Origin of the sequence: Klebsiella sp. 10 (assembly GCF_018223925.1) — a bacterium.
Lineage (GTDB): Bacteria > Pseudomonadota > Gammaproteobacteria > Enterobacterales > Enterobacteriaceae > Klebsiella > Klebsiella pneumoniae.
In genome coordinates this window covers 57,672-113,508 of the sequence record NZ_JAGRRB010000012.1, presented here as the reverse complement: position 1 = coordinate 113,508, position 55,837 = coordinate 57,672, and the positions used below count along the sequence as shown (strand labels likewise).

The following is a 55,837-nucleotide window of genomic DNA, read 5'->3' as shown; positions in this document are numbered from 1 at the left end:
TGAGTCTGGTAAAAGAGAATACTCATGAGCCAACCAACTGCCCGTGCTATGTGGATCGGCGAGTGCTTATTAAAAGCGCTGTTAATGGAGGTATCCGCCTGGCCTAAACCTGGCCTTGTTACACCTCATTCACAAGGGGCGCATAAAGATATGGATATCTGGTTATTTATTACCAGTTCATCGGCTATTGCCCCCTGTTTTAGCGCCTGCGCCCATGCAGGGGAAAATCATCAAGGATCGCCGTGGGAACTCTTTACAAAAATACGTGCCATTGGCATTCATTATGAAAATACGCTGCTGCGGGCAACACAGCAGGTTAATACCCAGCGCGGCATTCTTTTTTCCGGCACGGTTCTGGCGACAGCGGCAGGATGGCTTTCCGGGCGCGGAGAAACCCTCTCATATAACGCCTTAAGCCAGTGCGTCGCTGAACTCTGCCGCGATCTCTGCCGTAGGGATTTTGCCGCCCTGGCCGAACGCCCGGCGCAAACCCACGGTGAGAAATTGTATGTCGGATTCGGCATTACCGGCGTGCGCGGAGAGGCAGAGCAAGGTTTCCCACTAGTTTGCCAGATTGGCTTACCCGCGCTGCATCAGGCGCTGGACAACGGGCTGGCCTGGCGGGAAGCGCTTATTCATACGTTGCTCACCTTAATGGCCCATTGCGATGACACTACCGTGCTGTTTCGCGGCGGCCAGCAGGCGCTGGCGGAAATGAAGCAGTATGCCCGGCGTCTTGTGACGCAGGGCGGAATGTTTAACCCTGCGATCGAGCAGCAACTGGCTGATTTTAATTCATGGTGCATGGATAAGTGGGTCAGCCCTGGCGGTTCGGCCGATTTATTAGCGCTGTGTCTGGCGATGTATTTTCTTTGCCGCCAGCCGCAAGGAGATATGACATAAGGAAGAATATGAACATCTATTTTTATACTTTATTAACGTATGGCTTAACGATTGTAATTTCATTTGCGGTTGTCGGCATCATCGTTGGCGTCAACAAGATGATGAATAAGTTAAATATCACCGACGATTAATTTGCGAACTTTACTTTTGCCATCAGGAATATAGTTATGGATATCTTTGTTAAGCTCTTTTCGGGCATTGGCACTTTTTTTATTGAAGACCCGAAAATAGCCATTGCACGTTTTCTGTTAATTGTTCTCGGCTTTATATTGGCTTGGATGGGATTCCGCCGGAAGCTTGAACCGTTAATTATGGTGCCGATGGGCCTTGGTATGATTGCAGTTAACGCCGGGGTACTGTTTCTGGCAGGCGGACAAACCGGGACCTTAATTCTCGACCCGATGGTCAGCGAACCTAACGAGCTGGTAAACCTAATGCAGGTAAACTTCCTGCAGCCGGTCTATAATTTCACCTTTAGCAATGGCCTCATCGCCTGTATCGTTTTCTTCGGCATTGGCGCAATGAGCGACATCAGCTTTATTTTGCTCCGCCCCTGGGCCAGCATTGTTGTCGCTCTGTTCGCCGAGGCGGGAACCTTCGCCGCGCTGCTGCTGGGTATTGAAGTATTCGGCCTGCCCGCCAACGAAGCCGCGTCGATTGCCACTATCGGCGGCGCAGATGGGCCGATGGTGCTCTTTGCCTCCCTTATCCTGGCACCGAACCTGTTCGTCCCCATCGCCATTATCGCTTATCTCTACCTGAGCCTGACATATGCCGGTTATCCGTACCTGGTGCGTCTGCTGGTGCCGAAAAAATACCGTGGCATGGAAGTTGAAATTGACTACCCCACCGTATCGAAGAAAGCGAAATTCATCTTTACCGTCTGCGCCTGCCTGCTGTTGTGTCTGCTGCTGCCGGTCGCCGCGCCGCTGATCCTCTCGTTCTTCCTCGGCATCGCTATTAAAGAGGCGGAGATCGAACCGTTTCAGAAATTACTGGAATCCACGCTGACCTATACCGCAACGCTGTTTCTCGGCCTGCTGCTGGGCACGCTGTGTGAAGCGCAAACTATTCTCGACCCGAAAGTTGCCATCATCCTGATCCTTGGTATCGGCGCGCTGGCCATTTCCGCCGTCGGCGCTCTGCTGGGCGGCTGGTTTATCTGGTTTATCTCGAAGGGGCGTTATAACCCGGCTATCGGTATTGCGGGCGTCTCCTGCCTGCCGACGACGGCAAAAATCGCGCAGAAAGAGGTTAACCATGAGAACCCCTACGCCATCATCCTGCCGCTAGCGATGGGTGCGGGCGTGAGCGGTCTGATCGTCTCGGCTATCGCCACCGGGATCTTTATCTCCACGCTATTCCTGCTGAATTAATGGAGTCAACCCATGCTAAAAGAGCACAACTGGCATCAACTCAAGGACGATACGGCGCAGCGCCTGAATCAGCTGGCCCCGTATTTTCGTGACGGCAAAATTATCGACGCCAAAGATACTGTCGCCGCGCTGGAAGCCGTTATTCGAAGCTTCGATCGCGTCAATATCGAGGGTAATAACCAGAAACAGGCGGATTTTCTCTCCGAATGCCTGTGCCAGCTTGATCCGCAAAAGATCTCCGGCCTGCATATGGTGCAGTCATCCGTACCGTTGTCCAGCCATCTGGATTTGTTTGAAAAGGGCATCGCTGAAAAGCTCGATTTCGCCTATGCCGGGCCGCAGGATGGACGTCTGGCGAAGCTGATCCAGGACGGTAAGATCAAGCTCGGGGCCATCCACACCTATCTGGAGCTGTTCAGCCGCTACTTTGTCGACCTCACGCCGCGCGTGTCGCTAATCACCGCCTTTGAAGCGGATAAAGACGGCAATCTCTACACCGGCTTTAACACCGAAGATACTCCTGTTATTACCGAAGCCACCCACTTCCGCCAGGGAATTGTGATCGCGCAGGTCAACAAGATTGTCGATAAAGTGCCGCGCGTGGATATCCCCGGCGACTGGGTAAATGCGGTGATTGAAGCGCCGCGTCCGTTCTATGTCGAGCCGCTGTTTACCCGCGATCCGGGACTTATTACTGACACCCATGTGCTGATGGCAATGATGGCGCTGAAAGGTATCTATGCCGAATACGGCGTTGAGCGCATTAACCACGGTATTGGCTTCTTCACCGCCGCCATTGAGCTACTGCTACCCACCTACGGCGACGAGCTTGGGCTGAAAGGCAAAGTCTGTACCCATATGGTACTCAACCCGCATCCGACGCTGATCCCGGCGATCGAAAGCGGCTGGATCCAGTCGGTGCACTGCTTCGGCGGCGAACTGGGCATGGAAAAATATGTCGCCGAACGCCCGGATATCTTTTATATCGGCCAGGACGGCACGCTACGCTCCAACCGCGCCTTCGCCCAGGCTGCGGGTCACTACGCGCTGGACATGTTTATCGGCGGCACTTTGCAGATCGATAAGTACGGAAACAGTAGCACCGCCACCGCCAGCCGCGTTTCGGGCTTTGGCGGCGCGCCGAATATGGGCTGCGACGCCAAAGGCCGCCGTCATGCAACGCAATCCTGGCTGAAATGCGGCGAAGAGTTTAACGCCACCCAAAAGCAGCTAATTGGCGATATGCCGCGCGGCAAACGTCTGGTGGTGCAGATGCAGGAAACCTTCCGCGAGAAGCGCCAGCCCGCTTTCGTCGACAAGCTGGACGCCTGGGAACTGGCGGAAAAAGCCAACCTCGCCCTGCCGCCGGTGATGGTCTACGCCGATGACGTCACCCACGTACTGACCGAAGAGGGCATCGCCTATCTGCACCGCTGCGAAGGGCTGGAACAGCGCATGGCGGCCATTCGCGCCGTGGCGGGCTACACCGGAATTGGCCTTGCCGCCGATCCGGAACAGACCGCACAGCTGCGGGAGGCAGGCATTGTCAAAACGCCGGAAGATTTAGGCATTGACCGTCGCCGTGCCAACCGTCAGATGCTGGCGGCGAAAAGCATTCGCGATCTGGTTGACTGGTCTGGCGGACTCTATAACCCGCCCACTCGATTCCGTAACTGGTAGGGGAAAAGGACATGGCTCTACATCAAATATCACATCATTTCAGCGGCACCCACGAAAGAGCATCTCTGCAGCAAACCGTGCACTGCGGCGTTGTTGGCTCCGGCGATCTGGAGATCCTGCTGGAGCCGAAAGCGCTGGCGGGCGGGATTGAAGTCAGCATCTGCACGCCGGTGACCGGTTTCGATCATATCTGGGAAATCGTACTGAAACGATTTCTGGACAGCGGCCCCCTGGGCAACATGCAGGTCAGCATCAATGACAACAACGCCACGCCTGCGGTCGTCGCGTTAAGAATTCAGCAAGCGTTACAGCAGGCTATGCCGGGAGAAACCCATCATGAATGATCTGCGTTTTCTGGAAGCCAGCGCCCGCGTTCGCGCCAGCTCGCTGGTGGATAAAGGCACCTTTACTGAACTGATCGGCCCGGCGGACAAACGAACCAGCCCGCACCTGCCCGTGCTGAATGAAGCGGTGGAGTTTGACGACGGCATCGTTACCGGCATCGGCCTGCTCGGCCAGCACCCGGCCATTGTCATCTCCCAGGAAGGACGCTTTATCGGCGGTGCGGTGGGCGAGGTGGGCGGCGCAAAAATGGTCGGCGCGCTGATGCTGGCGGACGAACTGGCGGCGCAGACCACCGACCCGGCCCGCCGCCCGATCGTTCTCATCTCCTTTGAAACCGGCGGCGTGCGCCTGCATGAGGCTAACGCCGGGCTACTGGCCCACGCCGAGTGTATGGACATGCTGCAAACCCTGCGCGGTCGCGTCCCGGTCGTGGCGATGATCGGCAGCAAGATCGGCTGCTTTGGCGGGATGGGTTTTGTCGCCGCCGCCACCGACATCATCGTGATGAGTGAATCGGGCCGCCTGGGGCTGACCGGGCCGGAGGTCATCGAACAGGAGATGGGCCGCAGCGAGTTTGACGCCTCGGACCGCGCGCTGGTGTTCCGCACCACCGGCGGTAAGCATAAGTACATCGTCGGAGACTGTAACTACCTGATTGCCGACTCGCTAACGGCTTTCCACCAGCAGGCCGCGCTGATTGCCGACCTGCCCTGGCCGCAGATTGAAGCCATGCGCCGCATCGGCAGCGAAGCGAAAGTACGCGCCCAGATGGCGCTCACGAAAAAAATCAGCGAGTCAGAGCCATCAGATGCACGGGATGTCTGGGCTATGGCAGGCAATACCGCGCCCCAGTCGCTGGTGGATATGGATCTCGAGACGTTCCTGAGCAACGTTAAACGCCTGCCGGTGGAGGAAGCATAATGGAAAATTTACTCGGCCAGGGCCGCGCCGCTATCGATCTGCTTGTTGACGAAAATAGCTTCGAAGAGAACGCGTTGGCGGATCTCAAGCTGCCTTATGAAGATTATGGACCGGGAGCCGTCGTCGGCAGCGCCCGCATTAACGGTGAAATCTGCACCGTTATTGCTAACGACGCCATGACCTTTAACCCGCGTTTTCCGGTGGTGTACGCCGGAGTTATCGGGCTGGAAGAGGGATATAAAATGGCGCTGGCGGTGTATCGCACGCTGGCGATGGATAAAGACAAGCCCGTCGGCGAGAAACGTCCGCTGGTGCTGATTGTTGACACTCCCGGCAACGGACCGGGCAAACTGGAAGAGATAATTGGTATGAATAAAGCGACCGGTGCCTATCAACTGGCGCTGGCTGAGGCGCGCCATGCCGGGCATCCGATTATCGCGATGGTCATCGGCCGCGCCATTAGCGGCGCGTTCCTCTGCCACGGTTTGCAAGCCGACCATATCCTGAGCCTGACATCGGAATTTGGCACCATGATCCACGTAATGCCGCTGAGCAGCATCGCGCGCATTACCCGCCAGGACGTGGAGCGTCTGAGCGAGCTTTCCCGCACTAATCCGGTCTTCGCGGCCGGACCGGAGTTCTTCTGGCAACTGGGCGGGGTGGAAGAACTGATCAAGGCGATCCCGGAGATGAAAGAGGCGATCGTTCGCCATATCGCAGAGGTGCGCCAACAGAAACAAGCGGCTGGCGTGACGTCGACAGGCCCGCAGGGACGTGGGAGCGCAGGCGAAGATCGCGGCGGCAGAAAAATGCGCAATGTGATTCTGGCGCAGATGCGCGAGGAGTATCGGGCGGTCGCGGCGCGTTACTTGCCGGCCTGATTCAGGAGTGCGCGCGATGAACGATCCCATTGCAATGTTCGAATGGCTGGTTGACGCCCAGCAGGGTATCCCCACGTTAGCGGAAATGCCGCGCCGTACGCTTAGCGATAAAGGTATCGCTGGCCCCACGGCGGCTCACGTTATCGAGGAGATTCACACGCCGTTAAATCTTGCGCTGGTTACCTTTACCACCGGCAGTAGCGCATTTCAGAACATCGTCGGCGTAACGCAGAACGAACTGCTGTTGCGTTCCGCGGCGGGTAAGCGTGTGCTGGCGGAATGCGGCGTAACCGCTGGGCAGCATATGGTGGTGACCTACGCGCCGCTGGTGAATGTGTTCACGCGTCAGGCGCTGGATGAGAGTGGTCTGCACTGGTCGTTTTTATCCCGCTCATGCCGGGACGCGCTGCTCATTGCCCTGTGTCGCCAGCAGCCGGATGTGGTGGTGGGAGAGTCCTCATTTTTACGCGCCACGCTGGAACAGGCGCTAAAGATGAACCTGCAGGCGTATTTACCAAAAACGCTGATGCTGATTACCGCAGGCACCCCCCTTGATGAAGCGCTGGTTCCGCTGTGCGCTTCACTGGGATATGGGCTGCATGATGTCTACGGTTGCCAGGAGTTCGGTTGGCTGATCCTGGACGGCCTTCCGCTGCGGGAAGATATCTCGCTGGTCGCCGCGCCGCAGGGCGGTGACTGGCGGGAAGTTATCGTCGGCGGCCTGCCAACCGGCGACAGCTTTCCCGTGGCAACGAACGGCCACCTGTGTAATTTGCAGGGCAAAATCCAGACCTGGAAGCGTCGGCGCACCACGCCGGAATATGACATGGTGGTGATGGCGACTACCGCCCATCACCGGGAAATTGTGGAGCGGACGGCACGGACGATTTTACGTATCAAGGGGCGAGTTTGCCGGGTCAGTACGCAGCTACAAACCCAAGCCAGCGCCACCCATATCCGCCTCTACCCCGTTACTGTTCCAGGGGAGGAAGCGGCAAAAGCCGCGCCGGTCGATATTTTCGGTCCGCAGGCCACCTCGCAGTTTGACGCCCTGCTTGCAGCACAGCGGGATTTACAGCAACAAGCGAAAAACGATCCGGCATGGAGCAAACAGCGATGAGCGCCCTGCAACGCCATACTTTGTGCTGGCTGGAGAGCGCTGAACTGCGGCTGATTGCGAGGCAGTTGAACGGCGCGTTTAGTGCCCTACCCGCCTCATTGCGGGAAGAGTCGCGGGACTATCTGCTTTCCGGATATCTCCCCGGCATCGTGCGCAGGGGCATCCGTGATGAAGCGAGTATTTCCCTGGGCTTTTGCTTTCCGCAGCGCTGGCAAGGGCAGCGTCTACGGCTGGCGACGGTTGCTTCATTACAGGCCGTCACGCGCGTGTCAACACCGGAACAAACGGCCATCCTGCCTGCCGTCAACCGTACCAGCGCGATACGCGCCTTTAGCGCCCTGCGTCAGGCGTGGCGTGGGCCGGAAACCGGGCTTGGCGTGTGGGGGTCGGTGGCGCTGGAGATGACGACGCCCTGGCTATGGACGGACAGTCGCTCCGATTTAGATATTCGCATAACGCCCTGGCACGAAATGGCGTTAAGCGATTGTTACTCTGTTCTGACAGATATTGCCCAGCAATATTCAGTACGTATTGATGGAGAAATTAATTTACCAAACGGTTTTTCTATCAATATCAAAGAGTGGTTTAGCAGGAGTCTGACCCTGCTGGCTAGAGGTGAGACCGATGTCGAATTAATGACGCGACAAGACGTCGACGGGTTAATAAAACATCTTTCAATGATATATATTAAAGGAAATTAATATGTCTGAAGTTAAATCAAAAGTACCGGGTGTGGTCGATGAAGTTAAAGCCGCCGTAGGCGACAAAATTGAAAAAGGCCAGCCGATTGTTATTCTTGAAGCCATGAAAATGAAAATGCCTGTCGCCTCACCGGAGGCTGGCGTATTAAAGTCATTGGAGGTGAACGCAGGCGATCGCGTAAACCCAGGCATGGTCTTATTCGAAATTGCCGCTGAGTAGAACGTCACGTTTTTAATACTAAATAAATAGTGCGGCATTCCTTTGTGATATAACCATTATGCCTCAGTCATATCAGCGATAAACATTTCGCTGATATGACAGGCAGGGTGTGTACGAATAAATTTACTGTTGACTGTCCGCATCATAAAAACATACTGTGCTAAAAGCCCTTGTCTTACTTTATTGTCATTTCCCGGTTCGGGTAGTCTCTTATGCTTTTAGTGTGGTTATAGAAAGAGAAACATCATGATTATTTACGGATTGATGTTAATGGGATTGTGCATGTTCGCCGGGTTAATTGTCGGCGATCTTTTGGGTTTGCTGCTTGGAATTTCCGCCAATATCGGCGGCGTCGGCTTTGCCATGCTGTTTTTAGTCGTTATTTCCCAGAAGTTGACGGAAAAGGGGCTGTTGTCTAAACCCGCCGAACAGGGGGTTGGATTCTGGAATGCGATGTATATCCCTATTGTTGTCGCCATGTCCGCGAACCAGAACGTTGTGGCCGCGCTCAAAGGAGGCCCGGTGGCGCTTATTGCAGGCCTTGGCGCAGTCGTGATTGGTTTTCTGCTGATTAAACCACTGAGCAAAATCGGCAGCAAAAGCACGATGACACGTTCAGCAGACTAACCGGTGGAGAGCATAAAGAATGGAACAACTTACAAAGATTCTTACCAGTAACTTCACCAGCAATGCCCTGATCACCGCTTTTGTGGTGGTTGGCATTGTCTGCTGGGTCGCGGCTTGGATCTCGACCCACGTCTTTCGCGGTAAAATTCACAGTTCGGCGATCGCCATTGCCGCAGGCCTGCTGCTGGCCTGGCTCGGCGGCGAACTCACCGGCGGCAAAAAAGGGCTTTCCGACATCACGCTTTTTAGCGGTATTGCGCTGATGGGCGGCGGCATGTTCCGTGATTTTGCCATTATCGCCACCGCCTTTGGCGTGAAGCTTGACGAGCTGAAAAAAGCGGGCCTCGCGGGCGCGCTGGCGCTGGTCGTCTCCACCGTGCTCTCCTTTTACCTGGGAGCGATTGTCGCCTGGGCCTTCGGCTATACCGATGCGGTCAGCATGGCGACTATCGGCGGCGGCGCGGTGACCTTTATCGTCGGCCCGGTTACCGGTGCGGCGCTTGGCGCAAGTTCCGATGTTATCGCGCTCAGTATCGCTGCCGGGGTGATTAAATCTATCGCCATCATGATTGTCACGCCGCTGGTGGCGAAAGCCGCCGGACTGAACTCTCCCGCTGCAGCCATTGTATATGGCGGGCTGATGGGATCTACTAGCGGCGTGGCGGCAGGGCTGGCGGCGACTGACCCGAAACTTGTACCTTATGGCGCAATGACAGCCACCTTCTATACCGGCCTGGGCTGCCTGTTGGCGCCGTCTGCGCTCTATATCTCTTTAGCCCCGTTCTTTTAACCGCATGCGCCTGTTGTTTTATGCAACAGGCGCCAGGGAGACTTATGTATTCATTTCAACGTATGAAGCCCGGGCAAATCGCGATACAGGCCTCACTGTGCACCCAGGAGGAAGAGGAGGTTTTCCGGCAAAAGCTACTGGGTGATAAACCCGAACACCGAATCGGCTTTGCGTTTATCAGCGGCACCTCTGACGAACTGCGAAACAAGCTGCAGCGCTGCGTCATCGGATGTGCGTTGAAGAATCAGATCATCACTAGGCAGGAGTCGGCCATTTTCACCTTATGCTCACTTAGCCGCCAGGCTCTGACCCACGCGTTAACCAACACCATCACCGGCGATCATATCCGTCTGAAAATCGCCTTAGTTAGTACCTCCCGATGGCTCGCCGTCGCCATGTACGGCGAAGCTCAGGTTTATCAGCGGATTACTCAGGAAATCATGGGACTTTGTCTACATCGTTATCCTCCCGCATAAGCTGCCTGGCATACATACGGCATTCTGCGAGAAGAGATAGCAGTCCAGGATGATTTTCCTGACTACGGGGAAAAACGAGCGAAATTTCTTGTTCCATGCGATAGGCTTCCTGCAAAGGTAGCAGGCGTATCCCACTCCGAAAAAGCCCGCGCATGCGTCCGGGTATGAGAGTGTACCCCACTCCAGCATTAACCATGCTCATTAACGAAAAAATATCGTGTACCCGAACCGCAATATCCGGCTCAAAGCCAGCGATACGGAAGGCCTGCTGAAAACCTCTCCAGGTTGCGAACCCTTCACTCAAGGCAATAAATTTTTTACTCTGTAAACGAGAGAGATCAACGGGGGTTTGTAGCGTATCCGCATCCTGTACAGGAACCGCTAAATAAATCGAATCCGAAAATATCGTCCAGGTTTCAAATAAATTTGAATTATACTCATCGGGCGTAGAGATTAATGCCGCATCGATATTGCCTTCATTTAGCGCTTCTAATAATTTCTTATTAGAGTTCATGATAAACTCAATTGAAAGCTCAGGGCGCCGCTTCTTCAATCCCTGTACTATCTGCGGTGCCGTTTTTAATACTAGTGAATAGAGTAGGCCTAAGCGTAATGCAGGAGAATGGTATCCTGAAGCCTCACGCGTCAGATAAATACAGCGTTCCATTGCATTGATCACCTCGCGGGCCTGCTTTTGCATTACCCATGCGCCGGGGAGGGGATGTAAATTCCGGCCATTGTGTGTGAAAAGATCGCAGCGTAAATTATCCTCCAAAGAATGCAAGGCACGATGTACGCTAACCGGAGAAATATGCATGATTTCTGCCGTCTTAGAAATATTCATGGTATCCATATATCCCAGAAAAATCTCCAGTTTGCGCAAAGTTATGTCCTGCTCAGGCATATAAACATTCCCTTATTTAAAATAACCTTTATCTGATAATAAGAGAATGTATGCATATATATATTGAGCCAGATCGGTAATTCTGGCTCAGATAAAATAAAACTTACTGATAAACCGGCAGCAGATTGACGCTCGACAGGATATGTACAACCGCATTGCCGAGGCCAAAGAGCAGGATCAGCACAATCATTGGCGTTCCGCCCCAAACGCGGAACTGTGGGCTGCCGAAGCGTTTGCGTGAGGCGTGAGCCAGCAGCGCCGGTACAATCGCCGCCCAGATCGTCGCCGCCAGGCCAGCATAGCCGATGGCGTAGAGGAAACCATCGGGTTTGACCAGTCCGCCAATCATCGGCGGGATAAAGGTCAGCAGCGCGGTTTTAAAGCGTCCCATCGCGCTATCGTCAAAGCCAAACAGATCCGCCAGGTAGTCGAACAGCCCCAGCGTCACGCCGAGGAACGAACTGGCGACAGCAAAGTTCGAGAACACCACCAGCAGCAGATCCAGACTCCGACTATTCAGCACGCCGCTCAACGCCTGCACCAGCACATCAATGTTGCCGCCCTTCTGCGCAATGTCGATAAACTGCGGACGAGGGATGTTACCCATCGTCACCAGCAGCCAAACGACATACAGACCCAGCGCCAGCAGCGTACCGTAGGTTAAGCAGCGGATGATGGTGCGCGGATCTTTTCCGTAGTATTTCATCAGGCTCGGCACGTTGCCGTGATAGCCAAACGAGGCCAGGCAGAACGGGAGCGTCATCAGCAGGTATGGCGCATAGGAGGCATTCTTCTCCGCAACGTTAAATAGCGTCGTCGGCTCGACGTGCCCGAGCAGGCTACCGAAGGTCAGGAAGAAGGTGATCACCTTAGCGCCCAGTACGATAGCCGTCATGCGGCTCACCGCTTTGGTGCTCATCCAGACGATAAACGCCACCAGCAGCGCAAAGCCGAAGCCCGCCGCGCGCGCCGGCACCTTCAGCGACAGTTCACTGAAGGTGTGGTGGAGGATCGAACCGCTCGCCGAAATATAGGCGTAGGTCAGGATATAGAGCACAAAGGCGATTGATACACCGTTCACCAGGTTCCAGCCCTTGCCGAGCAGGTCTTTGGTAATGGTGTCGAAGCTGGAGCCGATGCGGTAGTTAAGATTGGCCTCGAGGATCATCAAACCGGAGTGCAGCATGCAGAACCAGGTGAAGACCAGCGCCGCCAGCGACCAGAAAAACCACGCGCCGGACATCACCACCGGCAGCGAGAACATGCCCGCGCCGATAATCGTGCCGCCGATAATCACCACGCCGCCAAACAGAGACGGACGGGTTGCCGTAGTGGTTAGTGTCGCCATTTACCGAATTCTCCAGTCGAAAATACTTCGCTCACGTTGAGCATGACGCACTGTACCAGTACACGAGTACAAAGGGAATAAAAAAAGCCCCAATCATGACGATCGGGGCTGTATTATTTAGTTTACGCTAGCGGGCGGCGTTGATTACGCATCGCCACCGAAGCGACGGCGACCGGCTGAGTCATCGCGGCGCGGCGCGGATGCATCGTCACGACGTGGCGCACGGCCTTCACGACGTTCGCCGCTGAAACGACGTCCTTCACGACGTTCGCCACCGAAGCCACGGCCGCCTTCACGACGCTCGCCGCCGAAGCCACGGCCGCCTTCGCGACGCTCACCGCCGCCACGACGTTCGGTGCGCGGCTGCGCATCGCCCAGCAGCTGCATGTTCATCGGCTTGTTCAGGATACGGGTACGAGTAAAGTGCTGCAGCACTTCGCCCGGCATCCCTTTCGGCAGCTCAATGGTGGAGTGAGAAGCGAACAGCTTGATGTTACCGATGTAACGGCTGCTGATATCGCCTTCATTGGCGATCGCGCCAACGATATGACGCACTTCAACGCCGTCATCGCGACCCACTTCAATGCGATACAGCTCCATGTCACCCACGTCACGACGCTCACGCTTCGGACGATCTTCGCGATCGCCGCGCGGGCCGCGATCATTACGGTCGCCACGACGGTCGAAACGATCGTCACGATCGCGGAATTCACGACGTGGACGCATCGGCGCGTCCGGCGGAACGATCAGCGAACGTTCGCCCTGAGCCATCTTCAGCAGCGCAGCAGCCAGCGTTTCCACGTCCAGCTCTTCACCTTCCGCCGTCGGCTGGATTTTCGCCAGCAGTGCACGGTACTGATCCAGATCGCTGCTTTCCAGCTGCTGCTGAACTTTCGCGGCGAATTTTTCCAGACGACGCTTGCTCAGCAGCTCCGCGTTAGGCAGTTCCACTTCAGGAATGGTCAGCTTCATGGTGCGTTCGATGTTGCGCAGCAGACGACGCTCGCGGTTCTCAACGAACAGCAGCGCGCGGCCAGCACGACCGGCACGACCAGTACGGCCGATACGGTGAACGTAGGATTCAGAATCCATTGGGATGTCGTAGTTCACCACCAGGCTGATACGCTCAACGTCCAGGCCACGGGCCGCAACGTCAGTCGCAATCAGGATATCCAGACGACCATCTTTCAGGCGTTCCAGAGTCTGCTCACGCAGCGCCTGGTTCATGTCGCCGTTCAGCGCCGCGCTGTTGTAGCCATTACGCTCCAGCGCTTCAGCTACTTCCAGGGTCGCGTTTTTGGTACGGACGAAGATAATCGCCGCATCAAAGTCTTCCGCTTCCAGGAAACGCACCAGCGCTTCGTTTTTACGCATGCCGTAGGCAGTCCAGTAGCTCTGGCTGATATCCGGGCGAGTCGTCACGCTGGACTGAATGCGCACTTCCTGCGGCTCTTTCATAAAGCGACGGGTAATGCGACGGATAGCTTCCGGCATGGTGGCGGAGAACAGCGCGGTCTGATGCCCTTCCGGGATCTGCGCCATAATGGTTTCTACGTCTTCGATAAAGCCCATGCGCAGCATTTCATCTGCTTCATCCAGTACCAGGCCGCTCAGTTTGGAGAGGTCCAGGGTGCCGCGCTTCAGGTGGTCCAGCAGACGACCCGGGGTACCGACGACGATCTGCGGACCCTGACGCAGGGCGCGCAGCTGCACGTCATAACGCTGGCCGCCGTACAGGGCAACCACGTTCACGCCGCGCATATGTTTAGAGAATTCCGTCATTGCTTCAGCAACCTGTACCGCCAGCTCGCGGGTCGGCGCCAGCACCAGAATCTGCGGTGCTCTCAGCTCAGGATCGATGTTGTTCAGCAGCGGTAAAGAGAATGCTGCGGTTTTACCGCTACCGGTCTGGGCCATACCCAGAACGTCGCGGCCGTCCAGCAGATGCGGAATGCACTCAGCCTGGATCGGAGATGGTTTTTCGTAACCCAGATCGGTGAGCGCTTCAAGGATAGGAGCCTTCAGGCCCAGATCTGCAAAAGTGGTTTCGAATTCAGCCATGTAGTACGTGTGCCTCAAAATTAATGGCGGCCAGTCTACATAACTCATCGTGAAAATTTACGGTAATTTTCATTGAAAAGTGTGAACCGGCTCAAAGTAGGTGTATTAACGAACAACAACGCCCTCACCCGCAAAGGTGATGGCAAGCAAAAAACTATGGGCTGATGTGTTCGTCAGCTATTGCTGGTCCGATTCTGCCAGGTCATCTTGCTCCTGGCCCAAGAGCGATAATTCCAACAATGCGTATCGGTGCTCAACGTAGTTGTGTACGTTGTTGGCGACCGCCAGTTTGAACAGTGCCGTAGCGCTGTCCTTGTCCCCCAGACTTAGGTAGTACTTACCTAAATAGAAGTTGGTTTCACTGAGATGCTCAGCGAGCGAGGTGTTATCCGTTGCGTCTGCCTTCAGACGAGTCATCAGCTCTTTTTCGCTAATGTCGCCAAGGTAGAACTCGACAATGTTCCATCCCCATTGCTCTTTATCCGACTTGTTTAAGCGCTCTCTGAGTGCTTCAAGCGCCCGCTTCTCGTCGAGTTTACGCTCGGCGATATAAAGCCACAGGCTACGGAAAGGATCATTGGGATCGTCTTGATAAAACGCCAGCAGATCATCTTGCGCTAACTTAGCCCGGCCGCCGTAATACAGGGCGATACCGCGGTTCAAGTGCGCGTAGTTGTAAGTTGGATCAAGCTCAAGTACAGAATCAAACGCTTCATAGGCAGCATCAAAATTGCCTGCCTGCGTTAAGTAAATGCCTAAGTAATTGAATACTTCCGGCATATCGGGTCGGATTGCCAGCGCTTGTGAAAAATCATTTCGCGCAAGTGCCCTCAGACCGAGACTATCATACAACACTCCGCGCTCATATAAAAGCTGTGCGCGTTCGTCATCGGATAAAGCCCGACTGGCAAGAATTTGTTCCATGCGTGCCAGAATCACTTCTTGCTGTAAAGTCGGTTGCAATGGTACTGCGAGGACGGCGTCCTTACGCCAGGCGGTGCTACTGCATCCTGCCAGCGTGAGAGCTGTCGCCACGAAACACCAGCGCAAAAAAGGCTTCATTTCCCACTCCCGAAGACAACGATTGGATGAACGTCCTGTTCCCCGGCTGCAAACGAGGCGTCCTGCCCGTAAAACGCCCTCCGCAAAAGCGGAGGGCTAACGGCAACCTTACTCGCCCTGCTCGGCAGCCGGAGCTTCCGGCGCTGCGGCAGACGGAGTCTGTTCAGTTGCTTCTTTAATGCTCAGACGGACACGGCCCTGGCGGTCAACTTCCAGAACCTTAACCGGTACTTCCTGACCCATCTGCAGGTAGTCAGTCACTTTCTCAACGCGCTTGTCAGCGATCTGCGAGATGTGAACCAGACCTTCTTTACCGCCGCCGATGGCAACGAATGCGCCAAAGTCAACGATACGGGTCACTTTACCATTGTAGATGCGGCCAACTTCGATCTCAGCGGTGATCTCTTCGATACGACGGATAGCATGCTGCGCTTTGTCGCCGTCGGTCGCTGCGATCTTCACGGTACCGTCATCTTCGATCTCGATGGTAGTACCGGTCTCTTCGGTCAGGGCACGGATAACAGAACCGCCTTTACCGATAACGTCTTTGATCTTGTCCGGGTTGATCTTGATGGTGTGGATACGCGGTGCGAATTCAGAGATATCGCCGCGCGGCGCGTTAATCGCCTGCTCCATCACGCCCAGGATGTGCAGACGCGCACCTTTAGCCTGGTTCAATGCAACCTGCATGATTTCTTTGGTGATACCTTCAATTTTGATATCCATCTGCAGCGCAGAGATACCGTCGCGGGAACCCGCAACTTTGAAGTCCATATCGCCGAGGTGGTCTTCGTCACCGAGGATGTCAGACAGCACGACGAAGTTGTCGCCTTCTTTCACCAGACCCATTGCGATACCCGCCACAGCGGCTTTTACCGGCACGCCCGCGTCCATCAGCGCCAGAGAGGCGCCGCAGACGGAAGCCATGGAAGAGGAACCGTTAGATTCGGTGATTTCCGATACCACGCGCACGGTGTACGGGAATTCTTCAATAGTCGGCATCACGGCCAGTACGCCGCGCTTCGCCAGACGACCGTGACCGATTTCACGACGCTTCGGAGACCCCACCATGCCAGTTTCGCCTACGGAGTACGGAGGGAAGTTGTAGTGGAACAGGAAGGAGTCGGTGCGCTCGCCCATCAGTTCGTCGATGTTCTGCGCATCGCGTGCGGTACCCAGAGTCGCGGTAACCAGCGCCTGCGTTTCGCCACGAGTGAACAGCGCGGAACCGTGAGTACGCGGCAGAACGCCGGTACGAACGTCCAGACCACGGATCATATCTTTTTCACGGCCATCGATACGCGGCTCGCCGGCCAGTACGCGGCTACGAACCACGTTTTTCTCGATGGCGTGCAGGATTTCACCCAGCTCGTTAGCGTCCAGGGTTTCATCTTCAGCAACCAGCGTGGCGATGGTTTCAGATTTGATCACGTCAACCTGAGCGTAACGCTCTTGTTTGTCGGTGATACGGTAAGCATCGCTCAGACGGGATTCAGCCAGCGCAGCCACGCGCGCGTTCAGCGCTTCGTTGACCGCTTCCGGCTGCCAGTCCCAACGCGGTTTACCGGCTTCTTTCACCAGGTCGTTGATGTTCTGAATAACAATCTGCTGCTGCTCGTGGCCGAAGACCACCGCGCCCAGCATCTGGTCTTCGCTCAGCAGTTCCGCTTCGGATTCCACCATCAGCACGGCCGCTTCGGTACCGGCAACCACCAGGTCCAGTTTGCTGGACTTCAGTTCTTCCTGGGTTGGGTTCAGTACGTACTGGTCGTTGATGTAACCCACGCGCGCAGCGCCGATTGGGCCATTGAACGGAATACCAGACAGCGACAGCGCAGCGGAAGCACCGATCATCGCGACGATGTCTGGGTTAACCTGCGGGTTAACGGAAACGACGGTGGCGATAACCTGAACTTCGTTAACGAAGCCTTCCGGGAACAGCGGGCGAACCGGGCGGTCAATCAGACGCGCGATCAGGGTTTCGCCTTCGCTTGGACGGCCTTCACGACGGAAGAAACCACCCGGGATTTTACCGGCAGCGTAGGTACGCTCCTGGTAGTTAACGGTCAGCGGGAAAAAGTCCTGGCCTGGCTTCGCTTTTTTCTGACCCACAACGGTAACGAATACCGCAGTGTCATCCATGCTAACCATCACAGCGGCCGTTGCCTGGCGCGCCATCATGCCGGTTTCCAGGGTCACGGTATGCTGGCCGTACTGGAATTTACGAACGATCGGATTAAGCAAAATTCTATCCTTTTTATCTATAAATCACGCCATATCCACGACATAGCGTCTATTGACCCGATCTTCTGCATCCTCGCGACTAATGACAACCTTTACCCGCCCCTGCGGATGAAGCCTCTCATTAGCCGCGCGAACCTCTGCATGAAGATCATTACTAGCAACAATACATGAGTTTTGAATGAATTGCTGCCGCCCGGTCGAAAAAAGGGGCCGTCAGGCCCCTTTTTCTGAAACTCGCAGAATTAGCGACGCAGACCCAGACGCTCAATCAGCGCAGAGTAACGGGCAACATCTTTACGTTTCAGGTAGTCGAGCAGTTTACGACGCTGAGAAACCATGCGCAGCAGACCACGACGGCTGTGGTGATCTTTTTTGTGCTCTGCAAAGTGGCCCTGCAGGTGGTTGATCTGTGCGGTCAGCAGTGCAACCTGAACTTCGGTAGAACCGCTGTCGTTTTCGCCACGACCAAACTCAGAAACGATTTTTGCTTTAGCTTCAACGCTTAGAGACATTTTATAACTCCAAAAATTAAAAGAAAGAAAGAGTGCCGATCTCTAATTCAGCGACCCCTGATGCAACGCCCGAAAATGTTAAAACACGTTAGCGGACGTTAAGCGGCGATATTCTACTCGTAGCAGGCTTTTATCGCAAGAAAAGCGCTTACGCCGGGTATTCCACCACCAGACGACGCGGGGCCACGCGGCCTTCATCGTCAATTTCGCCCATGCCGAGAAACTTGCCGGACTCGCTCTCCATCACTCGCACCAGCCCGTTAAGCGGCGCGCCTGACTGACGTACCGGGTTGCCGTTCTTAAAGTAGACTGCGGAGGTTTCTGGAATATTAACCAGCGGGTAATCCGAGGCCGGGCTGTCCATCGGCATCAGCAGCGGATCAAGCAACTGAGCGGCAGGAATATCCTGCGCCGCCGCCTCATCGACCAGCGCCTGCAGCTGCTCGAGGGTCACCATCCGCTCGACCGGGTATTTGCTTACCGCCAGGCGACGCAGGAAAATCACGTGCGCGCCGCAGCCGAGCTTCTCACCTAAATCATCGATAATCGTCCGGATGTAGGTGCCTTTCGAGCAGTGGATCTCCAGTTCCAGCTCATCGCCTTCGCGGCGAATAAACAGCAGCTCATAGACGGTTATCGGCCGGGCTTCCCGCGGAACTTCAATACCCTGGCGAGCATATTCGTATAGCTTCTTGCCCTGATATTTCAGCGCCGAATACATCGACGGCACCTGCTGCGTCTCGCCGCGGAAGCTGTCCAGCGCCGCCGCCAGCTGTTCGTCGCTAAAAGTCAGCGGGCGCTCTTCCACCACCTGACCGTCGGCATCGGAGGTATCCGTGCGCTGGCCAAGTTTGGCGATCACGCGGTAACGCTTATCAGAGTCCAGCAGATACTGGGAAAACTTGGTCGCCTCGCCAAGGCAGATCGGCAGCATACCGGTCGCCAGCGGATCCAGCGCGCCGGTATGTCCGGCGCGGTTAGCGTTATAAATACGTTTTACTTTCTGCAGCACATCGTTACTGGAGGCGCCCTGAGGCTTGTCCAGCAACAATACGCCATGCACGTCGCGGCCGCGACGACGAGGACGACTCATCAGTCCTCCTTGCTGTCGTCCGGGTTCACACGACGCTCATCGTCGTGTTTCACCACGCTGGTGACCAGGTTGGACATACGCATCCCTTCCACCAGTGAGTTGTCGTAGAAGAAAGTCAGTTCCGGTACGATGCGCAGACGCATCGCTTTCCCCAGCAGAGAGCGGATAAAGCCAGAAGCTTCCTGCAGCGCTTTGATGCCCGCTTTCACCGCGGCTTCATCTTTGTCGTTAAGGAAGGTGACATACACCTTGGCATAGGCCAGGTCACGGGACATTTCCACACCGGAAACGGTGGTCATCATGCCCAGACGCGGATCTTTAATTTCACGCTGCAGGATGATGGCAATCTCTTTTTGCATCTCCTGGGCCACACGCTGCGGGCGACCAAATTCTTTCGCCATAATAAGTTCTCCAGAATAAAGACAAAAAAGGGGCCAAAAGCCCCTTTTTAAAATGATTGCCGGGTGGCGCTTCGCTTCCCCGGCTGCTTAGCCATCAAATGATTAATCGATGCTACGCTGGATTTCGATGATTTCGAACACTTCGATCATATCGCCAACGCGAACGTCGTTGTAGTTCTTCACGCCGATACCACATTCCATGCCGTTACGGACTTCGTTAACGTCATCTTTGAAGCGGCGCAGGGATTCCAGCTCGCCTTCATAGATAACCACGTTGTCACGCAGAACGCGGATTGGGTTGTGACGTTTGATCGTCCCTTCAGTAACCATACAGCCCGCGATGGCGCCGAATTTCGGCGATTTGAAGACATCACGCACTTCAGCCAGACCGATGATCTGCTGTTTCAGTTCCGGAGACAGCATGCCGCTCATCGCCGCTTTCACTTCGTCGATCAGGTTATAGATGACGGAGTAGTAACGCAGATCCAGGCTTTCCGCTTCGATAACTTTACGCGCAGAGGCATCGGCACGAACGTTGAAGCCAACCAGAATCGCGTTGGATGCTGCTGCCAGGGTAGCGTCGGTTTCGGTGATACCACCTACGCCGGAACCGATGATCTTCACTTTCACTTCGTCGGTAGACAGTTTCAGTAAGGAATCGGAAATCGCTTCGACAGAACCCTGTACGTCCGCTTTCAGTACGATGTTCACTTCGTGAACTTCGCCTTCGGTCATGTTAGCGAACATGTTTTCCAGTTTAGATTTCTGCTGACGCGCCAGCTTAACTTCACGGAATTTGCCCTGACGATACAGCGCCACTTCACGCGCTTTTTTCTCGTCACGCACTACGGTCACTTCATCACCGGCAGCCGGCACACCGGACAGGCCGAGGATTTCCACCGGAATGGACGGACCCGCTTCCAGCACTTCGCGACCCAGTTCGTCACGCATCGCGCGCACACGGCCATATTCGAAGCCGCACAGAACAATGTCGCCCTTGTGCAGAGTACCTTCGCGAACCAGAACGGTAGCTACCGGACCACGACCTTTATCAAGGAAGGATTCGATGACCGCGCCGCTCGCCATACCGTTGCGGACCGCTTTCAGCTCAAGAACTTCAGCCTGCAGCAGGATCGCGTCCAGCAGGTCGTCGATGCCGGTACCCGCTTTCGCGGAAACGTGGACGAACTGGCTCTCGCCGCCCCACTCTTCCGGCAGGATGCCGTACTGGGACAGTTCGTTCTTCACGCGATCCGGATCGGCTTCTGGCTTATCGATCTTGTTCACCGCCACTACCACCGGTACCTGCGCCGCTTTAGCGTGCTGGATAGCTTCGATAGTCTGCGGCATCACGCCGTCGTCTGCCGCCACCACCAGAACCACGATATCCGTCGCCTGCGCGCCACGAGCACGCATGGAGGTAAACGCGGCGTGGCCCGGGGTATCCAGGAAGGTGATCATGCCGTTGTCGGTTTCGACGTGGTAAGCACCGATGTGCTGGGTAATACCACCCGCTTCGCCGGAGGCAACCTTGGTAGAACGAATGTAGTCCAGCAGCGAGGTTTTACCGTGGTCAACGTGACCCATAATGGTCACGACCGGTGCGCGCGGTTCAGCCGCCGCGCCGGTGTCACGGTCGCTCATTACGGCTTCTTCCAGTTCGTTTTCACGACGCAGGATAACTTTGTGGCCCATCTCTTCGGCAACCAGCTGTGCGGTTTCCTGGTCGATGACCTGGTTGATGGTCGCCATGGCGCCCAGCTTCATCATCGCTTTGATGACCTGAGAACCTTTCACCGCCATCTTGTTAGCCAGTTCGCCAACGGTGATGGTTTCGCCGATTACGACGTCACGGTTAACGGCCTGCGCTGGCTTCTGGAAGCCCTGCTGCAGAGCGGAACCTTTACGGTGCTTACCGCCTTTACCGCCGCGAACGGCCGCGCGGGCTTCTTCACGATCAGCTTTCGATTCAGCGTGTTTGTTGCCTTTCTTCGCCGGACGAGCCGCTTTGCTGCTACGGCTACGGCCGCGACCGCCTTCGACTTCACGATCGTTATCATCTTCAGCCTGACGAGCATGCTGTGATGTGGTGACGTGATAGTCGCTGCTATCTTCCGGGCTGTCTGAGGTTTCAGACCAATTTTTTTCGTTTTCTTCAGCCATACGGCGTGCTTCTTCCGCTACACGGCGCGCTTCTTCTTCAAGTTTGCGGCGTGCTTCTTCTTCCGATTTGCGCTTCAATTCCGCGGCTTCGTTCTCGCGACGGATCTTTTCAGCCTGGGCGGTTTTGGTCATTTCGTCGGTATGTTGATTGCTCACTTTGTCTTTTTCCGCAGCTTCACGTTTCGCTTTATCAGCGACTTCACGTTTAGCTTGTTCTGCGGCCTCACGTTCAGCTTTTAATTGCGCCTCGCGTTTCGCTGCTTCTTCAGCTTCACGACGGGCCTGCTCTTCCGCTTCACGCTGCGCCTGCTCTTCCGCGGCCAGGCGTTCAGCCTCTTGCGGATCGCGTTTCACAAAGGTGCGTTTCTTGCGGACTTCGATTTGTACCGATTTACTCTTTCCACCGGTACCTGGAATATTCAACGTACTGCGCGTCTTACGCTGTAACGTCAGCTTGTCTGGCGCCGAGCCGTGTTCACGGTTCAGGTGCGTCAACAAAGTTTGTTTCTCTTGCGAGGTCACAGAATCATCAGCCGATTTGCGGATGCCTGCGTCAGCAAATTGCTGTATCAGGCGATCCACAGAGGTCTGAATCTCTGAGGCCAGCGCTTTAATAGTCACATCTGTCATGCTGTTCCTTCCTGCTACAGTTTATTACGCTTCGTCGCCGAACCAACAAATGTTGCGAGCGGCCATGATGAGCTCGCCAGCTTTCTCGTCGGTCATCCCTTCGATATCAGCCAGGTCATCAACGCCCTGCTCGGCGAGATCTTCCAGCGTACAAACACCACGGGCAGCCAGTTTGAATGCCAGGGCACGATCCAGACCTTCGAGATTCAACAGATCATCGGCAGGTTTGTTATCTCCCAGGCTTTCTTCCTGAGCCAGCGCCAGCGTAGTCAGTGCGTTTTTCGCACGCTCACGAAGTGCTTCAACGGTGGCTTCATCCAGACCGTCGATTTCCAGCAGTTCTTTCATCGGCACATAGGCCAGCTCTTCCAGCGAGGAGAAGCCTTCTTCAACCAGCACTGTCGCGAAATCTTCATCAATATCAAGATATTTGGTGAAGGTATCGATAGCGGCATGCGCTTCCGCCTGGTGCTTAGCCTGCAGATCGTCAACGGTCATGACGTTGAGTTCCCAGCCGCTGAGCTGTGAAGCCAGGCGGACGTTCTGACCGTTACGGCCGATCGCCTGCGCCAGGTTGCCCGCTTCTACCGCGATATCCATGGTGTGTTTATCTTCATCCACCACGATGGACGCGACGTCTGCCGGCGCCATAGCGTTAATCACGAACTGCGCCGGGTTATCATCCCACAGGACGATATCGATGCGTTCACCACCCAGCTCAGTCGACACGGCCTGCACACGCGCACCGCGCATACCGACGCAAGCGCCAACCGGGTCGATGCGCTTGTCGTTGGTTTTCACCGCGATTTTGGCACGAGAGCCCGGATCGCGAGCCGCCGCTTTGATCTCCAGCACTTCTTCACCGATTTCCGGCACTTCGATGCGGAACAGTTCGATCAGCATCTCAGGTTTGGAACGGGTGACGAACAGCTGGGCGCCACGCGCTTCCGGACGGACAGCGTACAGTACGCCGCGAATGCGGTCGCCCGGACGGAAGTTTTCACGCGGCAGCATATCTTCACGCAGGATCACGGCTTCAGCGTTGTTACCCAGATCCAGTGTGATATTGTCGCGGTTCACTTTTTTCACCACGCCGGTGATGATCTCACCTTCGTGCTCGCGGAACTGATCGACCACCATCGCGCGCTCGGCTTCGCGGACTTTCTGCACGATAACCTGCTTAGCGGTCTGGGTGGTGATACGGTCGAAGGTAACAGATTCGATCTGATCTTCGACATAGTCGCCGACGTTCATGCTTTCATCTTCGAAACGCGCTGCTTCCAGCGTGATCTCGCGCGTCGGCTGGGTGACTTCTTCTACAACCAGCCAACGACGGAAGGTATCGAAATCGCCGCTCTTGCGGTCGATTTCAACGCGAACGTCGATCTCTTGTTCGTATTTTTTCTTGGTGGCCGTTGCCAGCGCGCTTTCCAGCGCTTCGAAAATTTTCTCACGCGGCAGCGCTTTTTCGTTGGAAACGGCTTCAACAACAGCCAAAATTTCTTTGTTCATCGGGGCCTTTCACCTCAATCCAGACTGTTAAAAGTGGGGAACCAGGTTCGCCTTCTGGATGTTACTCAGCGCGAACACTTCATCTTTGCCTTCGACGGTTACCGTGATCATCTCACCGTCTACCGCTTTGATAATGCCCTGCCATTTGCGGCGGTTCTGAACCGCCATGCGCAGCACCAGCGCAACTTCTTCGCCGGTGAAACGTTGATAGTGTTCGGCGGTGAACATCGGACGGTCAAGACCAGGCGAAGAGACTTCCAGGTTGTAAGCGACAGTGATCGGGTCTTCGACATCCATGACGGCGCTTACCTGGTGGCTCACATCAGCACAATCATCAACGTTGATGCCATCTTCACTATCAATATAGATGCGCAGTGTGGATGTGCGACCGCGAATAAATTCGATGCCGACCAGCTCAAAGCCAAGCGCTTCAACCGGCGCAGTGAGCATCTCTGTCAATTTTTGCTCTAATGTGGACAAACCCACCCCCAAGACATAAAAAAAGGGCGTATAGCCCAGTTATTCTGAAGTCAGATAACAAAAAACCCCGATAAATCGGGGCTTTAGATAACTGAACCCTGAGATCGCCATGGCGATCTGGAACACCTTCCGCAAGAATTCTTTCAAATTCGGCTACGAAGGACACCTAGTCCTCACAGTATATTTGAAAAAGTACTTAATGGGAAAGTGGTTGCGGGGGCCGGATTTGAACCGACGACCTTCGGGTTATGAGCCCGACGAGCTACCAGGCTGCTCCACCCCGCGCCTGAAACGTGGCATATTTTACTCTTTCTGAGCAAAAGACGCAAATACTGCTGGGATTTGGTACCGAAGACGGGACATAAAATCGGGATGAATTGTAACGGCGATTAGTATATTTTGTCAACATGCTTTTTAGCGCCCCCGATTGCCGTTTGTGCTGGTATTTCAGGCTTTTTTAGCAAAAAGATGATGAAGCACTTCCTGTCGCCAGTAAAAGATGGTTAAATGAATACTCACAATTAATGCATAAAAATGCAGTTAAGGTTGTTGGGTCGAACTCACCACAGTCTATCGAGCAGGGTTTTATTTTATGACGACGATTCTCAAGCATCTCCCGGTTGGTCAACGTATTGGTATCGCTTTCTCTGGTGGACTGGATACCAGCGCCGCGCTGTTATGGATGCGCAAAAAAGGCGCCGTGCCTTATGCATATACCGCTAACCTGGGTCAACCGGACGAAGACGACTACGATGCTATCCCGCGCCGCGCGAAAGAGTACGGCGCTGAAGGCGCCCGTCTGATCGACTGCCGCAAACAGCTGGTCGCAGAAGGGATCGCCGCGATTCAGTGTGGCGCTTTCCATAACACCACCGGTGGGTTGACCTACTTCAACACCACGCCGCTAGGCCGCGCGGTCACCGGCACCATGCTGGTGGCGGCGATGAAAGAAGACGGCGTTAACATTTGGGGCGATGGCAGCACCTATAAAGGCAACGATATCGAACGTTTCTATCGTTACGGTCTGCTGACCAACGCTGAACTGCAGATTTACAAACCGTGGCTGGACAGCGACTTTATCAATGAGCTCGGCGGTCGTCACGAAATGTCCGAATTTATGATCGCCTGCGGCTTTGATTACAAGATGTCGGTCGAGAAAGCCTACTCCACCGACTCCAATATGCTCGGCGCGACCCATGAAGCGAAAGATCTCGAATTCCTGAACTCCAGCGTCAAGATCGTCAACCCGATTATGGGCGTGAAGTTCTGGGACGAAAACGTGAAGATCCCTGCGGAAGAGGTCACCGTACGCTTTGAGCAGGGCCATCCGGTGGCGCTGAATGGTAAAACCTTTGCCGATGACGTCGAGATGATGCTGGAAGCCAACCGCATCGGCGGTCGTCACGGCCTGGGCATGAGCGACCAGATTGAAAACCGGATTATCGAAGCGAAAAGCCGCGGCATTTATGAAGCTCCGGGGATGGCGCTGCTGCATATTGCCTACGAGCGTTTGCTGACCGGTATCCATAACGAAGATACGATTGAGCAATATCACGCCCACGGTCGCCAGTTGGGCCGCCTGCTGTATCAGGGCCGCTGGTTTGATTCCCAGGCGCTGATGCTGCGTGATTCGCTGCAGCGCTGGGTCGCCAGCCAGATCACCGGCGAAGTCACCCTCGAACTGCGTCGCGGTAACGACTACTCGATCCTTAATACGGTATCAGACAACCTGACCTATAAAGCGGAGCGTCTGACCATGGAAAAAGGCGATTCCATGTTTACTGCCGAAGACCGTATCGGCCAGCTGACCATGCGTAATCTGGACATCACCGATACCCGCGAGAAGCTGTTCGGCTATGCCCAGTCTGGCCTGCTGAGCGCCTCCTCGGCAACCGGTTTACCGCAGGTTGAAAATCTGGAAAACAAAGGCAAATAATCGCCTGACAATGTTGCTTTCCGCCGGCGGATCACCGCCGGCTTTTTATTTTGAATGACCCACCAACGTAAAAAAATGCCATGACGCATTTTTTCCTTATCGCCAGACCAGCAAAACTGTTGACTATAATAGCCTCAATTGATTAATTCATATCTGGTGATACACATCATGAATATTAAACCGCCGATCAGGCCGCAAAAGACCATTGACCGACTGATCGATGTACTTGAGCCACACGCGACCCCCGTTAACGCGATCGCCAGAAAAAGACTGACATGGGAATATAAAGGCAAAACCCAGCTCTTTATTTTTAAAAAAGGCGAGCTGTCGATTATTCGTAATTCCGACAGGCTACTGATGGTGACCGTCTATGAGCCGCATCTTTTCGGCGTGGCGGAAATGCTGCAGCCCAGCCGCAGCCACAGCCTGCGAGCCGAGGTATCATGCGAACTGCTACGGATCGACCACGACCTGGCTTCGGCGCTTTTTCGTCAGCATAACCTGTGGGAAGAGGTGACCAGCCTGTTGGCTTATCATACCTCGTATATGGTGTATCGTGACGATCTGGTCCTGCAGCAGCGTACCTATTCGGTCATCCGTAACCATCTGCTGGAGATGATGCTATTAAGCGAAGAGACCCGACAGCGGGTATCTATTCTTGAGTATATTCAGGACAGGACCCTTCTGTCGCGTAGCAGTATTCTCAATGTATTGTCAGCATTAAAGAAAGGCGGTTATATTGCCTTTGCCCGCGGCGGTTATTTACAAAATATCGTCTCACTTCCTGAAAAATTCTGACCTGCACTCCTCCTATCATTTATTGTTATTTGCTGCAGCGGGGAAGATGTTTAAATTTAAACCAATAACCGTTACCGCTAAAAGAACAAAAATTTTATGCTAAGCGCCTGGGTTTCCCGGAAGACAATCTATTCCTGAGTTCGCCAGCAGACGACCACAAACGGCGTTAACCGCCGGGCCTGCACCGGCTCAGGATATGCCAGCGGAAATCGGCCAGACGTGTGCGGCGGTAGCGAGAGTTGCCCCCTCGCCTGCCGCGACCATAACAATGAGATGCACGAACCCGTTAATTATGCCCGAACGCCCATATCGGGCTTTTTTTTATCTGAAGGAATTTAATAATGAAGTCTATTGCTGCAAAAATGGTTGCCGTAACGATCGCTTTGGGAGCCAGCAGCGCTGCCTGCGCAGCCGTTAACCTGCATGGAGAAGCTGGCGCCGAGTTTACCAATCTGTCCGCCAGCTTTGGCGCCGGGGAACCGGGTATGACGTTCAGTTCTCAGTGGGCTCATAGCGACAACGACGGAGATAGTGTAGGACTGGGAATGGGTTATAACTTTAACGTTGGCCCTTTTCTGATGACCCTGGGCGGTAAGGCGGTCTATCTGAACCCAAAAGATGGTGATGAAGGTTACGCCATCGCCGCCGGTGGTGGCGCTGAACTCCCCCTTGGTCAGTATTTCACGTTTTTCGGCGAGGGCTATTACTCACCGGACTCAATGTCCAGCGGCGTTGAGGATTATGTGGAGGCCAATGCCGGGGTACGCCTTAACGTGCTCCCGTCTCTGAATATCGAAGCTGGCTATCGCTATATTGATATGGCAGGGAAAGATGGCAATCGCGATAACACGCTGGCCGACGGCGCTTACGCCGGGGTTAACTTCCGCTTTTAACTCTTCACAGGGATTGCCGGTCAGCAGTCCCTGTTTCATTCTCAGCTGGTCAGCGGCACGCTTTTCAGTACGCGGTTGATCTCTTGTAGGCCCGCAACATTATTCTCTTTGCGGTAAACCTCATTCATGGACGCCATCTGCTCCAGGCGGGTCAGGGCGCCATACACTTTATACGCCTCGCTGTGTCTGTCGAACACATCGCGGCGCTCCACGTCCTGCAGATAATGACTTTTCAACGAATGGTTAAGGCGACTAATCAGTGCCGTATTGTCCTGGAAATAGCGCCTCACCGCCTGGGCATGATTCGCTGTAGTCCCAGACTCACTGGGCGATACCGGTACGGTTAGCGCATTAATCGTCTCCACCGTTTGGGAGGGCGATGTTGAACTGCACCCAGCTAAACCGAGCACGCCGGCGACGATAAGCAACCCGATCTTGTTCATTGTGTCACTTCACCTCTGTTAATTTGACGAGGCGACTTTAACGACAGTAAAAGGAGGCAACCAGCGAAGAGATGTTTATAAATAAATGTCCAGCGGGGACAAAAACAAAAAAAGACGCTTTTCAGCGTCTTTTTTCTGGAATATTGGTACCGAGGATGGGACTCGAACCCACAAGCCCGTTAGGGCACTACCACCTCAAGGTAGCGTGTCTACCAATTCCACCACCTCGGTACAGAATACTTAGTGCGGGATATCGCTGGTCGGCTGAGCCGGCGCAGTTGGCTGAGTTTGCTCCGTTTTCGGCGCGCTCAGATTATCCCACTCACTTCCTTTACTGGTCTTGTTGCTGTTGATATTACCCAGCGCCAGACTGATGATGAAGAACAGCGCAGCCAGGATGCCGGTCATACGGGTCATAAAGTTGCCAGAACCGCTGGACCCAAACAGTGTGCCGGAAGCGCCTGCACCGAAGGAGGCTCCCATATCAGCGCCTTTACCTTGCTGCAGCATAACCAGACCTACAAGGCCAATCGCTACAATAAGGAAAACAACCAAAAGAGCTTCGTACATAATCAACCTGTTCCTTGCGGATTCGCCGCATACCAAGTGCTTCGACCAATAAAGCGGGACGTTTTAACGTTTCCCACTGAAGCGGGTGTGAATACTAACCAAAGCGAATGACCTTCGCAAGGGCAATTTCGACACATTGTATCAACTGCAGAAAAAAACAGCAAAAAGCCAATTTTCGATCATAAAAAAGGCGGCAAGCGCCGCCTTTTTAACCACTTAGCCGGCAAAGCTAAACGCTTTTTACCGCCTCAGCGATGCGGTGCGCAAACTCGTGCACCTGCTCTTCATGCTCGCCTTCCACCATCACGCGGATCAGCGGCTCCGTACCCGATTTACGCAGCAGGACACGGCCGCGTTTTCCTAACGCCGCCTCCACTTCCGCGGTCACCGCTTTGACGTGCTCATTCTCCAGCGGGTTACCGCTGCCCTCGGTAAAGCGGACATTCACCAGCAGCTGAGGGAACATTTTCATCCCGCTGCACAGGTCATGCAGGCTCATGTGGTTGCGGACCATCGCCGCGACCACCTGCAGGCTGGCGACAATGCCATCGCCGGTGGTGGTTTTATCCAGCAGGATCACATGGCCGGAGTTTTCCGCACCGATGCGCCAGCCTTTTTCCTGGAGCATCTCCAGTACATAGCGGTCACCGACCTTCGCGCGGGCAAACGGGATGCCTAACTGCTTGAGCGCCAGCTCCAGCCCCATATTACTCATCAGCGTGCCGACGGCGCCGCCGCGCAGCTGCCCCTGACGCAATCCTTCCCGGGCTATGATATAGAGGATCTGGTCGCCATCGACTTTATTGCCTTCGTGGTCAACCATAATCACCCGATCGCCATCGCCGTCGTAGGCGATGCCCAGATCGGCTTTTTCCGCCAGCACGCGCGCCTGCAGCGCCCGCACGTCAGTGGCGCCGACCTCTTCGTTGATGTTGAGACCGTCTGGCTCGCAGCCCATCGCGATAACCTGGGCTCCCAGCTCGCGGAAGACATTAGGGGCGATGTGATAGGTCGCGCCGTGCGCGCAATCCACCACCACTTTCAGCGTTCCCAGGCTCAGTTCGTTGGGAAAGGTACCCTTACAAAATTCAATGTAGCGCCCCGCCGCATCGACGATACGGCTGGCTTTGCCCAGCTCAGCCGAATCCACGCAGGTGAGCTCTTTCTCCATTTCGGCTTCAATCGCCTCTTCGACATCATCCGGCAGTTTGGTGCCCTCAATGGAGAAGAATTTAATGCCGTTGTCGTAGAAAGGGTTATGTGAAGCAGAGATAACAATCCCCGCCTCGGCGCGGAAGGCGCGCGTCAGGTAGGCGATGGCCGGTGTCGGCATAGGCCCGGTGAACGACGCAGAGAGCCCCGCTGCCGCCAGTCCAGCTTCCAGCGCCGATTCCAGCATATAGCCCGAAATACGGGTATCCTTGCCGATGATAATTTTACGCGAACCGTGACGCGCTAACACTTTGCCCGCCGCCCAGCCCAGCTTGAGCACAAACTCCGGAGTGATCGGCGCATCGCCGACGCGGCCACGAATACCATCGGTGCCAAAATACTTGCGGTTACTCATAACGTTTTTTTCCCTTAGCGGCGAGGGTGGCTTCCACCACGCGCAGCGCTTCTACCGTTTCTTTGACATCATGGACGCGGATAATCTGCGCGCCCTGCATTGCTGCAATGACGGCACACGCCAGGCTGCCGTTCAGCCGCTCCGACGGCCCGACGTTCAGCAACTGACCTACCATCGACTTACGTGACATACCGACCAGCAGCGGCAGACCAAAGTGATGAAACTCCCCAAGCCTGGCCAACAGTTGGTAATTGTGGGAGAGATTTTTACCGAAACCGAATCCCGGGTCGAGCAGCAATTTTTCTTTTGCGATCCCCGCCTGTTCGCAGCGCACAATGTGCTCATTAAAAAAACGCTCAACATCGGCGAAGACGTCCTCATACTTCGGCGCCTCCTGCATGGTTTTTGGTTGTCCCTGCATATGCATCAGACACACCGGCAGTCCGGTTTCCGCGGCGGCCTGCAGCGCGCCGGGCTCGGTCAGCGAACGAATATCGTTGATGATATGCGCCCCGGCCCGGGCCGATTGGCGAATAACCTCCGCCTTGGAGGTATCCACTGAGATCCATACCTCAAAGCGCTGGGCAATGGCTTCAACCACCGGTATCACCCGCGCAAGCTCCTCTTCCACACTAACCTCAGCCGCCCCTGGCCGCGTCGATTCACCGCCGATATCAATGATGGTCGCGCCGGCGTTGATCATCAGATTGGCATGCTTCACCGCCTCAATCAGCGAATTATGGGCGCCGCCATCGGAGAAGGAGTCAGGCGTCACATTTAGAATACCCATCACGTGGGGGTGAGAGAGATCGAGGGTTGAGCCCTGGGCTACAAGTTTCATCACAAAATCCCTGAGACTGAAGAGGTTAAAAAAGAAAAACCCCGGAGCGGACGCCCGGGGTTTTAAGGTTAAACAAGCATCAACAGCGGTAGCTTACTTGTCGCCCAGCTGCTCTGACATGGTGTTGCCCGGGTTCGGCGTACGCGGTTCATCAACCGGACGCGGCGCACGAGGCGTGCCATTGTTGTCAGAGTTGTTAGAAGAACCAGGTTCTTCCCAACCCGCTGGCGGACGAACTTCGCGACGAGCCATCAGGTCGTCAATCTGCGGCGCATCGATGGTCTCATACTTCATGAGCGCATCTTTCATCGCGTGCAGAATGTCCATGTTGTCGTTCAGCAGCTGGCGAGCACGACCGTAGTTACGCTCAATCAGCGATTTCACTTCCTGGTCGATGATACGCGCGGTTTCATCGGACATATGCTTCGCTTTCGCGACGCTACGGCCGAGGAAGACTTCACCCTCTTCTTCCGCATACAGCAGCGGACCGAGTTTGTCGGAGAAGCCCCACTGGGTCACCATGTTACGCGCCAGGTTCGTCGCCACTTTAATATCGTTGGACGCACCGGTAGAAACATGTTCCGGACCGTAGATAATCTCTTCCGCCAGACGACCGCCGTACAGGGTGGAGATCTGGCTTTCCAGTTTCTGACGGCTGGCGCTGATTGCATCGCCTTCCGGCAGGAAGAAGGTCACACCCAGCGCACGACCGCGCGGGATAATCGTCACTTTGTGCACCGGATCGTGCTCCGGCACCAGGCGACCAATAATCGCGTGGCCCGCTTCATGATAAGCAGTAGACTCTTTCTGCGCTTCCGTCATCACCATGGAGCGACGTTCCGCACCCATCATGATTTTGTCTTTCGCTTTCTCGAACTCAACCATCGACACAACGCGTTTGTTACCGCGGGCAGCAAACAGCGCCGCTTCGTTGACCAGGTTGGCCAGATCCGCACCGGAGAAGCCCGGGGTACCGCGCGCAATGATTGCCGCATCGATATCCGGCGCCAGCGGAACGCGACGCATATGCACTTTCAGGATCTGCTCACGACCGCGAACATCCGGCAGGCCAACCACCACCTGGCGGTCAAAACGGCCCGGACGCAACAGCGCGGGGTCAAGAACGTCCGGACGGTTAGTCGCCGCGATAACGATGATACCTTCGTTACCTTCGAAGCCGTCCATCTCAACCAGCATCTGGTTCAGGGTCTGCTCACGTTCATCGTGACCACCGCCCAGGCCTGCGCCACGCTGGCGGCCGACGGCGTCGATTTCATCGATGAAGATGATGCAAGGCGCGGCTTTCTTAGCCTGTTCGAACATGTCACGCACACGAGAAGCGCCCACACCGACGAACATTTCGACGAAGTCAGAACCGGAAATGGTAAAGAACGGTACCTTCGCTTCACCAGCGATCGCTTTCGCCAGCAGCGTTTTACCGGTACCCGGAGGGCCGACCATCAGGACGCCTTTCGGGATTTTACCGCCCAGTTTCTGGAAGCGGCTCGGCTCACGCAGGTATTCTACCAGCTCGCCGACTTCCTCTTTCGCTTCGTCACACCCGGCAACGTCTGCAAAAGTGGTTTTGATCTGGTCTTCCGTCAACATACGGGCTTTGCTTTTGCCGAAGGACATCGCGCCCTTCCCGCCGCCGCCCTGCATTTGCCGCATAAAGAAGATCCAGACGCCGATCAGCAGCAGCATTGGGAACCAGGAGATGAAGATGGAAGCCAGCAGGCTCGGCTCTTCTGGTGGTTCGCCAACAACTTTGACGTTTTTAGTCAACAGGTTATCGAGCAGCTTCGGATCGTTAACCGGAATGTAAGTCGTGTAACGGTTACTATCTTTCTTGGTAACGTTGATCTCACGTCCGTTGATACGCGCTTCGCGAACCTGGTCCTGATTGACCTCTTGCAGGAAGGTAGAATAATCCACCTTGCGGCCATTCGACTCGCTGGGCCCAAAGCTCTGGAATACTGACATCAGCACAACGGCAATGACCAGCCAGAGTATTAGGTTTTTCGCCATGTCACTCAAGGGATTAACCTCTTATTACAACTGTGTTAAAAACAGCGTCAGGATACTCTATATCCAGTTTCTTTCAAACTTTCGTTTGAAATCTGCCGGTTATGGTTTACGCCCGGTCGCTACAATATACACTTCACGCGAACGAGCGCGGGAAGAGTCCGGCTTACGAACTTTGACCTTCGTAAACAGGGAGCGAATTTCTCGAAGATACTCATCGAAGCCTTCGCCCTGGAACACCTTCACTACAAAACTACCACCTGGCGCTAATACATCACGAGCCATTTCAAGCGCCAGTTCTACCAGATACATAGCCCGGGGAATATCCACCGCCGGTGTTCCGCACATATTCGGCGCCATATCGGACATGACAACTTGGACTTTACTGTCGCCCACTCGCTCAAGTAACGCTTTCAGGACTAATTCATCACGAAAATCGCCCTGAAGGAAGTCCACACCAACGATTGGATCCATTGGTAAAAGATCGCAAGCGATGATGCGGCCGCTGTTGCCGATCTGCGTGACCGCATACTGCGACCAGCCACCGGGAGCAGCACCGAGGTCGACTACCGTCATCCCCGGCTTAAAAATTTTGTCACTTTGCTGTATTTCATCAAGTTTAAACCAGGCACGGGAACGTAACCCCTTTTTCTGTGCCTGTTGAACATATTTATCGCTAAAGTGTTCCTGAAGCCAGCGGCTTGAGCTGGCAGAACGCTTTTTACCTGTCATTTAACATTCCCGTTCGGGTTCATCGTACTTTACTGCGTAAAAATCGACGCGGTAGTTTGGCGATATATGGGAGATGGCGGTAGAATGACCCGTTTTCAATCCCAACGTAAGCAAAAAAATACGATGAATCTGAGTACTAAACAAAAACAGCACCTGAAAGGTCTGGCACATCCGCTCAAGCCGGTAGTTATGCTTGGCAACAATGGTTTGACCGAAGGGGTACTGGCCGAGATCGAACAAGCGTTAGGGCACCATGAACTCATCAAGGTGAAGATCGCCTCAGAAGATCGCGAAACAAAAGCCTTGATCGTGGAAGCCATCGTACGCGAAACCGGCGCCTGTAACGTACAGGTCATCGGTAAAACGCTGGTTCTGTACCGCCCAACACCAGAGCGTAAAATCTCGCTGCCACGCTAAGAATATCCTGAATCTCGACACAACTTTGTGTAAAACGAGGGATTTCTGCGGCCAGGCGAGCAAAATGCCATGCTCCTGACGTTGATAAAAGGCCGCTATGCGGCCTTTTTCCTTTCTTTACAATCTATAAACATCGTAGCGGGAAATACGCCTTACAGGTATTCAACCTTGGTAATTTCGTATTCCACTTCCCCACCCGGGGTACGGATAGTCACGACGTCATCCTGCTCTTTGCCGATCAGACCGCGGGCGATCGGCGAGTTCACGGAGATCAGATTCTGCTTAAAATCAGCTTCGTCATCGCCCACGATGCGGTAGGTCTGTTCCTCGTCGGTATCGAGGTTCAGCACGCTGACGGTAGAACCAAAAATCACCCGGCCGTTGTTCGGCATTTTGGTGATATCGATAACCTGCGCGTTAGACAGCTTCGCTTCGATATCCTTGATACGCCCCTCGCAGAAACCCTGCTGCTCACGCGCGGCGTGATACTCGGCATTCTCTTTCAGATCGCCGTGTTCACGGGCCTCAGCAATAGCGGCAATGATTTCAGGACGACGCACAGACTTCAGATAATCCAGTTCTTCGCGCAGTTTTTCAGCGCCACGTAAGGTCATCGGAATCGCTTGCATTAGTTATACCTCTTTATCATTCCTTCAGGGAACGGATAGCTCCGCTCCGCCACCTGTCCTGCCCACGGGCAGGACACGAGCAAAAAGAAACCGACCCGGGAAACACTCCCCAGGTCAGCAGCAATTTTTCATTTGATGGGTATTTTACCCCGAAGTTCATTATGGGTCATCGTTTACTTTACTGGGCGTTGCACCGTAGTATGACGGCCTGGCTTCAGGTTGTTAGCGCGAGATTATGCGATTTCCCAGATTTATCATCGGATTGACCGCCGGTATAGCGCTTAGCGCTCAGGCGGCGAATATTGACGAGTACATCAACCAGCTTCCCGCCGGTGCGAACCTTGCCTTTATGGCGCAAAAGGTCGGCGCATCGACGCCGGAAATCGACTATCACAGCCAGCAAATGGCGCTCCCGGCCAGTACGCAAAAGGTCATCACCGCGCTGGCGGCGCTGCTGCAACTGGGGCCCGATTTTCGCTTTACCACCACGCTGGAAACCAAAGGTTCCCTTGACGGCGGCGTGCTGAAAGGCGACCTGATTGCACGCTTCGGCGGCGATCCGACGCTTAAACGGCAGGATATTCGCAATATGGTGGCGACGCTGAAAAAAGCCGGCGTGCAGCGTATCGAAGGCAATGTGCTCATCGATACGTCGGTCTTCGCCAGCCATGACAAAGCGCCCGGCTGGCCGTGGAACGACCTGACGCAGTGCTTCAGCGCCCCGCCGGCGGCGGCGATTGTCGACCGTAACTGCTTCTCTGTCTCGCTGTATAGCGCGCAGAAACCGGGCGATGTCGCCTTCATTCGCGTTGCATCCTATTATCCGGTCACCATGTTCAGCCAGGTGCGAACGCTGGCGCGTGGCTCATCGGAAGCGCAGTATTGCGAGCTCGACGTGGTGCCGGGCGATCTCAATCGCTATACTCTCACCGGCTGCCTGCCGCAGCGTAGCGAGCCGCTGCCTCTGGCCTTCGCCATTCAGGATGGCGCCAGCTACGCCGGAGCGATCCTCAAAGCGGAGCTGGCCCAGGCGGGGATCACCTACAGCGGCACGCTGCTGCGCCAGACGCTGGCCAATGAGCCCGGCACCGTGCTGGCAACCAGCCAGTCGGCTCCGCTGCACGATCTGCTGCGGATCATGCTGAAGAAGTCAGACAACATGATTGCCGACACCGTCTTTCGCACCATCGGCCACGCCCGGTTCGGCGTACCTGGCACCTGGCGGGCGGGCTCCGATGCCGTACGGCAGATCCTGCGTCAACAGGCTGGGGTCGATCTCGGCAATACTATCATCGCCGACGGCTCTGGCCTGTCGCGCCACAACCTGATCGCCCCGGCGACCATGATGCAGGTGCTGCAGTATATCGCCCAGCACGATACCGAGCTCAACTTCATCTCCATGCTGCCGCTGGCGGGCCATGACGGATCGCTGCAGTATCGCGCCGGTCTTCATCAGGCGGGCGTCGATGGTAAAGTTTCGGCGAAAACCGGGTCGCTCCAGGGGGTTTATAACCTCGCAGGCTTCATCACTACCGCCAGCGGACAAAAGATGGCCTTCGTGCAATATCTCTCCGGATACGCCGTGGAGCCAGCTGATCAGCGCAATCGCCGCATCCCACTGGTCCGCTTTGAAAGCCGCTTGTATAAAGATTTGTACCAGAACAATTAAAACAAAAGGGCCGCATCAGATGCGGCCCTTTTTGATCCAGAGAAGTCAGGATTAGCGTTTGTAGATGAATTCGACGCCTTCTTCGTCGTCCTCATCCCAGTCGTCATCCCAGTCTTCGTCATCTTCTGCTTCGGCTTCGGCCTCTTCAAGCTGCTGACGGTGATAGTCGTCCCACATAAACTCGACTTTCTCCGGCTTCTGCTCTTCTTCCGCCTGCACGATCGGGTTTTCGATGATGAAGGTCATCACGTCCCAGCACAGCTCTTTCACGCCCTGCTGGCTGGCCGCGGAGATCAGGTAGAATTTCTCTTCCCAACCCAGCGCTTCGGCAATCGCTTTGGCTTTGGCTTCGGCTTCGGCCTTGTCCATCAGGTCAATCTTGTTGAAAACTAACCAGCGTGGTTTGGAGGCTAGCTTCTCGCTGTATTTCTCCAGCTCGCCGATGATAATGCGCGCATTCTCAACCGGATCGGAGCCGTCGATCGGATCGATATCGATGAGGTGCAGCAGTACGCGGCAGCGCTCGAGGTGCTTGAGGAAGCGGATACCGAGGCCTGCCCCTTCCGCTGCGCCTTCAATCAGCCCCGGGATATCGGCAACTACGAAGCTCTTTTCATTGTCCATACGCACCACGCCCAGGCTTGGCACCAGGGTGGTAAACGGATAGTCAGCCACTTTCGGCTTGGCGGCGGAGACCGCACGGATGAAGGTGGATTTGCCGGCGTTCGGCATGCCCAGCATCCCGACATCGGCCAACAGCATCAGCTCCAGCTGCAGGTCGCGTTTATCACCCGGGGTACCCATGGTTTTCTGACGCGGCGTACGGTTAACGGACGATTTGAAACGGGTGTTGCCCAAACCGTGCCAGCCGCCTTTCGCCACCATCAGACGCTGACCGTGTTTGGTCATATCGCCCATGGTCTCGCCGGTGCCCTGATCGATAACCCGGGTGCCGACCGGCACTTTTACCGTCACGTCTTTACCGCGCTTACCGGTACAGTCGCGGCTTTGACCATTCTGCCCACGTTCGGCGCGGAACGATTTTTCAAAACGGTAGTCGATCAGGGTGTTCAGGTTCTCGTCCGCTTCCAGCCAGACATCGCCGCCATCGCCGCCATCGCCGCCGTCCGGACCGCCTTTCGGAATATACTTTTCGCGGCGGAAGCTTACGCAACCATTGCCGCCGTCACCTGCTACGACCAGGATCGTTGCTTCATCTACAAACTTCATTTTACTCTCCGTAAATCATTCGCCTGAGCGGGGCAGCGGTACTACCGCCTCTCGCTTACGCCAACGTCCCCAAAGACGATGACCGATGGCGGAATACATCGCGCCCGCAACCACGACAAACGCACCGAGATAACCAATCAGGTTTAACATCGGTCTGGCGAAAACATCGGGCCAGGCCATTGATAATAAATCAGAAAACAGTAGCGTAAACAGTGGCGTCAAGGTGATTAACGCGCTGACCTGCGCCGCCTGCCAGCGCGCCATGGCTTCCGCCAGCGCCCCGTAGCCAACCAGGGTATTCAGCCCGCAAAAAATCAGGCATGCCAGTTGCCAGCTGCTTAACCGGGAAATCACTCCGGGCTCAGCAAGCGGCAGTAATGCAATCGTACACAAAGTGTACAGCAAAAATAGTATCTGCTGTGATGCCAGACGGCGCAATAACACCTTTTGCGCGACGCCGTAGCTTACCCACACCGTAGCGGCAGCAACGCCGAAAATTACCCCCCACGTGTAGTCCGTCAGGCGGGTAAAGATTTCAATCAGACTGGTATTGAAGAACATCACCAGCCCGCTGAGCAGCATCAACGCGCCCACCACCTGGGTGCCGCGCATGCGCTCTTTCAGAATTACGACGCTAGCCACCATCATCCCCACCGGCGATAGCTGGCCGATGACCTGAGAAGCCGTGGGGCTGAGGTATTGCAGGGAAGAACTAAACAGGATGAAGTTACCGAACAGACCGCCGGTGGCAATCGCTAATAACACCAGCCAGCGCGGCTTGCGAAAAATTCGCATCGGCGGCAGTTTGCCTTTGATCGCGAGGATCGCGCCAAGCCCAATGCTGGCCATCAGGAAGCGATAAAAGACCACCGTAGGCGGCGCCATCACCTCGAGAACCTGTTTCATTGCAATCGGCAACGCTCCCCAACACATTGCGGTGGTAAGCGCCAGAATAATGCCAATCCCAGCCTGCTGCTTCATGCCTGTTTCCCTGCAAAAATTTTCCGGTAGACGAATGTAAAAAGCCCCGCAACGTGTTGCGGGGCTTTCATCCGTTACCGGGACGCGAAAAACTTATTCAGCAACGATGCTGATGAATTTACGGTTTTTCGGGCCTTTAACTTCGAACTTGACTTTACCGTCAGTCAAAGCGAACAGAGTGTGGTCACGGCCGCAACCAACGTTGGTACCAGCGTGGAATTTAGTACCACGTTGACGAACGATGATGCTACCTGCCAGAACTGCTTCACCGCCGAAACGTTTTACGCCCAGACGTTTAGCTTCTGAATCGCGACCGTTACGAGTCGAGCCGCCAGCCTTTTTATGTGCCATTTAAATCTACTCCTCAGGTCTTAGGCGCTGATGCCAGTGATTTTCACATCAGTGAACCACTGACGATGGCCCTGCTGCTTACGATAGTGTTTACGACGACGAAACTTAACGATTTTAACTTTCTCGCCACGACCGTGAGCAACAACTTCAGCTTTGATTACGCCGCCCTCAACGAAAGGAACGCCGATCTTGATTTCTTCACCGTTTGCGATCATCAGCACTTCAGCGAATTCAACAGCTTCGCCAGTTGCGATGTCCAGCTTTTCCAGGCGAACGGTCTGACCTTCGCTTACTCGGTGTTGTTTACCACCACTTTGGAAAACCGCGTACATATAAAACTCCGCTTCCGCGCACCTCTTTATGTGATTCAGAGTGCGCTATAAATATTCACAATAGGGCGCGAATATTACGCAAAACGCGAGCCTTTGACAAGAGCGATTAGCGATCAATGCAGAAAAAAAACACAACTTTCACGACAACGTTTATCTACGGCAATTTTTCAGTACAATCATATCTTCTTTTAATTCTGTCTTAATCCTTCTGTGATCCCACCTGGATTCATGGTAACAGGACATTTGGCCCGGCTTTTGCGATGAATTTAGAAAAAATCAATGAGTTAACCGCGCAAGATATGGCGGGTGTCAATGCGACGATTCTTGAGCAACTCAACTCCGATGTTCAGCTTATCAATCAGTTAGGCTATTACATCGTCAGCGGCGGCGGCAAACGCATTCGCCCGATGATTGCTGTGCTCGCCGCACGCGCGGTGGGCTATCAGGGGAGCGCGCATGTCACCATTGCCGCGCTGATTGAATTTATTCATACCGCCACCCTGCTGCATGACGACGTCGTCGATGAGTCTGATATGCGTCGCGGCAAAGCCACGGCCAATGCGGCGTTTGGCAATGCCGCCAGCGTGCTGGTCGGCGATTTTATCTATACCCGCGCCTTTCAGATGATGACCCAGCTGGGCTCGCTGAAGATCCTTGAGGTCATGTCGGAAGCGGTGAACGTCATTGCCGAAGGCGAAGTGCTGCAGCTGATGAACGTCAATGACCCGGATATCACCGAAGAGAACTACATGCGCGTTATCTACAGCAAGACGGCGCGCCTGTTTGAAGCTGCCTCGCAGTGTGCGGGACTGCTGGCCGACTGCACTGCGGAAGAAGAGCGCGCGTTGCAGGATTATGGCCGCTATCTCGGCACCGCTTTCCAGCTAATCGACGATTTACTCGATTATAGCTCTGACGGCGAGCGGCTCGGTAAAAACGTCGGTGACGACCTGAACGAAGGTAAACCCACGCTACCGCTGCTGCACGCCATGCACCATGGCACACCCGATCAATCAGCGATGATCCGCGGTGCGATCGAGCAAGGCAACGGCCGCCATCTACTGGATGCTGTGCTGGAAACGATGGCGACCTGCGGTTCGCTGGAATGGACGCAGAAGCGTGCCGAAGAAGAAGCTGACAAAGCCATTGCCGCGCTGCAGATCCTCCCGGACACGCCCTGGCGCGAAGCCTTGATTGGGCTGGCGCATATTGCAGTCCAGCGCGATCATTAATCCCCCCTCCTTTCCCGCGCGACGCGCGGGAAAGTTCCAGTAAAATGTCATTTCTCTCCCTAAACTTCCGAATATCTTGATAGATTCTGAATATTCCGGCGCTTTAACAGAACTTGTTAGAACCCTACATAGTACGCGGGTATAGTGTCTCTATCGCCCATGTGGGACGATCTGGACCTTTAACACCAGGAGAATTTATGGATAAGTTCATCGACTGGCATCCCGCAGATATTGTTGCGGGATTACGTAAACGGGGAACATCGCTGGCGGCAGAGTCGCGACGGCACGGACTAAGTTCTTCAACGCTGGCGAACGCCCTGACCCGCCCCTGGCCGAAAGGCGAATTGATTATCGCCACAGCGCTGGAAACGCAGCCGTGGGTCATCTGGCCGTCACGCTACCACGACCCGGTGACTCATGAGTTTATCGACAGAACGCAGATGATGCGTCAGAAGAAGATCGACAAGTGATGTGATTGCTCGACAGCGCCCCGGGACGTTGTTCCGGGGCGCTGTCAGGACGCGGTTACTCGCCCTTCACGCGTTGAATATTGGCGCCCAGGGCCTGCAGTTTATCTTCGATACGCTCATAGCCGCGATCGATATGATAGATGCGATCGACGATGGTGGTCCCTTCAGCGATACAGCCGGCCAGCACCAGGCTCGCCGACGCGCGCAAATCGGTCGCCATCACCTGCGCGCCAGAAAGCTGCTTCACGCCGTGACAGATAGCGGTATTGCTCTCGATCTCCGCGTGCGCGCCCATACGGATCAGCTCCGGAATGTGCATGAAGCGGTTTTCAAAGATCGTTTCGGTGATCACGCCGGTCCCTTCCGCTACCAGGTTAAGCAGCGTGAACTGGGCCTGCATATCGGTCGGGAAGCCCGGGTGCGGCGCGGTACGCACGTTGACCGCTTTCGGACGGTTGCCGTGCATATCGAGGCTGATCCAGTCTTCGCCCGTTTCGATGTCAGCCCCGGCGTCGCGCAGCTTCGCCAGTACGGCATCCAGGGTATCCGGTTGCGCGTTACGGCAGAGGATCTTGCCGCCGGAAATCGCCGCGGCCACCAGGAAAGTCCCGGTTTCAATACGGTCAGGCAGCACACGGTAGACACCGCCGCCCAGGCGCTGCACGCCTTCGATGGTAATGCGATCGCTACCCTGGCCTGTGATTTTTGCGCCCAGCGCGTTCAGGAAGTTGGCGGTATCGACAATCTCCGGCTCGCGAGCGGCGTTTTCAATAATCGTCGTTCCCTCCGCAAGCGTCGCTGCGCTCATGATGGTTACGGTGGCGCCGACGCTCACCTTATCCATCACAATATGCGCGCCTTTCAGGCGACCGCTGACCGAGGCTTTGACATAACCTTCTTCCAGTTTGATCTCGGCGCCCAGCTGCTCCAGACCGCTAATATGCAGATCGACCGGACGCGCGCCGATAGCGCAGCCGCCAGGCAGAGAAACTTGCCCCTGACCGAAACGCGCCACCAACGGGCCCAGCGCCCAGATAGAGGCGCGCATGGTTTTCACCAGATCGTACGGAGCACAGAATACATCGACCGGGCCGGCGTCAATCCATACCGAACCATTGCGCTCGACCTTCGCGCCCAGCTGGCTCAGCAGCTTCATGGTGGTATCGATGTCTTTCAGCTTAGGTACGTTTTGGATCTCTACCGGCTCTTCGGCAAGCAGCGCGGAAAAGAGGATTGGCAGGGCGGCGTTTTTTGCCCCGGAGATGGTGACTTCACCCTGAAGGCGAGTCGGCCCCTGAACACGGAATTTATCCATTGATTCTGTTCTCTATTAAAAATTCACATACGCTGCAGGGGATCCCCCACAGCTTAGAAGCCATTGAGTTTGCGGTCTCGCGCCCACTCCTGCGGAGTAAAGGCCTTGATCGACAGCGCATGGATGCGGTTGTCGGCAATATATTCCATCAGCGGCGCGTAGACGCTCTGCTGCTTTTTCACCCGACTCATGCCATCGAACATCTCACCCACAGCAATAACCTGAAAGTGGCTGCCATCGCCAGAGACGTGGACTTCCTGGAGGGGGAGTGCGTTCATCAGCACGGTCTGAATTTCATGATTTTCCATGGGCTCAAATTTATCTGATAGTGAAAACAGCCCAACATCTTAGAGGAAAGTGGCGCGGTCTTAAACAAGCAAAAAGCCCCGGCGAAAAGATTGCCAGGGCTTTCGGAATAGCTTCAGTGCTAAGGCACTGAAAAGATTATCAGATCAGATCGGCAGGCAGGTTGTAAAGACCGATCAGCGTTTGCAGGTTTTCGCTCTTGCCGACCAGCTGCGCTTCCCGGCCCTGACGGCGAATCAGCGCCATAAAATGCACTAACAGCGCCAGGCCCGCGGTGTCCACGCGCGTGGTCTGACTGAGATCGATGATCGCCGTTCCCGCCGTCGCCTGGGCGCGCGCCTCCCAGAGCGGGACCAGCAGATCCTGATCCAGCTCCCCGTGCAGCGCCAGCGTCTCGCCCTCGCGAGTCCAGCTCAGCTGCCCGCTCATTATTTTTTCTGTTCCAGGGTGATCGGCTGCGCAGAGATCGCTTTCAGCTGCGCGGTCAGGCCATCAACGCCCTTGGTGCGCAGCAGATCGCTCCACTCATTCTGTTTGGTGGTGATCATGCTCACCCCTTCCGCGATCATATCGTAGGCCTGCCAGTTGCCGGTCTGGGTATTTTTACGCCACTGGAAGTCAAGACGTACCGGCGGACGACCGTTCGGGTCGATGATAGTGACGCGGATCGGAACGATGGTTGCGCTGCCCAGCGGCTGCTCCGGAGCAATCTGGTAAGTCTGCCCATGGTACATCGCCAGCGCCTGACCGTAGGCCTGCTTCAGGTATTCACGGAAGGCGGCAAAATAGGCCTCACGCTGCGCAGGGGTCGCTTCTTTGTAATAGCGGCCCAGCACCAGCGCGCCGGCATATTTCACCTGTACATACGGCAATAACTCCTGGTCGACGATGTCGCGCAGATAGTTAGGATTAGCTTTAATCTTCGGCTGTTCATTCTTCAGGCGATCGAAGGTTTTCTGCGCCGCTTCATTCATCAGCTTATACGGATTGGACTGATCTGCAGCCTGGACGGCGGTCAGCGGGGCAATCACCAGCATGGCGACCATGAGTAAGCGTTTAAACATATCGTATTTCTCCTGAAATTAATGCGTCGTGCCGGCTGCCGGCGTCGCGTCAGTATGACCTTCTGCCTCGGCCTTATCATTGCCAGAATTCTGATTGTCGCCACCCTTACTGTTATAAAGGAACTGACCAATCAGATCTTCCAGCACCATGGCGGACTTAGTGTCCTGGATAGTGCCGCCGTCTTTAAGGATAGTCGTCCCGAGGTCCGGGTCTTCAAAACCGACGTTCAGCGCCAGGTACTGCTCGCCCAGCAGGCCAGAGGTGCGGATCGCCAACGAACTGGTATCCGGGATATGGTTGTAGCGCTCATCGATATCGAGCTCCACGCGTGGCAGATAGGTTTTCGGATCGAGCGTAATGTCCGCTACCCGCCCCACTACCACGCCGCCGATGCGCACCGGCGAGCGCGCCTTCAGGCCGCCGATGTTATCGAAAGTCGCATAAAGGCGATAAGTCGGCTCGGTGCGTAGCGAGGTGACGTTCGCCGCCTTCAGGCAGACAAACAGCGCCGCCAGCAGCGCCACCAGTAAGAACACCCCTACCCAGATTTCAGTTTTTTTCGTTTGCATGAACTCAATTCCCAAACATCAGCGCAGTCAGCACAAAATCCAGCCCCAGAACCGCCAGCGACGCATGCACCACGGTACGCGTTGTCGCCCGGCTAATCCCGGCGGAAGTGGGGATAGCGTCATAACCATTAAATAACGCAATCCAGGTTACCGTAATAGCGAACACCAGACTCTTAATCAGGCAGTTCACCAGATCCATTCGCCAGTCGACGGCATTTTGCATCGCGGTCCAGAAAAAACCACCGTCAATGCCTTTCCAGCTCACACCCACCAGCGCACCGCCCCAGATCCCTACCGCGACGAAGATAATCGTCAGCAGCGGCAGCGAAATGACACCGGCCCAGAAGCGTGGGGAAATGACGCGACGCAGCGGATCCACCGCCATCATCTCCATACTGGAGAGCTGTTCCGTGGCCCGCATCAGGCCAATCTCGGCGGTCAGCGCCGACCCGGCGCGGCCGGCAAACAGCAGCGCGGCGACCACCGGCCCCAGCTCACGCAGCAGCGACAGCGCCACCAGCATGCCAAGACTGGTCTCTGCGCTGTAGGTGGTTAACACCAGATACCCCTGCAGCCCGAGCACCATACCGATAAACAAGCCCGATACAATGATAATCAGCATCGACAGGACGCCGACGTTATAGAGTTGACGAACCAGCAGCGGCGCGTGCTTGCGAAACTCTGGTTTGCCGACAACGGCGTTGAATAGCATTAATCCGGCGCGTCCAAACGTCGCGGTGGTTTTAATACCGCGATGACCTAGCGCGGCCAGCGCATTAAACAGCATGAGTCGCTCAACTCCCTATGCCTAATAAATCATGGTGATAGTCGCCAGCAGGATAACGGAACGGCACCGGACCGTCGGCAATACCATCAATGAACTGACGAACCCGAGGATCGGTATTCTCCCGTAGCGACTGGGCGCTACCGTGGGCGACAATCTTTTTATCCGCCACGATATACGCGTAGTCCGCAATACTAAGCACCTCGGGCACATCGTGCGAAACCACGATGCAAGTGACACCCAGCGTGCTGTTGAGTTCAGAAATCAGCTTCACCAGCACGCCCATAGTGATGGGATCCTGCCCGACGAACGGTTCGTCGAACATAATCAGATCCGGCTCCAGGGCAATGGCTCTCGCCAGGGCGGCGCGGCGCGCCATCCCACCGGAAAGCTCAGAAGGCATTAACTTCGCCGCACCGCGTAGCCCCACCGCTTCCAGCTTCATCATCACCGTCGTATGCAGCAGCGCAGGCGGCAAATGCGTATGTTCGCGCAGCGGATAGGCAACGTTGTCAAAGACATTGAGATCGGTGAACAGCGCGCCGGACTGGAACAGCATGCTCATCCGCTTACGCACCGTATAAAGACGCGAACGCGTCATCTGCGGCACGTTCTCGCCATCAAACAGGATCTCTCCCCTGTCCGGCGGGATCTGGCCGCCGATCAGGCGTAACAGGGTAGTCTTGCCGATCCCCGAAGGTCCCATGATCGCAGTAATTTTACCGCGCGGCACCGACAGCGAGATGTCGTCGAAGATCACACGATCGCCGCGTGAAAAGCGGATACCGCGCACTTCAACTAAATTCGCCTGAGTTTGGCTCATAAAATCATCCTTACTAAACACCTGACGGGCAAGCATGGCCCTTTCTTGCGCCACAATCACAACATTTTTACAGAATCTTACCTGCACAGGTTAGCGAAAGCTGGCATTTGTTTTACTTTTGGCACACATAAAGTCAAAATTAAGAATTCGTTACGCTGCGTAGGGATAACCCAGCGAGGCGACGATTATACCTGAAGAAAGGACTTTAGATGCTCTTAGCGACGGCTCTGTTAATTATTGGTTTATTGCTGGTTGTCTACAGCGCCGATCGTCTGGTCTATGCCGCCTCCATCCTGTGTCGTATGTTGGGGATCCCGCCGCTGATCATCGGCATGACAGTGGTCAGTATCGGCACCAGCCTGCCTGAGATCATGGTCGCCACCGCGGCCTCGCTGCACGGGCAGACCGATCTGGCAGTCGGCACCGCGCTCGGATCTAATATCACCAATATCTTATTGATCCTCGGTCTCGCCGCCTTACTCAGGCCATTTACCGTGCATTCTGATATTCTGCGCCGCGAATTACCGCTAATGTTGCTGGTCAGCGTGCTGGCGGGACTGGTGCTCTACGATGGACAACTGACCCGTCTCGACGGGCTATTTTTACTGGCGTTAGCGCTTCTGTGGCTGCTGTTCACCATCAAAATCGCTCGCCTGGCGGAGCGCCAGGGAAGCGATAGCCTGACCCGCGAACAGCTGGCGGAGCTGCCACGCGAAGGGTCGCTGCCGGTCGCCCTGCTCTGGTTAGGGGTAGCGATGATCGTCATGCCGATGGCGACCCGCATGGTGGTGGATAACAGTACAGTGCTGGCAAACTATTTCGCCATCAGCGAACTGACCGTCGGCCTGACGGTGGTGGCGATAGGCACCAGCCTGCCGGAGCTGGCCACCGCCATCGCCGGGGCGCGGAAAGGGGAAGATGATATTGCCATCGGCAATATCATCGGCGCCAATATCCTTAATATCGCACTGGTGCTGGGTTTACCGGCGCTGATCGCGCCGGGGAGCTTTGCGACCGAAGCCTTCACTCGCGATTATGGCGTGATGCTGCTGGTCAGCCTGATCTTCGCAGTGCTGTGCTGGCGCCGTCAGCAGCAGCCGGGACGACTGGTTGGCGCGCTGCTGGTCGGCGGCTTTGTGGTTTGGTTGGCGATGCTGTTTTGGACAGCACCGCTCTTCGTTGAATGATTCGGGATAACATCATGTCGCAAATAGATTTGCCCACGGATTTTGACTTTCAACAGGCAGGCCGTCAGGTGCTGGAAATTGAACGTGAAGGTCTGGCCCAGCTCGATCAATACATAAATGAAGACTTTACCCATGCCTGCGAAACGATTTTCCGCTGCGGTGGGAAAGTCGTGGTGATGGGGATGGGCAAATCCGGCCACATCGGCCGCAAAATGGCGGCAACCTTCGCCAGTACCGGCACCTCGGCATTTTTTGTCCACCCCGGCGAAGCGGCGCACGGTGATTTAGGTATGGTCACCCCGCAGGATGTGGTAATTGCGTTGTCGAACTCCGGCGAATCGAATGAAATCCTCGCGCTGATCCCGGTCCTCAAGCGCCAGCAGGTGAAGCTTATCTGTATCACCAGCCGGCCGGAGAGCAGCATGGCGCGCGCGGCGGATATCCATCTGTGCGTGAAAGTGCCGAAGGAGGCCTGCCCGTTAGGACTGGCGCCCACGTCGAGCACCACCGCCGCGCTGGTGATGGGTGATGCCCTCGCCGTCGCCCTGCTGGAAGCCCGCGGCTTTACCGCTGAGGATTTCGCCCTGTCGCATCCGGGCGGCGCACTCGGCCGTAAGCTGTTGCTGCGGGTCAATGATATTATGCATACCGGTGATGAAATCCCGCACGTCGGCCTGCAGGCGACCCTGCGCGATGCGCTGCTGGAAATCACGCGTAAAAATTTAGGCATGACCGCTATCTGCGATGACGATATGAACATCATCGGTATCTTTACCGACGGTGACCTGCGCCGGGTCTTCGATACCGGCGTTGATATGCGCGATGCCAGCATTGCCGACGTCATGACCCGGGGAGGTATCCGCATCCGCCCCGGCACTCTGGCGGTGGATGCGTTAAACCTGATGCAATCCCGTCATATCACCTGCGTGCTGGTTGCCGATGGCGACCATCTGCTGGGTGTGGTACATATGCACGATCTGCTGCGCGCGGGCGTAGTGTAAGTAAGGAAAAAATAATGAATAATGCTGATGCTCAGTTAGCGACCTGCTACGGGCCGGTAAGCCAGGCGTTTGTCGATCGCGCGGCGAAGATCCGTCTACTGATCCTTGATGTCGACGGTGTATTATCCGACGGGCTTATCTATATGGGTAATCACGGCGAGGAGCTGAAAGCGTTTAACGTCCGTGATGGCTATGGTATCCGCTGCGCGCTGACCTCGGGTATTGAAGTGGCGATTATTACCGGGCGAAAAGCTAAACTGGTAGAAGATCGCTGTCAGACGCTGGGCATCACGCATTTGTACCAGGGGCAGTCGGACAAGCTGCTGGCGTTCCGCGATCTGACGGACAAACTGCACGTGCGGCCGGAAGAAGTCGCCTACATCGGCGACGATCTTATTGACTGGCCGGTGATGGCCGAAGTGGGCCTTAGCGTCGCCGTCGCCGATGCGCATCCGCTGCTGCTACCGCGGGCGAATTATGTCACGCGAATTAACGGCGGACGCGGCGCGGTACGCGAAGTCTGCGATTTGTTACTATTGGCGCAGGGCAAGTTGGATGAGGCCAAAGGGCAATCAATATGAGTAAAACCAGACGTTGGGTTATCATTTTACTGTCGCTGCTCGCGCTGATCCTTATCGGCCTGAATCTGGCGAATACGGACGACACGGCCCAGCCGGAGGTCAATCCTAACGACCCTACGTATAAAAGCGAACATACCGACACCGTGGTATACAGTCCGGAAGGCGCCCTGAGCTATCGGCTGATTGCCGAGCACGTGGAATATTTTTCCGATCAGGAGGTCTCCTGGTTTACCAAACCGGTGATGACCACCTTTGATACTAACAAGGTGCCTACCTGGTCGGTCAGAGCAGACAAAGCGAAGCTGACGAATGACCGGATGCTCTATCTTTACGGGCACGTTGAGGTGAATGCGCTCGCGCCAGATTCTCAACTGCGCAAAATTACGACGGATAACGCCCAGATAAATCTGGTAACGCAGGACGTTACCTCCGATGACATGGTGACGTTATACGGCACCACATTTAATTCCAGCGGCCTGAAAATGCGTGGAAACCTTCGCAGCAAAAATGCCGAGCTGATTGAAAAGGTGAGAACCTCTTATGAAATTCAGAACAAACAAACTCAGCCTTAAGATTGCGCTCGCCGGCGCGTTACTGGCCGCCAGCCTGCCGGCCCTCGCCAAGACGGGCGATACCGATCAGCCGATCCATATCGAATCCGATCAGCAGTCGCTGGACATGCAGGGCAATGTCGTCACCTTCACCGGTAACGTGGTCGTGACCCAGGGGACGATCAAGATTAACGCTGATAAAGTGGTGGTCACCCGTCCAGGCAACGAGAAAGGCAAAGAGGTGATCGAAGGTTTCGGTAACCCGGCTACTTTCTATCAGATGCAGGATAACGGCAAGCCGGTAAAAGGCCGGGCGTCGAAAATGCGCTACGAGCTGCAGAACGATTACGTCGTGCTGACGGGCAACGCTTATCTGGAACAGCTCGACAGCAACATCAAGGGCGACAAGATCACCTATCTGGTGAAAGATCAAAAAATGCAGGCCTTCAGCGATAAAGGTCGACGCGTCACCACCGTTCTGGTGCCGTCCGAGCTGCAGGATAAAAGCGGCAACCAGCAAAAGAAGAGTAACTAATCCGTTATGGCAACCTTAACTGCGAAGAATCTCGCTAAAGCGTATAAAGGCCGCCGCGTGGTGGAAGATGTCAGTCTCACCGTTAACTCGGGCGAGATTGTCGGCTTGCTCGGCCCGAACGGCGCCGGTAAAACGACCACCTTCTACATGGTGGTCGGGATTGTGCCCCGCGACGCAGGCAATATCATCATCGATGACGAAGACATCAGCCTGCTGCCGCTGCACGCGCGCGCGCGACGGGGCATCGGCTACCTGCCGCAGGAAGCGTCGATTTTCCGTCGCCTCAGCGTCTATGACAACCTGATGGCGGTCCTGCAGATCCGTGACGATCTAACCAGCGAACAACGGGAAGATCGCGCTAAAGAGCTGATGGAAGAGTTTCATATTGAGCACCTGCGCGACAGCCTCGGTCAGGCGCTCTCCGGTGGTGAACGCCGCCGCGTCGAAATCGCCCGCGCGCTGGCGGCGAATCCGAAATTTATTCTTCTGGATGAACCCTTTGCCGGCGTGGATCCGATCTCCGTTATCGATATTAAACGCATCATTGAGCACCTGCGCGACAGCGGTCTCGGCGTTCTGATTACCGACCATAACGTCCGTGAGACCCTCGCGGTCTGCGAACGCGCGTATATTGTCAGTCAGGGACACCTTATCGCTCATGGTACACCGCAGCAGATCCTCGAAGATGAGCAGGTTAAGCGCGTGTATCTTGGGGAAGACTTCAGACTCTGATAGGGTAGAGGTTACAGACGTTTTAGCCGGAGATATTTACCCTGAACATGAAGCAAGGTTTGCAATTAAGGCTTAGCCAACAGCTTGCCATGACGCCGCAGCTGCAGCAGGCGATTCGTTTGCTGCAGTTGTCCACGTTAGAACTCCAGCAAGAGCTCCAGCAAGCGCTGGAAAGTAACCCGTTGCTTGAGCAAACCGATCTTCACGACGAGGTAGAGGCAAAAGAGGTGGAGGACCGCGAGTCCCTCGATACCGTCGATGCGCTTGAGCAAAAAGAGATGCCCGACGAACTGCCTCTCGATGCCAGCTGGGATGAAATCTATACCGCTGGCACGCCGTCGGGTAACGGCGTCGACTATCAGGACGACGAGCTTCCCGTCTATCAAGGCGAGACCACCCAGACGCTGCAGGACTATCTGATGTGGCAGGTTGAGCTGACGCCTTTCACCGACACCGACCGCGCTATTGCCACCTCTATCGTCGACGCCGTCGACGATACGGGCTACCTCACGATTCAGATTGAAGATATTGTCGACAGCATCGGCGATGACGAGATCGGCCTGGAGGAGGTGGAAGCGGTCCTCAAGCGAATCCAGCGTTTTGATCCGGTTGGCGTCGCAGCGAAAGATCTGCGCGACTGCCTGCTGATCCAGCTGTCGCAATTTGCTAAAGAGACGCCGTGGCTGGAAGAGGCGCGGCTGATTATCAGCGACCATCTTGATCTGCTGGCCAACCATGATTTCCGCACTCTAATGCGAGTCACCCGCCTGAAAGAAGAGGTGCTTAAAGAGGCGGTCAACCTGATCCAGTCCCTGGATCCTCGCCCTGGCCAGTCCATTCAGACCAGCGAACCGGAATATGTCATCCCGGATGTGCTGGTGCGCAAGGTGAGCGGCCGCTGGACCGTCGAGCTCAACGCCGACAGCATTCCACGGTTGAAAATAAATCAGCAGTATGCGGCAATGGGCAACAGCGCCCGCAATGACGCCGACGGCCAGTTCATTCGCAGCAATCTGCAGGAAGCCCGCTGGCTGATTAAAAGTCTGGAAAGCCGCAACGATACCCTGCTGCGCGTCAGCCGCTGCATCGTAGAGCAGCAGCAGGCTTTTTTCGAACAGGGTGAAGAGTATATGAAGCCGATGGTGCTGGCCGATATCGCCCAGGCCGTCGAGATGCATGAATCGACGATTTCCCGTGTCACCACGCAAAAATATCTGCACAGTCCGCGCGGTATTTTTGAACTGAAGTATTTCTTCTCCAGCCATGTGAATACCGAAGGCGGAGGCGAAGCCTCGTCGACGGCTATTCGCGCGCTGGTGAAGAAGCTCATCGCCGCGGAAAACCCCGCGAAGCCGTTGAGCGACAGTAAGCTCACCTCCATGCTGTCCGAGCAGGGTATTATGGTGGCGCGCCGCACTGTCGCGAAGTACAGAGAGTCTTTATCCATCCCGCCGTCAAACCAGCGTAAACAACTGGTCTGACATAACCGATAAGGAAGACACTATGCAGCTCAACATTACAGGACACAACGTCGAAATTACGCCTGCGATGCGCGAATTCGTTACGGCGAAGTTCAGCAAGCTGGAGCAATTTTTCGACCGGATCAATCAGGTCTATATTGTGTTAAAAGTAGAGAAAGTGACGCAAATTGCGGACGCGAATCTGCATGTCAACGGTGGCGAAATCCATGCCAGTGCGGAAGGGCAGGATATGTATGCGGCTGTCGATGGTCTTATCGACAAGCTGGCAAGACAGTTAACGAAGCACAAAGATAAACTAAAACAACACTAATTGTCCGGGCCCCCTTGCGCCCGCCGCTGGATATCATCGGCGACGGGCGCGGGGGCGCTCAGGTGAAATTATGATGAACAACGATTCGGCTCTACAACTGAGCAACGTCCTGAACCAGGAATGTACCCGTAGCCAGGTGCACTGCCAGAGCAAGAAGCGTGCTCTGGAAATCATCAGCGAACTGGCCGCCAAACAGTTAAGTTTGCCGCCGCAGGTGGTGTTCGAAGCGATCCTCACCCGCGAAAAAATGGGCAGTACCGGGATCGGCAATGGTATCGCCATTCCCCACGGAAAACTGGAAGAGGATACGCTGCGTGCTGTCGGCGTTTTTGTCCAGCTGGAAACCCCCATCGCCTTCGACGCGATCGACAATCAACCTGTCGACCTGCTGTTCGCGCTGCTGGTGCCGGCCGACCAGACAAAAACTCACCTGCATACGCTCTCCCTGGTGGCCAAACGGCTGGCGGACAAAGCGATTTGTCGTCGCCTGCGCGCGGCGCAGAGCGATGAAGAGTTGTATGAGATCATCACCGAAGCAGGAAGCAGCGATGACGCATAACGGCAGTCGCACCTTATCCTTTATCGTACTGAGGAGAAACGGTACATGGTACTGATGATCGTCAGCGGCCGCTCGGGCTCGGGGAAATCCGTCGCTCTGCGAGCGCTGGAAGATATGGGCTTTTACTGCGTGGATAACCTGCCGGTCGTGCTGCTGCCCGACCTGGCGCGGTCGCTGGCTGACCGTAATATCTCCGCGGCCGTCAGCATCGACGTGCGTAACATGCCGGAATCCCCGGAGATCTTCGAGCAGGCGATGCAGAATCTGCCGGAATGTTTTTCTCCGCAGCTGCTGTTCCTTGATGCCGACCGCAATACCCTGATCCGCCGGTACAGCGACACCCGTCGTCTGCACCCGCTGTCGAGCAAGAATCTGTCGCTGGAAAGCGCCATCGACGAAGAGAGCGATCTGCTGGAGCCCCTACGCTCCCGCGCCGATCTGATCGTCGATACGTCGGAAATGTCGGTGCATGAGCTGGCGGAAATGCTGCGTACCCGACTGCTGGGTAAACGCGAGCGTGAACTGACGATGGTCTTCGAATCCTTCGGCTTCAAGCACGGTATTCCGATCGATGCCGATTACGTCTTTGACGTGCGCTTTCTGCCCAACCCGCACTGGGATCCGAAACTGCGTCCAATGACCGGTCTGGATAAACCAGTGGCCGCCTTCCTCGATCGGCACACTGAAGTGCACAACTTTATTTATCAGACCCGAAGCTATCTTGAGCTATGGTTACCGATGCTGGAGACCAACAATCGCAGCTATCTGACGGTGGCCATTGGCTGTACCGGCGGTAAACATCGTTCGGTTTATATTGCTGAACAACTGGCTGACTACTTCCGCTCGCGCGGCAAGAACGTGCAGTCTCGTCATCGGACGCTGGAAAAACGTAAATCATGACCGTAAAGCAGACCGTTGAAATCACCAATAAGCTGGGCATGCACGCCCGCCCGGCGATGAAGCTGTTCGAACTGATGCAGAATTTCGATGCCGAAGTACTGCTGCGCAACGATGAAGGCACGGAGGCGGAAGCCAACAGCGTGATTGCCCTGCTGATGCTGGACTCGGCGAAAGGGCGACAGATAGAGGTGGAGGCCAGCGGTCCGCAGGAAGTTGAAGCCCTCGCCGCGGTGATTGCCCTGTTTAACGCTGGCTTTGACGAAGACTAAACGTGACGCTTCCCGGCGACGGACGACTGGCGACTGTACCAGCCCCGGCGCCGGAGTAACCTGCTAATAGAGCTTATGCTCGCGCATGAACCCTTCCCCGCCCAGCTGTCGCATCTGGCGTAAGATCCAGGCCTGACGACTGCGCACATAGCCTGACGGCGCATCGGCGCGATAGCGGATCGGGTTCGGCAGCACCGCGGCCAGCAGAGCCGCTTCCCCCGGCGTCAGCTGACTGGCGGGTTTATGAAAATAGCGCTGGGCGGCCGCTTCCACACCAAATATCCCATCGCCGAACTCGGCAATATTCAGGTAGACGGTCAGGATCCGCTTTTTACTCCACACGGTTTCGATCCCGACAGTCAGCCCGGCTTCCAGCCCCTTACGCAGCCAGCTGCGGCCATCCCATAAAAACAGGTTTTTCGCCGTCTGCTGCGACAGCGTTGACGCGCCGCGGATGCGGGTCTCGTGACGTTCATTGTGCGCCAGCGCTTTCTCAATCGCCGACACGTCGAACCCCCAGTGTTCCGGGAACTTCTGATCTTCGGCGGCAATCACCGCCAGCCCCATCCATGGAGAGATCTTATCCATGGCAACCCAGTCGGAATGCGCCAGATAATGGAAATCGCCGGACAGCCAGGCGCTCACCTGCCGCTCAAGCATCACCGCCGAAAACGGCACCGGCAGCACGCTAAACAGCGCGATCCCCCCGCCCCAGAGGACGGCGGCGATCAGCAGCAGACGCAATGCCAGACGTTTTAATAGCGCAAGGGGCGCAACGCGGAGCCTCATGCGCTCAGCGCCAGCACGCGGGCCACCAGCTTCTCAATTCCGGTGGCGGCTTGCGCAATGTCCTCCGCCAGCATATACGCCGGAGTGGTGACCACTTTGTTGTCTTCATCCACCACGATGTCGTCGACCGGGCAAGGCACGTGCTCTGCCCCCATCTCTTCCACCACATCGGCGGTATCAAGATCGGTCCCAATGGTCATCCGCAGCGGAAACGCAAAGATCTTCGGCAGCATCGCCGGGGCAATGCACATAAAGCCCAGCGGCTTGCCGGTCTGATGCATCGCCAGCGCCAGGGCCCGCAGATCGGGATCCACCTGGCATTCGCTGCCCTCGGCGGCGAAGCTGCTTAGATTTTTCGCCGCGCCGAAGCCGCCAGGGACGATCAGCGCGTCCAGCGTCTCCGCACGCGCCTGCGCCAGCGGCAGGATGTCGCCGCGGGCGATACGCGCTGCTTCCACCAGCACATTGCGCTGCTCTGGCATCGCCTCCCCGGTCAGATGGTTGATGACATCGC

General features: G+C 55.5%; 62 protein-coding genes and 2 tRNA genes (1 of these 64 running past the window's edge). 30 read left to right on the top strand and 34 right to left on the bottom strand.

Features of this window, described 5'->3' with window-relative positions; all coding sequences use genetic code 11:
- Positions 1–24: 24 nt before the first annotated feature.
- The 12 genes from citG (at position 25) to KHQ26_RS13950 (ending at position 10,040) form a co-directional block, all read left to right on the top strand.
- Entirely contained in the window at positions 25–903 is an 879-nt protein-coding gene (gene citG, locus KHQ26_RS14005) for a triphosphoribosyl-dephospho-CoA synthase CitG (RefSeq protein ID WP_004174187.1), read from the top strand.
- A 167-nt stretch (positions 904–1,070) separates the two neighbouring features.
- Complete coding sequence (madB, locus tag KHQ26_RS14000) at positions 1,071–2,279, top strand: Na+-transporting malonate decarboxylase, carboxybiotin decarboxylase subunit (RefSeq protein WP_004174184.1); 1,209 nt, start codon at positions 1,071–1,073, stop codon at positions 2,277–2,279.
- A gap of 12 nt (positions 2,280–2,291) precedes the next feature.
- Positions 2,292–3,959, top strand: a complete 1,668-nt coding sequence (gene mdcA, locus KHQ26_RS13995; RefSeq protein ID WP_019725230.1) for a malonate decarboxylase subunit alpha — start codon at positions 2,292–2,294, stop codon at positions 3,957–3,959.
- Between the two features lie 11 nt (positions 3,960–3,970).
- The gene (gene mdcC, locus KHQ26_RS13990; protein ID WP_004174180.1) at positions 3,971–4,303 is read left to right on the top strand and encodes a malonate decarboxylase acyl carrier protein; all 333 of its coding nucleotides are present in this window, start codon (positions 3,971–3,973) and stop codon (positions 4,301–4,303) included.
- Complete coding sequence (locus KHQ26_RS13985) at positions 4,296–5,225, top strand: biotin-independent malonate decarboxylase subunit beta (protein ID WP_019725231.1); 930 nt, start codon at positions 4,296–4,298, stop codon at positions 5,223–5,225. The genes mdcC and KHQ26_RS13985 overlap by 8 nt, the downstream gene beginning before the upstream one ends.
- Positions 5,225–6,106 carry a biotin-independent malonate decarboxylase subunit gamma gene (gene mdcE / locus KHQ26_RS13980; RefSeq protein WP_004174178.1) on the top strand — a complete coding sequence of 294 codons (882 nt, stop codon included), beginning with the start codon at positions 5,225–5,227 and terminating at the stop codon, positions 6,104–6,106. Before KHQ26_RS13985 ends, mdcE begins: the two co-directional genes overlap by 1 nt.
- A gap of 16 nt (positions 6,107–6,122) precedes the next feature.
- The gene (locus KHQ26_RS13975; RefSeq protein WP_211777896.1) at positions 6,123–7,226 is read left to right on the top strand and encodes an acyl carrier protein; all 1,104 of its coding nucleotides are present in this window, start codon (positions 6,123–6,125) and stop codon (positions 7,224–7,226) included.
- Positions 7,223–7,927 carry a malonate decarboxylase holo-[acyl-carrier-protein] synthase gene (mdcG, locus tag KHQ26_RS13970; RefSeq protein WP_211777895.1) on the top strand — a complete coding sequence of 235 codons (705 nt, stop codon included), beginning with the start codon at positions 7,223–7,225 and terminating at the stop codon, positions 7,925–7,927. The genes KHQ26_RS13975 and mdcG overlap by 4 nt, the downstream gene beginning before the upstream one ends.
- A 1-nt stretch (position 7,928) precedes the next feature.
- Positions 7,929–8,147: an acetyl-CoA carboxylase biotin carboxyl carrier protein subunit gene (locus tag KHQ26_RS13965; protein ID WP_020804368.1), complete on the top strand. Its 219-nt coding sequence runs from the start codon at positions 7,929–7,931 to the stop codon at positions 8,145–8,147.
- Between the two features lie 246 nt (positions 8,148–8,393).
- Positions 8,394–8,774, top strand: a complete 381-nt coding sequence (gene madL, locus KHQ26_RS13960; protein WP_004174157.1) for a malonate transporter subunit MadL — start codon at positions 8,394–8,396, stop codon at positions 8,772–8,774.
- A 19-nt stretch (positions 8,775–8,793) separates the two neighbouring features.
- Positions 8,794–9,564, top strand: coding sequence for a malonate transporter subunit MadM (gene madM / locus KHQ26_RS13955; protein WP_020804360.1), 771 nt, complete (start codon positions 8,794–8,796; stop codon positions 9,562–9,564).
- A gap of 44 nt (positions 9,565–9,608) precedes the next feature.
- Positions 9,609–10,040: a HutP family protein gene (locus KHQ26_RS13950; protein WP_004174155.1), complete on the top strand. Its 432-nt coding sequence runs from the start codon at positions 9,609–9,611 to the stop codon at positions 10,038–10,040.
- Here KHQ26_RS13950 and KHQ26_RS13945 read toward each other — a convergent pair.
- From KHQ26_RS13945 to KHQ26_RS13885, 13 genes are all read right to left on the bottom strand, one after another.
- Positions 10,003–10,944, bottom strand: a complete 942-nt coding sequence (locus KHQ26_RS13945; protein WP_020804359.1) for a LysR family transcriptional regulator — start codon at positions 10,942–10,944, stop codon at positions 10,003–10,005. The genes KHQ26_RS13950 and KHQ26_RS13945 overlap by 38 nt on opposite strands.
- A 103-nt stretch (positions 10,945–11,047) precedes the next feature.
- Complete coding sequence (gene mtr / locus KHQ26_RS13940; RefSeq protein WP_002918235.1) at positions 11,048–12,292, bottom strand: tryptophan permease; 1,245 nt, start codon at positions 12,290–12,292, stop codon at positions 11,048–11,050.
- A 144-nt stretch (positions 12,293–12,436) separates the two neighbouring features.
- The gene (locus KHQ26_RS13935) at positions 12,437–14,353 is read right to left on the bottom strand and encodes a DEAD/DEAH family ATP-dependent RNA helicase (RefSeq protein ID WP_016529474.1); all 1,917 of its coding nucleotides are present in this window, start codon (positions 14,351–14,353) and stop codon (positions 12,437–12,439) included.
- Positions 14,346–14,426 (bottom strand): protein YrbN, encoded by an 81-nt coding sequence (gene yrbN / locus KHQ26_RS13930; protein WP_085903200.1) that lies wholly within the window; start codon positions 14,424–14,426, stop codon positions 14,346–14,348. The genes KHQ26_RS13935 and yrbN overlap by 8 nt, the downstream gene beginning before the upstream one ends.
- Positions 14,427–14,530: 104 nt before the next feature.
- Positions 14,531–15,415 (bottom strand): lipoprotein NlpI, encoded by an 885-nt coding sequence (gene nlpI / locus KHQ26_RS13925; protein WP_002918241.1) that lies wholly within the window; start codon positions 15,413–15,415, stop codon positions 14,531–14,533.
- Positions 15,416–15,523: 108 nt separating this feature from the next.
- Positions 15,524–17,659, bottom strand: coding sequence for a polyribonucleotide nucleotidyltransferase (gene pnp, locus KHQ26_RS13920; RefSeq protein WP_004150944.1), 2,136 nt, complete (start codon positions 17,657–17,659; stop codon positions 15,524–15,526).
- Between the two features lie 242 nt (positions 17,660–17,901).
- Entirely contained in the window at positions 17,902–18,171 is a 270-nt protein-coding gene (gene rpsO / locus KHQ26_RS13915) for a 30S ribosomal protein S15 (protein ID WP_002918244.1), read from the bottom strand.
- 148 nt (positions 18,172–18,319) lie between these two features.
- Positions 18,320–19,264, bottom strand: coding sequence for a tRNA pseudouridine(55) synthase TruB (gene truB, locus KHQ26_RS13910; RefSeq protein ID WP_004144892.1), 945 nt, complete (start codon positions 19,262–19,264; stop codon positions 18,320–18,322).
- Positions 19,264–19,665: a 30S ribosome-binding factor RbfA gene (gene rbfA, locus KHQ26_RS13905; RefSeq protein WP_002918248.1), complete on the bottom strand. Its 402-nt coding sequence runs from the start codon at positions 19,663–19,665 to the stop codon at positions 19,264–19,266. The genes truB and rbfA overlap by 1 nt, the downstream gene beginning before the upstream one ends.
- Before the next feature lie 102 nt (positions 19,666–19,767).
- Entirely contained in the window at positions 19,768–22,458 is a 2,691-nt protein-coding gene (infB, locus tag KHQ26_RS13900) for a translation initiation factor IF-2 (protein WP_002918250.1), read from the bottom strand.
- A 24-nt stretch (positions 22,459–22,482) separates the two neighbouring features.
- The gene (nusA, locus tag KHQ26_RS13895; protein ID WP_002918252.1) at positions 22,483–23,970 is read right to left on the bottom strand and encodes a transcription termination factor NusA; all 1,488 of its coding nucleotides are present in this window, start codon (positions 23,968–23,970) and stop codon (positions 22,483–22,485) included.
- Positions 23,971–23,997: 27 nt separating this feature from the next.
- Positions 23,998–24,450, bottom strand: a complete 453-nt coding sequence (gene rimP, locus KHQ26_RS13890) for a ribosome maturation factor RimP (protein WP_002918364.1) — start codon at positions 24,448–24,450, stop codon at positions 23,998–24,000.
- 208 nt (positions 24,451–24,658) lie between these two features.
- Positions 24,659–24,735 (bottom strand) — tRNA-Met (locus tag KHQ26_RS13885).
- 307 nt (positions 24,736–25,042) lie between these two features.
- Here KHQ26_RS13885 and argG point away from each other — a divergent pair.
- The 3 genes from argG to KHQ26_RS13870 all read left to right on the top strand — a co-directional run bounded on the left by argG (position 25,043) and on the right by KHQ26_RS13870 (position 28,077).
- Positions 25,043–26,386, top strand: coding sequence for an argininosuccinate synthase (gene argG / locus KHQ26_RS13880; protein WP_004144895.1), 1,344 nt, complete (start codon positions 25,043–25,045; stop codon positions 26,384–26,386).
- Between the two features lie 168 nt (positions 26,387–26,554).
- On the top strand, positions 26,555–27,184 hold the full coding sequence (locus KHQ26_RS13875) for a winged helix-turn-helix transcriptional regulator (RefSeq protein ID WP_004174150.1): 630 nt from the start codon (positions 26,555–26,557) through the stop codon (positions 27,182–27,184).
- Between the two features lie 341 nt (positions 27,185–27,525).
- On the top strand, positions 27,526–28,077 hold the full coding sequence (locus KHQ26_RS13870) for a YfaZ family outer membrane protein (protein WP_004174149.1): 552 nt from the start codon (positions 27,526–27,528) through the stop codon (positions 28,075–28,077).
- A gap of 41 nt (positions 28,078–28,118) precedes the next feature.
- On the opposite strand, the gene KHQ26_RS13865 is transcribed toward KHQ26_RS13870, so the two are convergent.
- The 7 genes from KHQ26_RS13865 to rlmE all read right to left on the bottom strand — a co-directional run bounded on the left by KHQ26_RS13865 (position 28,119) and on the right by rlmE (position 34,255).
- Positions 28,119–28,367, bottom strand: a complete 249-nt coding sequence (locus tag KHQ26_RS13865; protein WP_014906872.1) for a hypothetical protein — start codon at positions 28,365–28,367, stop codon at positions 28,119–28,121.
- 297 nt (positions 28,368–28,664) lie between these two features.
- Positions 28,665–28,751, bottom strand: a tRNA-Leu gene (locus KHQ26_RS13860).
- A gap of 9 nt (positions 28,752–28,760) precedes the next feature.
- Complete coding sequence (secG, locus tag KHQ26_RS13855) at positions 28,761–29,090, bottom strand: preprotein translocase subunit SecG (protein WP_002918369.1); 330 nt, start codon at positions 29,088–29,090, stop codon at positions 28,761–28,763.
- A 229-nt stretch (positions 29,091–29,319) separates the two neighbouring features.
- A complete protein-coding gene (gene glmM, locus KHQ26_RS13850) occupies positions 29,320–30,657 on the bottom strand; it encodes a phosphoglucosamine mutase (RefSeq protein ID WP_004900886.1) in 1,338 nt (445 codons plus the stop codon).
- A complete protein-coding gene (gene folP, locus KHQ26_RS13845) occupies positions 30,650–31,498 on the bottom strand; it encodes a dihydropteroate synthase (RefSeq protein WP_002918371.1) in 849 nt (282 codons plus the stop codon). Before folP ends, glmM begins: the two co-directional genes overlap by 8 nt.
- 93 nt (positions 31,499–31,591) lie before the next feature.
- Positions 31,592–33,526 (bottom strand): ATP-dependent zinc metalloprotease FtsH, encoded by a 1,935-nt coding sequence (gene ftsH, locus KHQ26_RS13840; protein WP_002918372.1) that lies wholly within the window; start codon positions 33,524–33,526, stop codon positions 31,592–31,594.
- Positions 33,527–33,625: 99 nt separating this feature from the next.
- A complete protein-coding gene (gene rlmE, locus KHQ26_RS13835) occupies positions 33,626–34,255 on the bottom strand; it encodes a 23S rRNA (uridine(2552)-2'-O)-methyltransferase RlmE (protein ID WP_020804364.1) in 630 nt (209 codons plus the stop codon).
- Positions 34,256–34,378: 123 nt separating this feature from the next.
- Between rlmE and yhbY the strand changes: the two genes are divergently transcribed.
- Positions 34,379–34,672 (top strand): ribosome assembly RNA-binding protein YhbY, encoded by a 294-nt coding sequence (yhbY, locus tag KHQ26_RS13830; protein WP_002918374.1) that lies wholly within the window; start codon positions 34,379–34,381, stop codon positions 34,670–34,672.
- Between the two features lie 152 nt (positions 34,673–34,824).
- Here yhbY and greA read toward each other — a convergent pair whose 3' ends face one another.
- Entirely contained in the window at positions 34,825–35,301 is a 477-nt protein-coding gene (gene greA, locus KHQ26_RS13825) for a transcription elongation factor GreA (RefSeq protein WP_002918375.1), read from the bottom strand.
- Between the two features lie 235 nt (positions 35,302–35,536).
- On the opposite strand from greA, the gene dacB reads away from it, so the two are divergent.
- On the top strand, positions 35,537–36,970 hold the full coding sequence (dacB, locus tag KHQ26_RS13820; protein ID WP_002918376.1) for a serine-type D-Ala-D-Ala carboxypeptidase: 1,434 nt from the start codon (positions 35,537–35,539) through the stop codon (positions 36,968–36,970).
- A gap of 51 nt (positions 36,971–37,021) precedes the next feature.
- Here the strand turns inward: dacB and cgtA are convergent, their stop codons facing one another.
- The 4 genes from cgtA to rplU form a co-directional block, all read right to left on the bottom strand.
- Positions 37,022–38,200 (bottom strand): Obg family GTPase CgtA, encoded by a 1,179-nt coding sequence (cgtA, locus tag KHQ26_RS13815; protein ID WP_002918377.1) that lies wholly within the window; start codon positions 38,198–38,200, stop codon positions 37,022–37,024.
- Between the two features lie 15 nt (positions 38,201–38,215).
- Positions 38,216–39,181 carry a DMT family transporter gene (locus tag KHQ26_RS13810; RefSeq protein WP_004149938.1) on the bottom strand — a complete coding sequence of 322 codons (966 nt, stop codon included), beginning with the start codon at positions 39,179–39,181 and terminating at the stop codon, positions 38,216–38,218.
- Positions 39,182–39,274: 93 nt separating this feature from the next.
- Complete coding sequence (gene rpmA / locus KHQ26_RS13805; RefSeq protein WP_002434222.1) at positions 39,275–39,532, bottom strand: 50S ribosomal protein L27; 258 nt, start codon at positions 39,530–39,532, stop codon at positions 39,275–39,277.
- 20 nt (positions 39,533–39,552) lie between these two features.
- A complete protein-coding gene (rplU, locus tag KHQ26_RS13800; RefSeq protein ID WP_002918379.1) occupies positions 39,553–39,864 on the bottom strand; it encodes a 50S ribosomal protein L21 in 312 nt (103 codons plus the stop codon).
- Positions 39,865–40,124: 260 nt separating this feature from the next.
- Here rplU and ispB point away from each other — a divergent pair, with 260 nt between their 5' ends.
- Together ispB and sfsB are read left to right on the top strand one after the other, a co-directional pair.
- Positions 40,125–41,096 (top strand): octaprenyl diphosphate synthase, encoded by a 972-nt coding sequence (ispB, locus tag KHQ26_RS13795; RefSeq protein WP_004144907.1) that lies wholly within the window; start codon positions 40,125–40,127, stop codon positions 41,094–41,096.
- A gap of 197 nt (positions 41,097–41,293) precedes the next feature.
- The gene (gene sfsB, locus KHQ26_RS13790) at positions 41,294–41,566 is read left to right on the top strand and encodes a DNA-binding transcriptional regulator SfsB (RefSeq protein ID WP_002918381.1); all 273 of its coding nucleotides are present in this window, start codon (positions 41,294–41,296) and stop codon (positions 41,564–41,566) included.
- A 55-nt stretch (positions 41,567–41,621) separates the two neighbouring features.
- Here sfsB and murA read toward each other — a convergent pair whose 3' ends face one another.
- The 7 genes from murA to mlaF form a co-directional block, all read right to left on the bottom strand.
- Positions 41,622–42,881 carry a UDP-N-acetylglucosamine 1-carboxyvinyltransferase gene (gene murA, locus KHQ26_RS13785; protein WP_002918382.1) on the bottom strand — a complete coding sequence of 420 codons (1,260 nt, stop codon included), beginning with the start codon at positions 42,879–42,881 and terminating at the stop codon, positions 41,622–41,624.
- Positions 42,882–42,934: 53 nt separating this feature from the next.
- Positions 42,935–43,189 (bottom strand): BolA family iron metabolism protein IbaG, encoded by a 255-nt coding sequence (gene ibaG / locus KHQ26_RS13780; RefSeq protein ID WP_004144910.1) that lies wholly within the window; start codon positions 43,187–43,189, stop codon positions 42,935–42,937.
- A gap of 139 nt (positions 43,190–43,328) precedes the next feature.
- Positions 43,329–43,616 carry a lipid asymmetry maintenance protein MlaB gene (gene mlaB / locus KHQ26_RS13775; protein WP_004185850.1) on the bottom strand — a complete coding sequence of 96 codons (288 nt, stop codon included), beginning with the start codon at positions 43,614–43,616 and terminating at the stop codon, positions 43,329–43,331.
- Positions 43,616–44,251 (bottom strand): phospholipid-binding protein MlaC, encoded by a 636-nt coding sequence (mlaC, locus tag KHQ26_RS13770; RefSeq protein ID WP_002918386.1) that lies wholly within the window; start codon positions 44,249–44,251, stop codon positions 43,616–43,618. Before mlaC ends, mlaB begins: the two co-directional genes overlap by 1 nt.
- Before the next feature lie 18 nt (positions 44,252–44,269).
- The gene (gene mlaD / locus KHQ26_RS13765) at positions 44,270–44,821 is read right to left on the bottom strand and encodes an outer membrane lipid asymmetry maintenance protein MlaD (RefSeq protein ID WP_002918387.1); all 552 of its coding nucleotides are present in this window, start codon (positions 44,819–44,821) and stop codon (positions 44,270–44,272) included.
- A 4-nt stretch (positions 44,822–44,825) separates the two neighbouring features.
- Positions 44,826–45,608 (bottom strand): lipid asymmetry maintenance ABC transporter permease subunit MlaE, encoded by a 783-nt coding sequence (mlaE, locus tag KHQ26_RS13760; RefSeq protein WP_004150949.1) that lies wholly within the window; start codon positions 45,606–45,608, stop codon positions 44,826–44,828.
- 7 nt (positions 45,609–45,615) lie between these two features.
- A complete protein-coding gene (gene mlaF, locus KHQ26_RS13755) occupies positions 45,616–46,428 on the bottom strand; it encodes a phospholipid ABC transporter ATP-binding protein MlaF (protein ID WP_004150950.1) in 813 nt (270 codons plus the stop codon).
- Positions 46,429–46,637: 209 nt separating this feature from the next.
- Here mlaF and KHQ26_RS13750 point away from each other — a divergent pair, with 209 nt between their 5' ends.
- The 11 genes from KHQ26_RS13750 (at position 46,638) to npr (ending at position 54,534) form a co-directional block, all read left to right on the top strand.
- Positions 46,638–47,615, top strand: a complete 978-nt coding sequence (locus KHQ26_RS13750) for a calcium/sodium antiporter (RefSeq protein ID WP_002918397.1) — start codon at positions 46,638–46,640, stop codon at positions 47,613–47,615.
- Entirely contained in the window at positions 47,612–48,616 is a 1,005-nt protein-coding gene (kdsD, locus tag KHQ26_RS13745) for an arabinose-5-phosphate isomerase KdsD (protein ID WP_004144922.1), read from the top strand. The genes KHQ26_RS13750 and kdsD overlap by 4 nt, the downstream gene beginning before the upstream one ends.
- Before the next feature lie 14 nt (positions 48,617–48,630).
- The gene (gene kdsC, locus KHQ26_RS13740) at positions 48,631–49,197 is read left to right on the top strand and encodes a 3-deoxy-manno-octulosonate-8-phosphatase KdsC (protein ID WP_002918405.1); all 567 of its coding nucleotides are present in this window, start codon (positions 48,631–48,633) and stop codon (positions 49,195–49,197) included.
- Positions 49,194–49,769 (top strand): LPS export ABC transporter periplasmic protein LptC, encoded by a 576-nt coding sequence (gene lptC / locus KHQ26_RS13735; protein WP_002918413.1) that lies wholly within the window; start codon positions 49,194–49,196, stop codon positions 49,767–49,769. The genes kdsC and lptC overlap by 4 nt, the downstream gene beginning before the upstream one ends.
- On the top strand, positions 49,738–50,283 hold the full coding sequence (lptA, locus tag KHQ26_RS13730) for a lipopolysaccharide ABC transporter substrate-binding protein LptA (protein ID WP_020804352.1): 546 nt from the start codon (positions 49,738–49,740) through the stop codon (positions 50,281–50,283). Before lptC ends, lptA begins: the two co-directional genes overlap by 32 nt.
- 6 nt (positions 50,284–50,289) lie before the next feature.
- Positions 50,290–51,015 carry an LPS export ABC transporter ATP-binding protein gene (lptB, locus tag KHQ26_RS13725; RefSeq protein WP_002918417.1) on the top strand — a complete coding sequence of 242 codons (726 nt, stop codon included), beginning with the start codon at positions 50,290–50,292 and terminating at the stop codon, positions 51,013–51,015.
- Positions 51,016–51,062: 47 nt separating this feature from the next.
- A complete protein-coding gene (gene rpoN / locus KHQ26_RS13720; protein ID WP_002918420.1) occupies positions 51,063–52,496 on the top strand; it encodes an RNA polymerase factor sigma-54 in 1,434 nt (477 codons plus the stop codon).
- Positions 52,497–52,518: 22 nt separating this feature from the next.
- Positions 52,519–52,806, top strand: coding sequence for a ribosome hibernation promoting factor (hpf, locus tag KHQ26_RS13715; protein WP_002918423.1), 288 nt, complete (start codon positions 52,519–52,521; stop codon positions 52,804–52,806).
- 70 nt (positions 52,807–52,876) lie between these two features.
- Entirely contained in the window at positions 52,877–53,365 is a 489-nt protein-coding gene (ptsN, locus tag KHQ26_RS13710; protein WP_004144926.1) for a PTS IIA-like nitrogen regulatory protein PtsN, read from the top strand.
- Positions 53,366–53,410: 45 nt separating this feature from the next.
- The gene (rapZ, locus tag KHQ26_RS13705) at positions 53,411–54,265 is read left to right on the top strand and encodes an RNase adapter RapZ (RefSeq protein WP_002918428.1); all 855 of its coding nucleotides are present in this window, start codon (positions 53,411–53,413) and stop codon (positions 54,263–54,265) included.
- Positions 54,262–54,534: a PTS phosphocarrier protein NPr gene (gene npr / locus KHQ26_RS13700; protein WP_002918431.1), complete on the top strand. Its 273-nt coding sequence runs from the start codon at positions 54,262–54,264 to the stop codon at positions 54,532–54,534. Before rapZ ends, npr begins: the two co-directional genes overlap by 4 nt.
- A gap of 63 nt (positions 54,535–54,597) precedes the next feature.
- On the opposite strand, the gene mtgA is transcribed toward npr, so the two are convergent.
- Both mtgA and elbB read right to left on the bottom strand, forming a co-directional pair.
- On the bottom strand, positions 54,598–55,323 hold the full coding sequence (gene mtgA, locus KHQ26_RS13695) for a monofunctional biosynthetic peptidoglycan transglycosylase (protein ID WP_004211950.1): 726 nt from the start codon (positions 55,321–55,323) through the stop codon (positions 54,598–54,600).
- Positions 55,320–55,837, bottom strand: partial view of an isoprenoid biosynthesis glyoxalase ElbB gene (gene elbB, locus KHQ26_RS13690; protein ID WP_004889584.1) — the 3' portion only. It continues 136 nt past the right edge of the window; 518 of the gene's 654 nt are visible here — the last part of the coding sequence; its start codon lies beyond the right edge, outside the window; the stop codon is at positions 55,320–55,322. Before elbB ends, mtgA begins: the two co-directional genes overlap by 4 nt.

Coding starts and splice junctions, on each gene's coding strand:
- mtr (WP_002918235.1), bottom strand. CDS start 12,292: ATGGCGACACTAACCACTACGGCAACCCGTCCGTCTCTGTTTGGCGGC.
- KHQ26_RS13950 (WP_004174155.1), top strand. CDS start 9,609: ATGTATTCATTTCAACGTATGAAGCCCGGGCAAATCGCGATACAGGCC.
- ispB (WP_004144907.1), top strand. CDS start 40,125: ATGAATTTAGAAAAAATCAATGAGTTAACCGCGCAAGATATGGCGGGT.
- madB (WP_004174184.1), top strand. CDS start 1,071: ATGGATATCTTTGTTAAGCTCTTTTCGGGCATTGGCACTTTTTTTATT.
- mdcC (WP_004174180.1), top strand. CDS start 3,971: ATGGCTCTACATCAAATATCACATCATTTCAGCGGCACCCACGAAAGA.
- nusA (WP_002918252.1), bottom strand. CDS start 23,970: ATGAACAAAGAAATTTTGGCTGTTGTTGAAGCCGTTTCCAACGAAAAA.
- truB (WP_004144892.1), bottom strand. CDS start 19,264: ATGAGTCGTCCTCGTCGTCGCGGCCGCGACGTGCATGGCGTATTGTTG.
- KHQ26_RS13985 (WP_019725231.1), top strand. CDS start 4,296: ATGAATGATCTGCGTTTTCTGGAAGCCAGCGCCCGCGTTCGCGCCAGC.
- KHQ26_RS13810 (WP_004149938.1), bottom strand. CDS start 39,181: ATGAAGCAGCAGGCTGGGATTGGCATTATTCTGGCGCTTACCACCGCA.
- ptsN (WP_004144926.1), top strand. CDS start 52,877: ATGATGAACAACGATTCGGCTCTACAACTGAGCAACGTCCTGAACCAG.
- lptA (WP_020804352.1), top strand. CDS start 49,738: ATGAAATTCAGAACAAACAAACTCAGCCTTAAGATTGCGCTCGCCGGC.
- rpoN (WP_002918420.1), top strand. CDS start 51,063: ATGAAGCAAGGTTTGCAATTAAGGCTTAGCCAACAGCTTGCCATGACG.
- rpsO (WP_002918244.1), bottom strand. CDS start 18,171: ATGTCTCTAAGCGTTGAAGCTAAAGCAAAAATCGTTTCTGAGTTTGGT.
- npr (WP_002918431.1), top strand. CDS start 54,262: ATGACCGTAAAGCAGACCGTTGAAATCACCAATAAGCTGGGCATGCAC.
- sfsB (WP_002918381.1), top strand. CDS start 41,294: ATGGATAAGTTCATCGACTGGCATCCCGCAGATATTGTTGCGGGATTA.
- mlaB (WP_004185850.1), bottom strand. CDS start 43,616: ATGAGCGGGCAGCTGAGCTGGACTCGCGAGGGCGAGACGCTGGCGCTG.
- KHQ26_RS13935 (WP_016529474.1), bottom strand. CDS start 14,353: ATGGCTGAATTCGAAACCACTTTTGCAGATCTGGGCCTGAAGGCTCCT.
- ftsH (WP_002918372.1), bottom strand. CDS start 33,526: ATGGCGAAAAACCTAATACTCTGGCTGGTCATTGCCGTTGTGCTGATG.
- mdcA (WP_019725230.1), top strand. CDS start 2,292: ATGCTAAAAGAGCACAACTGGCATCAACTCAAGGACGATACGGCGCAG.
- mlaC (WP_002918386.1), bottom strand. CDS start 44,251: ATGTTTAAACGCTTACTCATGGTCGCCATGCTGGTGATTGCCCCGCTG.
- mlaD (WP_002918387.1), bottom strand. CDS start 44,821: ATGCAAACGAAAAAAACTGAAATCTGGGTAGGGGTGTTCTTACTGGTG.
- rapZ (WP_002918428.1), top strand. CDS start 53,411: ATGGTACTGATGATCGTCAGCGGCCGCTCGGGCTCGGGGAAATCCGTC.
- secG (WP_002918369.1), bottom strand. CDS start 29,090: ATGTACGAAGCTCTTTTGGTTGTTTTCCTTATTGTAGCGATTGGCCTT.
- rpmA (WP_002434222.1), bottom strand. CDS start 39,532: ATGGCACATAAAAAGGCTGGCGGCTCGACTCGTAACGGTCGCGATTCA.
- mlaF (WP_004150950.1), bottom strand. CDS start 46,428: ATGAGCCAAACTCAGGCGAATTTAGTTGAAGTGCGCGGTATCCGCTTT.
- dacB (WP_002918376.1), top strand. CDS start 35,537: ATGCGATTTCCCAGATTTATCATCGGATTGACCGCCGGTATAGCGCTT.
- mdcG (WP_211777895.1), top strand. CDS start 7,223: ATGAGCGCCCTGCAACGCCATACTTTGTGCTGGCTGGAGAGCGCTGAA.
- rlmE (WP_020804364.1), bottom strand. CDS start 34,255: ATGACAGGTAAAAAGCGTTCTGCCAGCTCAAGCCGCTGGCTTCAGGAA.
- murA (WP_002918382.1), bottom strand. CDS start 42,881: ATGGATAAATTCCGTGTTCAGGGGCCGACTCGCCTTCAGGGTGAAGTC.
- greA (WP_002918375.1), bottom strand. CDS start 35,301: ATGCAAGCGATTCCGATGACCTTACGTGGCGCTGAAAAACTGCGCGAA.
- infB (WP_002918250.1), bottom strand. CDS start 22,458: ATGACAGATGTGACTATTAAAGCGCTGGCCTCAGAGATTCAGACCTCT.
- mtgA (WP_004211950.1), bottom strand. CDS start 55,323: ATGAGGCTCCGCGTTGCGCCCCTTGCGCTATTAAAACGTCTGGCATTG.
- KHQ26_RS13870 (WP_004174149.1), top strand. CDS start 27,526: ATGAAGTCTATTGCTGCAAAAATGGTTGCCGTAACGATCGCTTTGGGA.
- KHQ26_RS13875 (WP_004174150.1), top strand. CDS start 26,555: ATGAATATTAAACCGCCGATCAGGCCGCAAAAGACCATTGACCGACTG.
- citG (WP_004174187.1), top strand. CDS start 25: ATGAGCCAACCAACTGCCCGTGCTATGTGGATCGGCGAGTGCTTATTA.
- rbfA (WP_002918248.1), bottom strand. CDS start 19,665: ATGGCGAAAGAATTTGGTCGCCCGCAGCGTGTGGCCCAGGAGATGCAA.
- glmM (WP_004900886.1), bottom strand. CDS start 30,657: ATGAGTAACCGCAAGTATTTTGGCACCGATGGTATTCGTGGCCGCGTC.
- argG (WP_004144895.1), top strand. CDS start 25,043: ATGACGACGATTCTCAAGCATCTCCCGGTTGGTCAACGTATTGGTATC.
- rplU (WP_002918379.1), bottom strand. CDS start 39,864: ATGTACGCGGTTTTCCAAAGTGGTGGTAAACAACACCGAGTAAGCGAA.
- cgtA (WP_002918377.1), bottom strand. CDS start 38,200: ATGAAGTTTGTAGATGAAGCAACGATCCTGGTCGTAGCAGGTGACGGC.
- mlaE (WP_004150949.1), bottom strand. CDS start 45,608: ATGCTGTTTAATGCGCTGGCCGCGCTAGGTCATCGCGGTATTAAAACC.
- madM (WP_020804360.1), top strand. CDS start 8,794: ATGGAACAACTTACAAAGATTCTTACCAGTAACTTCACCAGCAATGCC.
- KHQ26_RS13750 (WP_002918397.1), top strand. CDS start 46,638: ATGCTCTTAGCGACGGCTCTGTTAATTATTGGTTTATTGCTGGTTGTC.
- kdsD (WP_004144922.1), top strand. CDS start 47,612: ATGATTCGGGATAACATCATGTCGCAAATAGATTTGCCCACGGATTTT.
- KHQ26_RS13945 (WP_020804359.1), bottom strand. CDS start 10,944: ATGCCTGAGCAGGACATAACTTTGCGCAAACTGGAGATTTTTCTGGGA.
- yrbN (WP_085903200.1), bottom strand. CDS start 14,426: ATGAAAATTACCGTAAATTTTCACGATGAGTTATGTAGACTGGCCGCC.
- kdsC (WP_002918405.1), top strand. CDS start 48,631: ATGAATAATGCTGATGCTCAGTTAGCGACCTGCTACGGGCCGGTAAGC.
- ibaG (WP_004144910.1), bottom strand. CDS start 43,189: ATGGAAAATCATGAAATTCAGACCGTGCTGATGAACGCACTCCCCCTC.
- KHQ26_RS13975 (WP_211777896.1), top strand. CDS start 6,123: ATGAACGATCCCATTGCAATGTTCGAATGGCTGGTTGACGCCCAGCAG.
- madL (WP_004174157.1), top strand. CDS start 8,394: ATGATTATTTACGGATTGATGTTAATGGGATTGTGCATGTTCGCCGGG.
- nlpI (WP_002918241.1), bottom strand. CDS start 15,415: ATGAAGCCTTTTTTGCGCTGGTGTTTCGTGGCGACAGCTCTCACGCTG.
- lptB (WP_002918417.1), top strand. CDS start 50,290: ATGGCAACCTTAACTGCGAAGAATCTCGCTAAAGCGTATAAAGGCCGC.
- mdcE (WP_004174178.1), top strand. CDS start 5,225: ATGGAAAATTTACTCGGCCAGGGCCGCGCCGCTATCGATCTGCTTGTT.
- hpf (WP_002918423.1), top strand. CDS start 52,519: ATGCAGCTCAACATTACAGGACACAACGTCGAAATTACGCCTGCGATG.
- yhbY (WP_002918374.1), top strand. CDS start 34,379: ATGAATCTGAGTACTAAACAAAAACAGCACCTGAAAGGTCTGGCACAT.
- KHQ26_RS13965 (WP_020804368.1), top strand. CDS start 7,929: ATGTCTGAAGTTAAATCAAAAGTACCGGGTGTGGTCGATGAAGTTAAA.
- lptC (WP_002918413.1), top strand. CDS start 49,194: ATGAGTAAAACCAGACGTTGGGTTATCATTTTACTGTCGCTGCTCGCG.
- folP (WP_002918371.1), bottom strand. CDS start 31,498: ATGAAACTTGTAGCCCAGGGCTCAACCCTCGATCTCTCTCACCCCCAC.